Genomic DNA, 55,474 nt, shown 5'->3' with positions numbered 1-55,474 from the left:
GCGTCGAGGTCGGGCACCACGGGGAGCCAGCGTTCGATGTGCCGGTCGACGATGTCCGGGGTGGGGTTCACCGCCCCAGCTTACCTCAGTGCCGAAATATTCATTGCCGAAAGGTTCGGCGTCGAAGTATGTTGCCGGTATGGCTCACCCCCTGCGTACGCGATCCTTCCGGCTGCTGTTCCTGGGCCGGACCGTCTCCGCGCTCGGCGACGCCGTGGTGCCCGCCGCCCTGGCACTCGCCGTTCTGCGCGCCACCGGCTCCACCGCGGCGCTGGCCCTCGTCCTCGCCGCGGCGATGGTCCCCCGCCTGCTCCTGCTGCCACTGGGTGGCGTCGTCGCCGACCGGTTCGACGCCCGTCGCGTCGCGCTGCTGGCCGACCTGATCCGCTGCGCGACCCAACTGGCCGTCGGCGTGCAGCTGCTCAGCGGCGACCCGTCGATGGCCACCGTCGTGGTGGCGTCCGCGCTCGGCGGCATCGCGTCGGCGTTCGCCATACCGACCGCGTCCCCCCTGGTCGCCGGCACCGTCGAACCGGCCCAACGGCAACAGGCCAACGCGCTGATGGGCGTGACCGCCAACTCCAGCCGACTCCTCGGCCCGGCGTTGGCCGGCGCGCTGATCTGGGTCGCCGGACCCGGCTGGGCGTTCGTCATCGACGGCGCGTCGTTCGCGCTCAGCGCCGCCCTGCTCGTCCTGGTGCGGGTCCGCCACGTGCCGATACCCCGCCGCTCGGTCCTGGCCGACCTACGGCACGGCTTCGGCGAGGTACGCGCCCGCGACTGGTTCTGGACCAGCCTGCTCGGGCACGGCGTCTGGAACGGCGCCGCCGCCGTCCTGACCACCCTCGGGCCGGCCGTCGCCATCGACCGTCTCGGCGGTGAGGCGACCTGGGTGCTGCTGTTGCAGGCCGGCGCCATCGGCATGCTCGCCGGTTCACTGCTGGCCGGGCGGGTCCGGCTGCGCCGCCCGGTGCTGATGGCCAACCTCGGGCTCGCCTGCTACGCCGCGCCGCTGTTCCTGCTCGCCGTCGCCGCACCCGCCGCAGCGGTGATCGTCTCGTACGCCGTGGCGCTGACCGCCCTCGGCTACCTCAACCCGGTGTGGGAGACCGTCGTGCAGCACCAGTTCCCGCCGGAGGTCCTGGCCCGGGTCACCTCGTACGACTGGCTGGTGTCCCTGGCCGCGATGCCGCTGGGCTACGCGCTGGCGCCGCTGGCCGCCGACGCGTTCGGCGCGCCCGTCCCGCTCGCGGTCGCCGGCCTGCTGGTCCTCGCTGCCTGCGCCGGCACCGCGCTCGTGCCCGGCGTACGCCGACTCACCTGGCCGGTGGCCCCGCACCCGCAACCGGCCGAATCCGCCGGTGTGCGCTAGGCGAGCCGTGCGTGCAGGTGCATGTCGTGCCACCCGTCGGCGTGACGAACCGACTCGCGGCGCACACCCTCCGCGCGATAGCCGGCCCGCGCGGCCACCCGACAGGACGCCGCGTTGGCGGTGGAGTGCTCCAGAGCCAGCCGGTGCAGCCCGGCCCGCGTGAAACTCCACCCGGTCAGCGCGTCGAGCGCCCCGGCGGCGATCCCCCGACCGCGCGCGGCGGGCACCACCCAGTACGACACGTCCGCCGTCGCCTCGCTCAGCAGCACCCCCCGCAGTCCCACCTGACCGACCGGCCGGTCGCCGGCGTCGACGATCGCCCAGCTGGCGTCCGTCTCGGCACGCCAACGGGTCGCCCACTGTGCCGTCCACGCCCGCGCCTCCTCGTCGCTGTCCAGCCGACGGACGTGCCACCGCTGGATCGCCGGGCAGTCGAAGGCGACGCGTACGGCCGGGGCGTCGTCGTCGCGCCACGGCCGCAGCGACAGCCCGGCGCGTACCGGAAGGTGGGGTTGCTCCTGGGTGGCGAGACTCCCGGCGGGCAGGGCGGGCGCGACGAGCAGCGGCATCGGCCCATTGTCGGGGCCGACCGCCTCACTCGCCGGTCGGGCCGCCGGCCAGTTCGGCGACGACGTCGAGGTGACCGAGGTGGCGGGCGTACTCCTGGACCAGGTGGAGCAGCACCCGCTCCAGCGACGCCGGGTCGGCGCCGTTCCACCGTGGACCAGGCGCGCCGATCTCCGCCAGGTCGTGCGCCGTCACCACCGCCGTGGTGTGCGCGCCCTGCGCCCGCAGCGCCGCCACCAGGTCCGCGCGGGTCACGTCCGGGGCCACGTACCAGCGGTCCGCGCGGCGGTCACCCCACGGTTCGGCGACGTCCCGGCCCTGAAAGCCCCACTCGATCCAACGCAGCTCCACGTGGCGCAGGTGGGTGAGCAGGTCCACCGGGGTCCACCCGGACGGCAGCCGGCTGCGTCGCAACTCGGCCTCGTCCAGCGTCGACACCTTGGCCACCACCGACTCGCGGAAGTAGTCCAGGTAGCGCAGGAGCACCTCGGCGCGGCTGCCGGCCGGGGCGGTGGGCTCGGGGAAGGGGATCACGGTGCGGCCGGCAGGTCACGGGCACGTTGGCGCACGCCCGCGCCGCCGTACGGGTAGTCACCCACCGGCGGGGCGCTCGCCTCGTCCAGCAGTCGCATCTGCGCGGCGTCCAGGACCAGGTCGGCGGCGGTCAGGTTGTCCTCGAGCTGCTCGATGGTGCGCGCGCCGAGGATCACCGAGGTGACCGCCGGTCGGGCCGCCAACCAGGCCAACGCCACCGCCGACATGGACACGCCCTGTTCCCCGGCGACCCGGGCGACCGCGTCGAGCACCCGCCAGGTGCGCTCGTCGCCGTTGCGACCGGCGTACGCCTCGACGCCGCGCTGCGGATTCTCACCGAGGCGGGTGGCGCCGGTGGGGGTGCTGTCGCGCTGGTACTTGCCGGTCAGCCAGCCGCCACCCAGCGGTGACCACGGCAGGATGCCGATGCCCTCGTTCTCGCAGACCGGCACCAGCTCGAACTCGATCTCCCGGGCCAGCAGGTTGTACTGCGGTTGCAGCGTCACGATCGGAGTGAGGTTGAGGTGCTGGGTGAGCAGGGCCGCCTTCTGCAACTGCCAGCCGGTGAAGTTGCTGACCCCCGCGTAGCGGATCTTGCCGGCGCGCACGGCGTCGTCGAAGAACCGCAGCGTCTCCGGCAGCGGGGTCAGCGGATCCCAGGCGTGCGCCTGGTACAGGTCGACGGCCTCGACACCGAGCCGTCGCAGGCTGGCGTCGAGCGCACGGGTGAGGTGCACCCGGGACAGACCGGCGTCGTTCGCGCCGGAGCCCATCGGGAACCGCCCCTTCGTGGCGATGACGAGGCTGTCCCGCAGCTCCGGCCGCGACCGCAGCCACCGGCCGACGATCTCCTCGGAGACACCCGTGGAGTAGACGTCGGCGGTGTCGATGACGGTGCCGCCGGCGTCGACGAAGCGGTCCAGCTGGGCGAAACTGCCCGCCTCGTCGGTCTCCGCCCCGAAGGTCATCGTGCCCAGACACAGGGTCGACACCACCGTGCCGGTGGCGCCCAGAGTGCGATAGCGCATGTCGTCCTTCCGTCCGAGTGACGAAGCCGATCTTCGCACCTGAGCCGGCCACCCGCACCCGGCACCGCCGCGACGGTGCCGCGCCCACTCAGCCCGAGCGGCCCGTCGCACCCGGGACGACGGGGTGCACCTCCAGGTCACCGCAACTGTCGGTGTCCCATCCGAGCCGCACCGACCGGACGTCGTCCGGCGGCGTGACCAGCAGGCGCGCGTACGGCGTGCACGAGGCGCCGTCGGCGCCGAACGCCTGCGCCTCCACCAGCGCCGACGCGACCCCGTCCGGGCGCAGCGTCACGGTCGCGGGCCGCGACCCCCGCGCCGCGCCGCCCAGGTACCCGCGCGGTGTGCGCTCGGCGTGCGCCAGCGTCCTGCCGTCACCGCCCAGGGCGTCGATCCCCGGGTAGCCGGTCAGCCGGCAGGTGGTGCTGCCACTGTTGCGGAACACCACAGCCACGCCGCGGTGTCCGCTCGCGGAGTCCGGCGCGCCGAGCGTCACCGTCAGGTTCGCCGTCGTGCACCGGCCCGGCGCCGAGTCGGACGTGCCCGGCGGTCGGGCGCCGACGGTCCCGGCCGGCGACGTCGACGACGGTGGCGAGGTGCTCGCCGAGGGCGACTCCACGGTGGGCGTCGGCGTGCTGCTCGGCGGGGCCACCGGCGAGGGCGTCACCGCCGGCGGTACGTCGTTGCCCGGGGCCGCGCGAAGGATCCCGCCCGCCACGACGGCGCCCAGCACCGCCACCGCCAGGGCCCCGGTGCCGACCCGGCGACGCACCGTACGGCGTCCGGCCCGTCGTCGCACATCCCCCGGAGACTCCGGGCGCGCCACCGCCGCCGCCGATCGGGCCAGCTCCGCCAACCTCCGGTCGAACGCGGGCGCTCCCCGGGGCATCTCATGCGGGTCAGACATCTTCCGAGATCCTTCCGTGAGCGGTGCCCCTGAACTCGGCGACGTGCTGGGCCAGCGCCTGCCGGCCACGGGCCAGCCGGGACTTCACCGTCCCCAGTGGCGAACCGGTCTCCCGGCAGATGTCGGCCAGTGGCAGACCGACCAGGTGGTGCAGCACCAGCACCCGCCGCTGCTCGTACGGCAGGCCCGAGAGGGCGCCCACCAGGTCCAGGTCTCCGGTGTCGACCGGTTCGACCGGCTGGTGCGGGCCGTGCCGCCGGTGGGCGGCGAGGCGGTTCCTCGTCCGGCGCCAACTGCTCACCGCGATGCGGTAGGCGACCGTACGGACCCACGCCTCGGGATTGTCGTACTCGTTCAACTTCGACCGTCGCTGCCACGCACGGCAGTACGCCTCCTGAACCGCGTCCTCCGCCTCACTCAGGTCTCCCAGCATCGCGTACAGCTGACCGACCAGCCGGCGATACGTACTGGTGTAGAACTCATCGAATTCGTCGGCATGCAACATCCCCTTCGCCCCCCGCCCTCCCGGCGTCCCCGTCGATGGTCACCGCACTCACGCCCAGGCCGCGGCCGAAGTTCCGCCGAACCCGATTCTCGTCATGTCCGGACGGCGACACCACCGGCCAGGGGCAGCCACGCGGCGGGTCGCGGGGCGATGATGAGCGGGTGAGCGAACCCGCCGTCGCCGTCGACCGTCCCCATCGGCCGGTCGTGACGGCCTCGCCCGGGACACCGGGCCCGCGCGCCCTCGGTCCGTGGCTGGCGGCCGCCGCGACCAGCGTGACACTGCTGCTGCTCGCCGGCCGCTACGGCTACCACCGCGACGAGCTGTACTTCCTGCTCGCGGGCCGCCACCTGGACTGGGGGTACGTCGACCAGGGTCTCCTGGTGCCGGCGCTGGCCCGGCTGCTCGACACGATCGCGCCGGGCAACCTGGTGGTGCTGCGTACCCCGTCGGCGGTGCTGGCCGGCGGCGCGGTCCTGATGGTCGCGGCCATCGCCCGCGAACTGGGCGCCGGCCGGGGCGCGCAGACGTTCGCGGCGGTCCTCGCCGCGCTGTCCGGCATCGTGCTCGCCAGTGGTCACCTGCTCAGCACCACCACCGTCGACCTGCTGGTCTGGCTGGTCGCTGTGTGGTGCGCGGTGCGGCTGCTGCGCACCGGTGACAGTCGCTGGGCCCTCGGCATCGGGCTGGCACTCGGCGTGGGCATGCTCAGCAAACTGCTGCCCGCGCTGCTGGCCGTGGGCCTGGTCGCCGGGGTACTGATCGCCGGGCCCCGCCGGCTGCTGCGCGACCGGTGGGTGCTCGCCGCGGCCGCGATCGCCCTGCTGCTGGCCGCGCCCAACCTGATCTGGCAGGCCGCGCACGGCTTCCCGCAGCTCGGCGTGGCGGCCTCCATCGCCGACGGTGACAGCTCCTACAGCGGCCGCCTCGACGCGTTCACCCTCCAGTTCGTCATCATCAGCCCATACGCGGTGCCGATCTGGATCGCCGGTCTCGTCGCGCTGCTGCGGTGGCCGCGGTGGCGGGCGTACCGGGCGGTGGGCTGGTCCTGGTTGGTGGTGGTCGGCATCGTGCTGGTCGCCGGCGGCAAGGGCTACTACGACGCGCCTCTGCTGCTGGCCCTCACCGCGGCCGGCGCGGTGGTCACCACGGCGTGGGCGGCGCGGGGGTCCGTGCGGCTGCGGCGCGGGCTGCTCGTCGCTGGCGCGGTGCCGTTCCTGCTGCCCACCGTCGTGCTGCTGCTGCCGGTGCTGCCGGCCGACCGCCTGCCCGGTTTCGTGGTCAACGTCAACTACGACGCCGGTGAGACGATCGGCTGGCCGGCGTTCACGGACTCGCTGGCCGCGGTCCATCGCGGCCTACCGGCCGAGGAACGCGCCCGGGCGGTCATCCTCACCGGCAACTACGGCGAGGCCGGTGCGGTGGCCCGTTACGGTCCGGCCCGTGGTCTCCCCCGCGCCTACTCGGGGCACAACAGCATGGTCGACTTCGGCCGGCCGCCGGCCGGGGCAGACGTCGTCATCGCCGTCGGCTGGGAGCGTCCCGAGCCGTTGACCGCATGGTTCGACTCGTGCGCGCTCGCCGGTCGGGTGGACCAGCGGGTCGAGGTGGACAACGACGAGAACGGTGGCCCGATCTTCGTGTGCCGAGGGCTGCGGCGTCCGTGGGCGCGGATCTGGGACACCGAGGTACGCCACACCGGCTGACGCTCAGGTGTCCCGGTCGCCGGTGAGCCAGGTGCTGACGCTGACCAGCGCCTCGGGACCGGAGTCGACGTCGACGTCGCGGGCCAGGTCGGCGATCGTGACGGCGGCGAGTGCCTGACGCCACGCGTCCTCCGCCGCCCACATGGCGCGGGCGACCGGGCACGCCCCGGTGCAGTCGGCGGCGGGGGTGGCCAGCGGACCCCGCTGGCGGATCTCCGTGCAGACGAAGGCCGGGCCGGGGCCGTCGACGGCCCGGACCACGTCGAGCAGAGTGATGCTCTCCGGCGCGCGGGTCAGCACGTAACCGCCCGACTTGCCCTGCACCGAGTGGATCAGGCCGGCGCGGGCCAGGGACTGCAACTGCTTGGCGAGGTAGCTGCCGGAGACGTCGTGCAGCTCGGCGAGCCTGGCCGCCGGCACCGGGGTGCTGCTGGCCGTGAGGACGACGCAGCAGTGCAGCGCCCACTCGACCCCGCCGGACATCTTCATGACCTCACCCTAGCCACACCCCGTTACCCGGACTTAACTTATCCGAGTATAGTTCGCGGACAAGAAAGGTCCGAGTATCGGCGTCCGCGCCGCACGAGGGCCGAACACCGAGGAAGGGTGCTGGACATGAAGATCGCCGTATTGGGCGGTACCGGTCTCATCGGGTCGCAGGTCGTCAGGATCCTGCGGACCGCCGGACACGAGGCGGTGCCGCTCTCGCCGTCCACCGGGGTGGACCTGCTCACCGGGCAGGGGCTGTCCGACGCGCTCACGGGCGCCGACGTCGTGGTCAACCTGACGAACTCGCCGACCTTCGACGACGCCTCCCCCGCCTTCTTCCGGACGACCATGGACAACCTGCTCGCCGCCGCCGACCGCGCGGGCGTGGGCCACGCGGTGATCCTGTCCATCGTCGGCGCCGACCAGGTGCCCGACCTGGCCTACTACCGCGCCAAGGTCCTCCAGGAGGACATCCTCAGGGCCGGACCCATCCCGTACTCGATCGTCCGCGCCACCCAGTTCTTCGAGTTCGTCGACGCGATCCTGTCCTGGACCGCCGACGACAGGACGGTCCGCCTGCCCGCCACCCCCGTGCAGCCGATGGCCGCCGCCGACGTGGCGCAGGCCGTGGCCGACGTCACCCAGGGCGCGCCGCTGCGGGGCGTCCGCAACGTCGCCGGCCCCGACGTCTTCACCCTCGACGACCTGGGGCGGATCACCCTCGCCGCCCGCGGCGACGAGCGCACCGTCACCACCGACGACAACGCCGGCATGTTCGCCGCCGTTCCGGGCGACGTCCTCATCTCCGCCGGCGACGCCGTCATCGCGCCGACCTCCTACCGGGACTGGCTCACCCGCCAGGCCTGAGCGTCCCCGCCCGCGTCCCGCGGCGGCGGCGCTCGACCGCCGCCGCGACGCGCGGGTACGGTGACACGCGTGCTCTCGGCGGTGAAGGGTCTATCCCGGTACCACACCGAGGAGTCACTGCGCGCGTACCTGCTGGAGCGCTCGCACCGCACCGGGAACGGCTGCCTCGTCATCCACGGCTACGGACCGCGCCGGGGAGTCCACCAGAAGGTCGCCGGTCGGGCCTGGGCGCACATCGCCGCGTACGTCGTCCTCGTCGGCGGGTACGACCCCACCCTCGACGTCGACCAGACCTGCGGCGCCGCCGACTGCATCGAGCCCACACACCTGCGCCAGGTCAGCCGCGCCGACGCCTGCCGCGGACGCACCCAGACGGCACAGTGCCGCAACGGTCACGACCGTGAGCTCGACCCGGCCACCGGCCGCTACCGGCGGGTCTGCCGGACGTGCAACAGCGAGGCCCAGCGCCGTTGGCGCGAACGCGAGGCGGCCGAGGTGGCCCAGGCCCGCGCCACGTACGGCCGTTCCTAGTCCCGGCCCCGCGCGGTCCGAGCTCGCCACTCGCTCGCCAGGACGGCGAAGACGAGCTGGTCGGCCCACTCCCCGTCGAACAGGTAGCTCTGCACGTGGTGGGCCTCCCGACGCATCCCGACCCGGGCCATCAGCCGTGCGGACGCCTCGTTGCGGGCATGGCACCGACCGAAGACCCGGTGCAGCCCGACCTCGTCGAATCCCCAGCCCACCATCGCCGCGACAGCCTCGGTGGCCAACCCGCGCCCGCCGTGAGCGGGGTGGAAGACGTACCCGATTTCCGCCGTACGGTCACGCGCGCTGCGCCACACCACCTCGACGGCCCCGATCACCCCACCGTCACGCACCACGGCCACCGTCAGGCACTCACCCTCGGCGCGGAGCGCGTCCTCGCCGGCCATGGCGAGCACCGACACCCTCGACTGCTCACGGGTACGCGGCTCGGCCCCGAGCATCCAGCGGACGACATCGGGCCGGCTCTGGTACGCGTACACGTCGTCGAGGTCGTCCACGGTGAACGGTCGCAGGGTGAGCCGCCGCGTACGGATCGGGTATGTCGGCTGGAACATCAGGCGATCGTAGGGCGACGACCGGCAGCCCCGGAACGGTCGGGGGCCCTCGGGTAGCCGGACGAGCTGGTGACCAACCGTGACAGCGGACCGTACGTAGAGTTGGATGACGGGACGATGCCGCGAAGGGATTCGTCCATGGGTGCTGATGGTCGCCGCTCCGCCGGATGGGTCGTGGCCGGTGTGCCGATCCTGGCCGCCCTCGGTGGCCTCGCCGCCAACGCGGCCACCGACCAGGACCGCTGGCCGAGAGCCCTCGACCTGGTACGCCAGAACCCGTGGCTGACCCTGGGCCTGGTCACCCTGGCGTGCGTCGGGTTCGAGGTCACGTTGCTGTGGCCACGCCGGACGCCCGACACCGCCGACCCGGCGGCGACCGACGGGCCGGTGGTGTCGCCTGACGTTCAGGTCGCCCCGCGTCGCATGCCGAACCGCAATCCGTTGTTCACCGGCCGGGAGCAGATCCTGGACGACCTGCAACTCCGACTCATGTCATCCGTGGTCTGCCTGTACGGCATCGGCGGGTCCGGCAAGACGAGTGTGGCGGTCGAGTACGCGCACCGGTTCCAGGACCGCTTCTCGCTGATCTGGTGGATAGCCGCCGAACAGCCTGCGCTGGTTGCCGAACAACTCTCCGCGCTGGCCGTCGAGGTGGGCGAAGCGACCGAGGACATGCTGGTCAAGGATGCCGCCGACAGGGCTCTGGCGTGGCTGCGCAGCCACAGCGGCTGGCTGGTCGTCCTCGACAACATGCCGGGAGTCGAGCTGGCGTCGCGGGCGATACCCGACGGTCCCGGCCAGGTGTTGATCACCTCACGGGCCAATCACTGGAGCCAGCTGGGAGCGGTGATCGACGTGGACGTCTTCTCCCGGGCCGAGTCCATCTCCCTGTTGACGGCCCACCTGAGCGGCATCAGCCCGTGGGACGCCGACGCGGTCGCGAACGCGGTCGGCGACCTGCCGCTGGCGGTGGCGCAGGCGGCCGGGTTCATGGTGGCGACCGGCATGGGGCCGCGGGAGTACGTCGACGCGATCGGGACCCACGCGACGGAGATCCTGGGTCACGGCAGACCCGTCGGGTACGACCTGTCGTTGGCCGCGGTGGTCGCGATCTCCGTGGAACGCCTCGCGGTCCAGGACGCGCTCGCGGTCAGCGTGCTGAAACTGTGCGCGCTCCTCGGCTCCGAGCCGATCCCGTTCACCTGGCTCGCCCACCTGCCGTCTGAGAAGGCTTCGCCGGTGCGGTTGAGGTCGTCGGTGGGTCGGCTCCGGGAGTTCGGCCTGGTACGGCTCGACGCGGACGGCGGCGCTGTCGTGGTGCACCGCACGACGGCGGCGGTGGTGCGTGACCTGCTCACCCCACGGGAGCGCAACAGGCGGTGGCGGGCGGTCGGTGACCTGCTGGCCGCGAACCGGCCCGGCGAACCCGCGGCGGTGACGGCCTGGAGCGCGTGGTCCATCCTGACGGCCCACCTCGTGGTGCACCTGCGACTGGGGCCGCCGGACTCCGCCGACGTCGGAAGCCAGGATTACCGGAGCGTCGTGCTGGATGCCGCCCGCTATCTGGAACTGTCCGGGCATGGCGCATCGGCGAACGACCTCGCCCGGTCCGCCCGCGAGAGATGGTCCCGCTCACTCGGCGACGACGACCTCGACGTCCTGCGGGCGGCCCGGCGGCAGGCGGCGACACTGCCACCGGCGCACCCCGAGGCGTTGGACCTCGAGCTGGACACGCTCGCGCGGCTGCGACGCCTGTTCGGCCCGGACGATCCGGAGACGCTGCTGTCCGCCGGCAACTGCACCAGGGCCCTGGCCGACGTCGGGCGACACGAGGAGGCCCGGCAGCTGAACCACGACACACTCGGGCGCCTGCGGCAGGTGTTCGGTGACGATCATCCCGCCACCCTCCGGGCCGCCGACAATCTGGCCGACCGGCTGTCCGAGCTGGGCGAACACGAAGATGCGCGGGCCCTGCACCGCGAGACCCTGACGCGCCGGGCTGCCGTGCTGGGCCAGGACCATCCGGAGACCCTGACGACGACCTTCCATCTCGCGCGCGACCTCGCGAACATCGGAGAACTGGACGAGGCGAGAACGCTTGGCCGCCGGGCCCTCACCGCGCTCCGGCGGACCCTCGGCCCCGACCACCGCAGCACCCTGCACGCGGCTGTCGTCCTGGCCGACATCCTGCGCCGCGACGGGAGTCCACAGGAGGCACACGCTCTGGACGAGGACACCCGGGACCGTCGTACGCGCGTGTTGGGGGCCGACCATCCGGAGACCGTCGCGTTGGCCCGGCGCCTCACCTCCGGCGACACCGGCGCCTAGGGCGGGTCGGCATCCTGCCGTCACACCATCCTGAACCCTTACGCACAAGAACTGTCATTATGGTGTCCCGCCGTTACGCCCCATTTGTACGGTCAATTATTGAATAACCGTTACCGGTAACCCGATAATCCACCGAGACGGGACGTTGATCGGCGCACGACACCGGTTCAGGCCACCCGGTAGCGGGTGGCCAGCTCGGGGCGCTGCGCGCCGAAGGCGGCGAGGTCGGCCCGGAAGACCGCGTCGAGGAGGCCGGCGTCCTCGACGCCCGGGGCGCACACGGTCTCGCCCAGTTCCAGGCCGCGCAGGCTGGCGGCGACGACGTCGTCGGCCGTCATGCGGGGCACCCCGCTCATGTCCAGGCCCTGGCGCTCGTGGAACTCGGTGGCCACCACCCCCGGGCACACGACCTGCACGGTGACGCCGGTGCCCTCCAGCTCCGCGCCGAGCATCTGGGAGATGGCGACGAGGTAGGCCAGGCTGCCGCCGTAGACGGCGCGTCGGGGCATCTGGGAGTGCGGGGCCGGGCCGCTGAAGGCGATCATGCCGGCCACGTTGATGATTGTGCCGGCACCGCGTTCCTGCATGCCCGCCACCGCGGCGCGGGTCAGCATGGTGGGGGCGAGGACCTTGACGTTGACCAGTTCGGCGGCCTTGTCGGCGGGGAGCTGCGCCAGCGGCATGTAGTGGGCGACGCCGGCGTTGTTGACGAGCATCGTCAGCGGCTCGGCGGCGCAGATCTCGGCGACCGCCTCGATGCCCGCGGTGGTGGACAGGTCGGCGGCCACGGTCCTGACCTCGACGTCGGGGTGCGCGGCGGCGAACTCCTCCAGGCGGTCCCTGCGCCGGCCCACGATCACCAGCTGGTGGCCGTCGGCGGCCAGGCGTTCGGCGAAGGCCCTGCCGATGCCGGAGGTGGCGCCGGTGACGAGTGCGAGCTTGTTCACTGATCTTCCTTCTCTCTGGGGTCGGCCCTGGCGCCGCGGTCATCGCCCGGGGCCCTTCCGCTCTCCTGCCACAAGCCTGCGAGACGGCCGGACGAGCAGCCAGACGTCAGGTCTTCCTGGGAACGCCGGTACCAGGGTGGCTGGAGTCGGAGCGAGCACACTTGCAGTCATGGCAACGAGGGAATTCGGGCCGGCGTTGCGTCGGTGGCGCGAGCGGGTCTCACCCGAAGCCGCCGGACTTCCCGTCGGCGGCCAGCGGCGTACCCCCGGGCTTCGACGTGAGGAGCTGTCCCAGCTGGCCGGGATCTCGGTCGACTACATCACCCGACTCGAACAGGGCCGCGCCACCAGCCCGTCGCGTCAGGTCGTCGAAGCCCTCGCCAGGGCTCTGCGGCTGTCCGGCCCTGAGCGCGCGCACCTCTTCCAGCTGGGCGGGCTCCAGCCGCCGGGACCGGACAGCGTGCCCGCCCACCTCACACCCGGCGTGCAGCGGGTACTGGACCGGCTGACCCACACCCCTGTCGCCGTCTTCGACGCCGCCTGGACACTCCTTCTGGCCAACCCGCCGTACGCCGCCCTCATGGGTGACCCGTCCGGATGGCGCGGCCACCAGCGCAACGCGGTGTGGCGCACCTTCCTGGACCCCGGCGACCGGGTGCGGCACACCCCACAGTCACGGCACGCCCTGCAGAGCGCCCTGATCGCCGACCTGCGCACAGCCACCGCCCGCTACCCGGCCGACCAGCGACTCCACCAGCTCGTCGCTGACCTGCTCGGACACAGCGACCGGTTCGCCGAGCTGTGGAACACCGGCATCGCCGGTCAGCACGAGGCCGCCCGCAAGACGATCCACCACCCGCACGTCGGCGCTGTCACCCTCGACTGCGACATCCTCACCGTGGCCGGCAGCGACCTGCGCGTCATGGTCTACACCGCCGAACCCGGCACCGGGGACGCCGAACGTCTCGCACTGATCACCACCCTCGGCGTCCAGACACTCGTCGGCTAGCGCCCCCGTTCGCGGAGCAGCCACGACGGCCGTGGTCAGCGTCCGGTGTCGCGGACGGTGATGACGACCTTCGAGCGCGCGTGTTCGCCTTCGAGATACCTGATCGCGTCGGCCGTCTCGGACAGCGGGTAGCTGCGGTCGATGACGGGGACGAGCCGTCCGGCCTCGGCGTGGGCGCGCAGCGCCTCCAGGTGCGGGAGGCTGGGTGTCGCGGTGAGCGTGACGACACGGTGCCGGACGAACGGCGCCACCAGCCGCGCTCGGGCGAGCAGCCAGACCGGACCGACGAGGCTGCCGCCGCGGTACGTGCCACCGCCGGAGAGCACAAGCGTCCCGGTCGGCGTCAGCGCCCGCCGCAGCGCGGTGAGCGTACGGTTGCCGACCAGGTCCAGGACGACGTCGTGGCGGCGGGAGCCGTCGGTGAAGTCCTCCCGGGTGTAGTCCACGATGTGGTCGGCGCCGAGTGAGCGCACCAGGTCGACGTTGCGGGTGCTGCACACGCCGGTGACGCTCGCGCCGAGCAGCGTGGCCAGTTGGACGGCGAGGGTGCCGACGCCGCCGGACGCGCCGTTGACGAGCACGCGGTGGCCGGGCTCGACCCGCCCGACGTCGCGCAGGCCCATGAGCGCGGTGACGCCGGCCAGTGGCAGGGCTGCCGCCTGCGCCGACGTGAGGTTCGCCGGCCGGGTCGCGACCAGGTTCTCGGGCACGCACACGTACTCGGCCAGCGCGCCGTTGGCCTCGCCCAGGTCGCCGAAGACGGCGTCCCCCGGGCGGAGTCGGCGGACGTGGGCGCCGACGGCCTCGACCCGGCCGGCGAAGTCCCGGCCACGGATGCGGGCCCGGGGCGCCGAGCGGCCCATGGCCAGTCGCGCCAGTCGCGGGTCGCCCCGCATGGCATGCCAGTCGTACGCGTTGAGCGCGGCAGCCTCCACCCGCACCAGCACCTCGTCGTCGGCGGGCGTCGGCGCGGGTACGTCCGCGAGCGTGAGCGTCTCCGGCGGGCCGTACCGATCCTGGACGATCGCTCTCATCACCCCTCCCCTCAGGTGTACCGCGTACACCTGAGGACGACGGTAGGTGTACGCCGTACACCTGTCAAGGCGGTTATGGTTTCAACCGCCGCCGGAAGACGAGGACGACGATGGCTGACACGCTGCACCGGACGCCGCTGACCAGGGATCGGATCCTGCTCGCCGCCGTCGCGCTCGCCGACGCGACGGGCATCCAGTCCCTCAGCATGCGCAATCTGGCCCAGGACCTGGGTGTCGTGCCGATGGCCCTGTACAAGCACGTGGCCAACAAGGACGAACTGCTCGACGGCATGATCGACGTCGTCGTCGGCGAGATCGACCCGCCGCGTCAGGACACCGACTGGAAGCAGTCCGTCCGCCTACGGATCCTCTCGGCACGGCAGATGCTGATCCGGCACCCGTGGGCGCCCCTGGCCATCGAGTCGCGGAACATGGCCACGATGGCCGTCCTGGCCTACCTCGACTCGGTGGTGGCCACGCTGCGAGCCGGTGGGTTCTCCACCGATCTCGCCCACCACGTCATGCACGCGATGGGCAGTCGGATCCTGGGCTTCAGTCAGGAGCTGTTCGACGCCTCGCGCCGCGCCGGCCAGACCGGGGTGGCCGAGGTCGACGCGCCCACGGGGTTCCCGCCCGAGATCGCCGCCCGGTTCCCGCACCTCGCGGAGATCTCCGCCGCCGCCTCGCACGACGACGCGTCCACCGTCGGGTCGGGCTGCGACGACCAGTTCGAGTTCGAGTTCGCGCTGGACCTGCTGCTGGACGGCATCGACCGGCTGCGACAGCAGGGCTGGACCTCGTCGCACCGCGTCCGGTGACACCACCGGCGGTTTGACCCTCGACCGGGTCGAGGCCCCAGCATCCAGGGCATGGACGACCAGGCGACGCCCGACCCGACCATGACGCGCATCATCGAGGCGGTGCAGCTGGGCCACCGCGGCGACCCGACGCGGGCACGGGAACAGCTCACCGCGCTCTGGGACGACATCGGCCCGGCCGGCGACGCGTTGCACCGCTGCGCCCTCGCCCACCACCTCGCCGACCTCCAGGACACCGCAGCCGCCGAACTGCTGTGGGACGAACGCGCGCTCGCCGCCGCCGCCGACCTCACCGACGACCGCGCCACGCGGTACGACCGCGCGTTGCAGGTGCGGGGCTTCCTGCCGTCGCTGCACCTGAACCTCGCCGACGTGCACCGCCGACTCGGCGACACCACCCGCGCCCGGGCACACCTGGACACCGCCCGTGGCCACGCCGCGCACCTGCCGGCCGACCCGTACGGCGACCTGGTCCGCGCGGGCATCGAACACGTCGACCAGGCGTTGGCGGCGGGTTCGACGGACCGCCTCGACTCGCATCCCGGCTGACGATTGCGGTTGCACCCTCGTCGAGCCCCTGCCAGGGTCGACGGATGCCAGCGGTGACCGGCGCCGACGTGCTCACGGCGGCCGACGAGATGACACGGGTCCTGCACCCGCACCACGAGCGCGACTGGTCGACGCCGGCCGGGACGCTGACGTGGAGTTGCTGGACCACCGCCGCGCACGTCGCGCACGACCTGCTCGCGTACGCCGGCCAGGTCACCGTCAGCCCGCACGACGGCTACCTCCCGTACGACCTGCGGGTCTCCCCCACCGCGCGCCCGGCGCAGGTGCTCACCGTCGTGCGGGCCTGCGCCGGCCTGCTCGCCACCGCCGTCGACGTGGCCGCGCCGGACGCGCGGGCCTGGCACTACGGGCCCTGCGACCCGGCGGGATTCGCCGCCATGGGGGTGGCCGAGACGCTGCTGCACACGCACGACATCACCCTCGGCCTCGGCGTGCCGTGGCAGCCGCCCCGCCGGCTGAGCACGCTGGTGCTGCGGCGGCTCTTCCCGGACGCCCCGAGCGGCGCCGCCCCCGAGGTGCTGCTCTGGATGACCGGTCGCGGTGACCTGCCGGGCCGTGCACGGCGCACCTCGTGGACGTGGCGGGCCGCCGTGGACTAGGCGGCGTGCAGCGAGTGCCGGTGACCGTCCAGCGGAAACGGCGGCCGGGCCGGCAGCACCTCCTGGAACGCGTACCCGCTCTTGTCCGCCACCCGGCAGGACGCCACGTTGTCCACCTGGTGCAGCAGGTCGAGCCTGGTCAGGCCGGGAAACCGGTCGAACGCCCACCCGCTGAGCGCGACGACCGCCCGGGGCGCGACTCCGCGACCGCGGGCCCACGCCGCCGTCCAGTACCCCACGTCGGCCGTCGGGCCGTGCGGCGTGGGGTACTTGAGCACCACGTTCGCCACGAGCCGCGGGCCGTCCGGGTCGTCCTCGAGGACGGCGAAGCTGTACCGGCGGCCGTCGTCGCGGTCCCGTCGCGCCCGGTCCAGCCACCGCCGCCCCTCGGCGGCGTTCGACACGGGCACACGGGTCCACCGCCGCAACACCGGATCCCGGTACGCGGCCACGAGGGCGTCCAGGTCGTCGGCGCACCAGGGGCGCAGAGCGAGTTCCCGTGCCGGGGGAACGGCAGGCGCCCGTAGCTCGATCAGCATCCGCACAGTCTGCCGCCGCGAGCCCGATCCGGGTGCCCCGGTGCGCTCAGCCCCGGCGCCACCAGCGCAGCCACCAGCTCCGGCGCGTACGGCGTGGTGGGGCGACGGCGGTCACCGGCTCGACGGCGGGAGTGCCCATCTCGGGTCCGGCACGCTCGGCGCGCCAGCGGCGGACCACCTCGTCGGCGTTCACCGGCCGGACCGCCACGCGTGGACCCTCGGGGTTGCGCAGCCACGCCACGATCTGGGTGTTGAGCTGCCCCACGAAGTCCCGCACGGACTGCTCGGTGGGCAGGTCCCGGACCTCGTCGGGGACCTGCTCGACACGGCGACGCAGTTGCAGCGGGGTGGGCAGCAGCAGGTCACTGGGCAGCTTCTCGCGCTCCAGGAAACTCTTGATCCACCACGACTCGTCGTACGGCATTCCGCGCCCGGGGATCGGCTTGCCCATGCCGGGCAGGTTGTCGAACTCGCCGCGTTGCACGGCTCCCCGGATCTGCGCCTCCACCGCCGCGTCCCACGCCTCGGTCACCCTGCGGCACCTCCCCCGGCCACCGTAACGCGCCGCCGCCTGCCGGCCGACACTCAACCGATCAGCGCGGACGCGGCCCGGGCCATTCCCGCCGCGACGGTTTACGCCCCGGTGACCGGATCCGAGGCCACGGCCCGTCAGGTGGCCTGGGACAACCCGGTCACCCCCGGCCTACGGTCGGTCCAGACGGCGGTGGGACGGGGGAACTGTCATGGTGGGTTCGGGTGCGCTGCTGGGCATCGCGTTGGTGGCGTTGGGGCTGGTGCTCACGCCAGGCCCGAACATGGTCTACCTGGTCTCCCGCTCGGTGGCGCAGGGCCGCCGCGCCGGCCTGATCTCGCTGCTCGGGGTGGCCGCCGGGTTCGGCGTCTACCTGGCCACGGCGGTCGCCGGCCTGGCCGCCGTGTTCGTGCTGGTGCCCACCCTGTACGCGGTGGTGAAGTTGGCCGGCGCCGGCTACCTGCTGTGGCTGGCGTGGCGCACGGTACGTCCGGGTGGGCGGTCGCCCTTCGCGCCCGCGCCGCTGCCGCCGGACGGGCCGCGCCGGCTGTTCACCATGGGCCTGGTCACCAACCTGCTCAACCCGAAGATCGCCATCCTGTACGTGTCGCTGCTGCCGCAGTTCGTCGACCCGGCGCGCGGGCACGTGGCGGCACAGAGCCTGCTGCTGGGCCTGACCCAGATCACCGTCGCGCTGAGCGTCAACGCGTTGATCGTGCTCAGCGCCGGCACGCTCGCCGGGTTCTTCGCCCGCCGGCCGGTGTGGCTGCGGGTGCAGCGGTGGGTGACGGGTACGGCCCTCGCGGCGCTGGCCGTGCGCATCGCCGCCGACCGTTCCCGCGCCGCCGTCGCCACGCCCTGACCGACCCTCACCGCTCCCGATGGCGACGCAGCATCCCGGCGGCCAGTGGCGCGGCGTCCAGGTCACCGGCGGCGAGCCGGGCGGTGAGGGTACGACGCACCATCCGGTCGGCCAGCGCCGGCGCGTGCCGGGCGACGGCCATCTCCAGGCGTCCACGCCTGGTGGTCGCCACGTCCCGGGGCGCGCGGCGGGCGGTGGCGGCGCGCAGGATCGCCGCGACGACCCCGTCGACGGGTTCCGGGCGGGACACCCCGCGCAGGGACAGGCCGGCCTCGGCGGTGCTGTCGTGGATCGGTGAGTCCACCATGCTCGGGTAGACGACGCTCACCCCGACGTGGGTGCCCACCTCGTGGCGCAGCGCGTCGGCGTACGCGACAAGGGCCCGCTTGCTGACTCCGTACGCGGCGGCCAGGGGAAGCGGCAGCACCGCCATCCGGCTGGCCACGAAGATCACCCGACCGTGTGCGTCGAGCAGCGGGGGCAGGGCCGCGGCGGTGGTCCGCCACGCGGCGAGCAGGTTGACCTCCAACTGCTGGCGCACCACCTCGTCGGGGGGCAGCTCGGCCGGGGCGGGGCCGCCGACCCCGGCGTTGTTGACGAGCAGGTCCAGCCCTCCGAGCCGTTCGACCGCCTCGTGCACCGCGGCCGGCACGGCGGCCGGGTCGGTGAGGTCGCAGCCGAGCACCGGCAGGTCGTCGTCGGGGCGCGGACGCAGGTCGAGTCCGACCACCTGGGCGCCGGCGGCGCGCAGTGCGGCGCCCAGGTGCCGGCCGAACGTGCCGCTCGCCCCGGTGACCAGCACCCGCCGGCCGGTCAGGCCGGTCACCGCTGCGCCCTCGCCGGCATGGCGCGGCGGGCGCCGGAGGTCAGGTCCCGGGTCAGCTCGGCCAGGTAGGCGTCGAAGTCCACGCGCATCGCCGGTCGGCGCTGGCCCCAGCGGGCCGTCGCGGCGCGCAGCTCGGCCCGGCAGGCGGCGCGCTGCCGGTCCGGCTCGGGCAGGGTGTACCGGCCGGCGAGCTGCGCGGCGATCAGCTTGGCCTGCGCCTCCACCAGCGGAAACGCGGAGCCGGTGGACTGCATCAACCCGACGAACGTCAGGCCGGGCGCGTCGGGGTGGAACACGTGCCGGTACAGCGCCAGGGTGTCGGCGCCGCCGCCGAGCAGCTCCGGGTCGAGAAACGGGATCTCCACCCGGTAGCCGGTGCACCACACGATCAGGTCGACGGTGTCGACCCGGCCGTCGGTGAACTCGACCCGGTCGCCGTGCAGGGCGGCGACGCCGGGCCGTGCCTCCACGTCGCCGTGGGTGAGCCGGGACAGCAGCCCGTCGGAGAGCGTCGGATGGTCCTGGAGGAAGCCGTGGGTGGGCGCGGGCAGCCCGTACCGGGTGGGGCTGCCGACCGTGGCGGTGAGCATCGTCTGGCTGATCCGCTGGCGCAGCCGCCACGGCAGCCGGCGGGCCAGCGCCCCGTTGAGGGTGTCCGACGGGCGGCCCAGCAGGTACTTCGGCACCACCCACACGCCCCGGCGCAGCGACAGCAGGGTCCGCTCGGCGGTGTACGACGCGTCGACGGCGATGTCCATCGCCGAGTTGCCACCCCCGACGACCAGGACGCGCTTGCCGGCCAACTGTTCGGGGCCGCGGTAGTCGTGACTGTGCAGCTGCTCGGCGGTGCACGTGCCGGCGTACGGCGGCTCGGGCAGCCGGGGCACCCGGTTGTGGCCGTTGGCGACGACCACCGCCTCGACGGTGACCTCGACCGGCCCGTCGGGTCCGCTCGCGCGTACCGTCCACCCGCCGGCGGGATCGCGGGTGACCCGCTCGACGGTGTGCCGCAGGCGGATGCTGTCGCGCAGGCCGAACCGGTCGGCGTAGTCGGCCAGGTAGCCGGCGACGCGGCGGTGGTCGGGGTAGTCCGGCCAGTCGGCGGGCATCGGGTGGTCGGCGAACTCGGTGCGGCCCCGGCTGGTGTTCAGGTGCAGGGTGCGGTACGCGGGCGAGTCGGGCGCCCCGTACACCCACAGTCCGCCGACCTGGTCGGTGGCCTCGAAGCAGACCGTCGACCGGCCGACGTCGCGCAGTGCCTTGACGGCGGCGAGCCCGGCCGCGCCGGCGCCGATCACCGCCACCGAGGGTGGTACGCCCATCGCTGCCCCCACTTAATCCAACGTCTGATGGATAATCGTCGGATGCGGGCGGTCCGTCAAGGGGCCGGCGGCCCGTACAGCCCGTCCAGGAGCCGGTGCACGAACGCCCGGAACTCGCGCCGTTCCCGGGCACCCGGTGCCCCGGCGGCGAGCGCCACCACGTGCCCGTGCGTCGCCCACACCAGGCTGCGGACGGTGACGTGCGGGGTCGGCTCGGCCAGTGCGCCGGCCGACGCGGCGGCGGTGAGCAGCTCCGCCACCAACCGGTACAGGGGTTCGGCGTAGCGCTGGTCCAGCTCGGCGTGCCGCTGCGGCTCCAGCCAGCGGCGCAGCCACAGCGCGGTGGTCTCCGGCCGGTCCTCCAGGAAGTCGACGAACACGTCGACCAGGTCGTGCAGCGCCCGCCGGGCCGCGTCCGGGCCGCTGTGCAGCGCCGAGCGGGCCTGCGCGGCGGCCTCGGTCAGCACCTGCTGTTCGGCGGCGAATACCCGCGCGAAGCAGGCGTCGTAGAGCGCTGCCTTCGTACCCGTGTGGTGGGCGACCGTCGCGACGTCGACCCCGGCGGCGGCGGCGACCTCCCGCAGCCCGACGGCGTCGAAGCCGCGCTCGGCGAACAGCGCGGTGGCCGCGTTGAGCACCACCTCCCGCGTCTGTCGGGTCTCGTCGCGTCGGGGCCGACCCGGACGGCGGCGGGGCATGGTCATGGCCGCCATTGTGCCCCTAGAATCCAGCAACCGTTGGATTGCGGAGAGGATGCGGCGATGACCGGGCTCGACCGGCGGCCCGCGGCCGCCACCGGCACGGCACTGCCCCGTGGCCCCCTGGCGGGCTTCGCGGCCGGCTCGCTCGGCATGGGCATCTGGGTGACCGTGCCCGGCCTGCTGCTGCTCTACTTCCTCACCGACGTGCTGGCCGTCGGGCCGTGGCTGGCCGGCCTCGCGCTGCTGCTGCCGAAGATCGCCGACGTGGTCCTGCACCCGTGGGTGGGGCACCGCGCGGACGTCGACCAGGCCCGCCGGGGTGACCGGCGACGGCTGCTGCTGCTCGGCTGCGCGCTGCCGGTCGGGTTCGCGGCGCTGTTCGCGGTGCCTGGCAACCTGACCGGCGCCTCGGCCGCCGCGTGGGTGGCCGTGGTCTTCGTCGCCGGCAACCTGCTGTTCGCCGCCTACCAGGTCCCCTACCTGTCCACCCCCGCCGACCTGCGCATCGGCTACCACGAACGCACCCGGCTGATGGCGTTCCGGATGGTCGTGCTGACCCTGGGCATCCTGCTCTCCGGGCTGCTGGCCCCGCTACTGACCGGCGGCGACGCCGCGACCCGCGCCGGCTACCAGCGCATGGGCCTGGTCCTCGCGGTCGGGATGCTGGTGGCCATGCTGGTCGGCGTGGCCGGCATCGCCCGACTGCGCGCCTGGGCGGCCGACCCGGCCCCGGCCGGGCACGGCGGGTGGCGGGCGCTGCGCACGGCGCTGCGCGACCGGCAGTTCCGCTGGCTCGTCGCCGCCTACCTGGCCATGTCCACCACCACCCACCTGGTGCTGGCCGGCGTTCCCTACTACGCCGAGTACGAGCTGCGCGCGCCCGGACTGACCACGGTGCTGGTGGCCGCGTTCGTCGCACCGGCGCTGCTGGTCACACCGGGCTGGCTGGTGCTGGCCCGCCGGGTCGGCAAGCAGCGGGCGCTGCTCGGCGCGCAGGGCGCGTTCGCGCTCGGGTCGCTGGTGCTGGCGGTGGGCCGCCCGGCCGGCCTGCCGCTGCTGATCGGCGCGGTGGCGGTCCTCGGGGTGGCGTTCGCCGGCATGCAGCTGCTGCCGTTCTCGATGCTGCCCGACGTGATCCGCGCCGCCAGCGCCGGCGGCACCGGCGCGGGCACCTACACCGGGGTGTGGACGGCCACCGAGGCCACCGGCGCGGCGCTGGGCCCCTACGCGTACGCCCTGTGCCTGGCCGTGGGTGGTTTCGTGGCGTCGACGGCCGGTGAGTCGCCGGTGCAGCCCGACGCGGCGCTCGCGGCGGTCCGCTACGGGTTCGGGCTGCTGCCGGCGGTGGCGATGCTCGCCGCGCTGCTGCTGCAGCGCCGCTACACCCTGGACGCGACGGCCCGGGCGACGAGCTGAGCGGCCGGCACTAGACTTCGCCCTCGATGGACGCGCAGCTCACCCCCGCCGAGACCCGTCCGTGTGCCCACTGTGGACGGCCGGTGCCGCAGCGTGTCGGCGCGGGTCGACCGTTTCGCTACTGCCGGGACAACGACGGCGCGTGCCAACGCGCGTCGCGTAACAGCCGCATGCGCCACCGCAACGCCCCCGGCCTGCCCGGGCAGGTGGCCCGCACGTGGGAGGCCGTGGACCGGCTCGACCAGATCGTCGAGACGCTGACCGAGGCGCTGCACGCCGAGCTGTCACCGGTGGGGGTGCAGCGCCAGCTCGCCCAGGCCCACGCCGAGGCCGCGGCCGAGATCGCCGCCGCGCAGACCGAACGGGACGAGGCCCGCGACGACGCCGAGACCGCGACCGCCGACGCGGCCCGGGCACGGGAGCAGGCCCGCACCGCCCGCGTCGAGGCCGACGACGCCCGCCGCGACGCCGAGCAGGCCGCGCAGCGGGCCGCCGACGCCGACGAGCGCGCCCACCGCGCCGAGGCGGCCCGGGACGAGGCCCGCCGCGACGCCAGCGCGGCGCAGGCGCTGCGCGCGCAGGCCGAACACGACCGCGACCAGGCCCGCCGCGACCGGGACGAGCTGCGCGTCGCGCACGACACCGAGCGGCAGCGGGCCGCCGACCTGACCGTCCAGCGCGACGCGGCGCATAACGACGCCGACCGGGCCACCCGGGCCGCCGCCGAGGCCACCGAACGGGCCGGGCGGTGGCAGGCCGAGGTGCAGGACGTGCGCCGCCAGATCGACCAGGCCCGCGCCGACGCCGCGCGGACCCGCGCCGAGGCCGCCGACGCGGCCCGGGCCCGCGAGCAGGCCGACCGGGCCCGCGACCGCGCGCTGGTCGCCGCCGAGCAGGCCGAACACGCCCGCCAGGAGGCCGCCGAACTGGCCGTGCGACTCCGCGCGGAACTGGCCGCCACCGCCGCGCAGCGCGACACGCTCACCGCCGAGCTGACCGCCGCCCGCGACGCCGCGGCCACCGCCGAGGGCCGCGTCACCACCCTGACGGTACGGCTGGACGCCGCCGAAGCCGACCGGGACGCCGCCCAGCGGCGGGTGGCGCAGCTCGGCGACCAGGTCAGCGACCTGGCGTTGGCGCTGTCCCGCCTCGGCGCCGCCGCGCCCCGCGACGCCACCGGCTGAGCGCCGCCGGGTTCAGTGGATGCCCGCCATCAGCGCGCGGATGTGGCGGGCGAACATCACCGCGCCCACCCCGAACGCCACCGACGCCAGCCCGAAGGTGAGGAAGTAGGTCGGCTCGGACCAGGTCTCGGCGAGGCGGGCCACCTGCCCGCCGATCGCGTCGCCGACGGCGGTGGCCAGGAACCACAGCCCGAGCATCTGACTGGCGTACTTCACCGGGGCGAGCTTGGTGGTGGCGGACAGGCCGACCGGGCTCAGCGACAGCTCACCGGCGACCTGGATGGCGTACACGGCGACCAGCCACCACGGTGACACCCGTTCACCGCCGACGGCGGCCTGCGCGGCGGCGGCCATCAGCACGAACGACAGGCCGTTGAGCACCAGACCGACGGCGAACTTCACAGGCGTGGACACCCGGTTGCCGACGCGCAGCCACAGCAGCGCGAACAGCGGCGCGCCGATGATGACCAGGATGGGGTTGACCGACTGCAACCACGACGCGGGGAAGGTGAAGCCGCCGACGTTCCGGTCGGTGCGGTCGGCGGCGAAGATGTTCAACACCGACCCGGCCTGGTCGTAGATGAGCCAGAACGCGGCGGCGAAGACGAACAGCCACAGGTACGCCTTCATCCGGGACCGTTCGGTGGCGCTGAGCTCCCGGTCGGTCATGATCCGGGCGAAGTAGCCGACGGCGACGAGCACGGTGACCCCGGTGAGCAGGTTCACCACCGTGTTGACGGTGAACAGCCCGACCAGCGCCAGGACGGCGACCAGGACGGCGAGCGCCACCACGGCCAGCCCGGCGCGGGTCAGCGCGCGGCGGCGGTCGGCGCCCAGCAGCGGATCGGCCGGCCGCTCGCCGGCGTCGCCCAGGTTGCGCCGTCCCAGCACGTACTGGACCACGCCGAAGGTCATGCCGACGGCGGCCACCGCGAACCCCAGATGCCAGTTGATCTTTTCGCCGAGGTAGCCGGTGATCAGCGGGGCGATGAACGCGCCGAGGTTGATGCCCATGTAGAAGATCGAGAAGCCGGCGTCGCGGCGCGGGGAGTCCCGGTCGTACAGGCCGCCGACCATCGTGGAGATGTTCGGTTTGAGCAGACCGGTGCCCACGACGATCAGCGCCATCCCGGCGAACACGCTCCACCGCACCGGCACCGCCATCACGTAGTGCCCGGCGGCGATCACCACACCGCCCCACAGCACGCTGCGCCGCGCGCCGATCAACCGGTCGGCGACCCACCCGCCGGGCAGCGCCAACAGGTACACCATCGCGTTGTACGTGCCGTAGACCGCGTTGGCGCTGGCCTCGCCCAACCCCAACCCGTCGTCGGCGACCTCGGCGGTGAGATACAGCACGAGGATGGCCCGCATCCCGTAGAAGCTGAACCGCTCCCACATCTCGGTGAGAAAGAGCGTCGCCAGGGCCCGGGGATGCCCGAAGAACGTCCGCCCGCCGGCCACACGGCGCTCCACCGGGACGTCCTGGGTCATCGCAACCTCCACTGCGCTCGGGCGGTTAACATCCCCGGTGGCAGCCGAAACACTCCACCATCGCGACCCGCCCGGGGATCACCTGGCCGGGTGGCCGCCCCGGCCGGCTACCCTTGGTCGCGGCCCACCCGTGGACGCCTCACGCCCTGCGGCGGGAATGGCGTGACGGGAACGCACCGTTACACCCAGAAGACCAGCACCACGAACGAGGGGAAGTCGATCATGGGCGAGCGTATGCTGCGCGGAAGCCGCCTGGGCGCGGTCAGCTACGAATCCGACCGCAACACGGAGCTCGCGCCGCGTCAGACCCGCGAGTACCTCTGTGCCAAGGGCCACCAGTTCGAGGTGCCGTTCGCCGTCGACGCCGAGGTCCCGATGACCTGGGAGTGCAAGTTCGACGGCAGCGTCGCCCGACTCGTCGACGGCAACGAGCCGGAGCAGAAGAAGGCCAAGCCGCCGCGTACCCACTGGGACATGCTGCTGGAGCGGCGCTCGATCGCCGAGCTCGAGGACATCCTCGCCGAACGGCTCCAGGAGGTTCGTACCCGCCGCGGCCGCGCCTGAGCCGCACACCGCACGACACGGCGCCCCCGGGGTTCTCCCCGGGGGCGCCGTCGTGTGTGCGTCCGTTTCAGTGGCGCCCGGGCTCGATGATCTCCCCTTCGATGGCCCGGCCACCGTCGACGACCACCGGCTGCTCCGGCTGCGGCGTCGGCTGCGGCGCGCCCTGGCGCACCCGCACCGTACGCGGCCCGAACAGGTCACCGGCGACCATCGACGACACCCGCCGCTCGGCGGTCCGTTGCACCCCGGAACGGGCCAACCGTCGCAGCGGCGGCACCAGCAGCAGCAACCCGACCAGCCCGCTGACCAGACCGGGCGCCGCCAGCAGCAACGCGCCGGCCAGACCGACGAGCCCGTCGGTCACCTGCCGCCCCGGCGGCTGACCCGCCTGCGCCGCGGTGCGGAACCCCCGCCAGGCGCGCATGCCCTCGCGGCGCAGCAGCACCAGCCCCAGCAGCGACGCCGCGAACACCAGCAGCACCGCCGCGCCGAAGCCGACCGCCCGCCCCACCAGCACGAACACCGCCAGCTCCAGCACCACCGACAGCAGCAGGGCAATCGGCACGAACCTCAGTCCTCGGCGCATCTCACCTCATCGCCAATCCCCGGTACGCCGACACGCACCGTCCTTCCAGCATGACACGGCCTCGCTCACGGCCACCGCACCTGACCGGTGGGGGTGCCGTTGAGGCCACGGCGGACCGCCTGGCGCCGGTCCTGCACCCCCCAGGTGGTGATCCGCCACAGCGCCTCGGCCACGATGCGGGGGCTCATCTTGCTGTCCCCGCGCTCGCGTTCGGCGAACGTGATCGGCACCTCCACGATCCGCACACCGGCGCGGTGCGCCAGCCGGGACAGCTCCACCTGGAACGAGTAGCCCTGCGAGCACACCGACGCCAGGTCGATGGCGTCCAACGCGCTGATCCGGTACACCCGGTAGCCGCCTGTCGCGTCGGACACCGGCATGCCCAGCGCGAGACGCGCGTACAGGTTGCCGCAGCGCGACAGCAGCAGCCGCCGCAGCGGCCAGTTCACCACCCGCGCGCCGCTGGTCCACCGCGACCCGATGACCACGTCGGCGTCGCGGGCCGCGTGCAGCAGCGCCGGCAGGTCCTCCGGGGCGTGCGAGCCGTCGGCGTCCATCTCCACGACCGCGTCGTAGCCGCGCTCGCGCGCCCACCCGAATCCGGCCAGGTACGCCGCGCCGAGGCCCTGCTTACCCTCGCGGTGCAGCACCTGCACGTGCGCGTCACCGGCGGCGAGGTCGTCCGCGATCGCGCCGGTGCCGTCGGGGCTGTTGTCGTCGGCGATGAGGATCTGCACAGCCGGGGCGGCCCGGCGGACCCGCCCCACGATCGCGGCGACGTTGTCCGCCTCGTTGTAGGTGGGGATCACCACCAGCACCCGGCCCACGCCCGGCACCTCGTCCGGACGCCGGACCGTATCGGTCGCCTGGATCACGGTTCCTCCGCTCCCGCCGGCGTACCGGCTGCTGCTATCCGGGCATGATCCGCTGCCGCCGGCGCGCCACCGCCGCACCGACCAGAGCCGCCGCGGCCAGCCCGGCGAGCGCCACCTCCGGCCACCAGCCCAGGCGGGTGGCGAGGGTGCGCCCGTCGTCGAGCCGCACCTGCCGCACCACGACCTCCCGGGTGTTGAACCCGGTGGCATCGCTTACCCGCCCGTCCGGGGCGACGAACCCGGACACTCCGACCGTGGAGGCCATCAACGCCGGCCGGCCGTGCTCCACGGCCCGCAGCCGCACCATGGCCAACTGCTGGCGGGCCTCCGCCACGTCGAAGGTGGCGTTGTTGGTCTGCACGACGAGCAGCTGCGCGCCGCCGGTGACGGTGTCGCGGACCACCCCGTCGTAGGCGACCTCGAAGCAGATCACGTCACCGAGCACCGCCGGGCCGGCGCGTACCACGCCCGGGGTGCTGCCGGCCACGAAGTCCGAGCGGACCAGGTCGACCTTGTCGCTGACCATCCGGGCCACGTCGCGCAGCGGCACGTACTCGGCGAACGGCACCGGGTGACGCTTGGCGTACAGCTGGTCCAGGTCGGGGCCGGCGCCGGGGCGCCACAGGATGCCCACGTTGCGGACCTGCCCGGCGCCGGGGCCCTGCAGGACCGCGCCGACGAGGATCGGCGCGGCGATGGCGTCCGCGGCCTGCGAGATGCGCGCCCCGGCGGTGGGGTTGCGCAGCGGGTCGATGTCGCTGGAGTTCTCCGGCCACACCACCAGGTCGGGTCGGCGCTGCTGCCCGGCGGTGACCCGCGCCGCCAACTCGATGGTGGCGTCGACGTGGTTGTTGAGCACCGCCTGCCGTTGGGCGTTGAAGTCCAGGCCGAGGCGTGGCACGTTGCCCTGCACGATCGCCACGGTGACCGTGTCGCCCGACCCGGCGGCGGCGACGGGAACCAGCAGGCTCACCGCGCCCAGCCCCACGGCCACGGCGGCCGGTGCGGCAGCCGCCAGCCACCATTCGTCGTGGGCGTCCCGGCGGGCCACCACGCCACGCCAGACGGCCGTGACGAGCAGACCGCCGAGCAGCGCCACCGCGAAGGTGACAAGCGGCGCGCCGCCGAGGGAGGCCAGGCGCAGCAGCGGCGACGAGTCCTGGCTGAACGCCAGCCGACCCCACGGGAACCCGCCGAACGGGGTCCGGTCGCGCAGCGCCTCCTGACCCACCCAGAGCAGGCCGGTCAGCGCTGGCCACGCCCACCGGCTGCGGTCGGCAAGCGGCGACACCCAGGCCGTGGCCATGCCCAGCACCGCCAGGTAGCCGGCCTGCAACAGCGACAGCAGCACCCACGGCAGGTAGCCGGTGTGCAGGTTCGTCCACTCCAGCAGCGGCGCGAACAACGCCACACCGGTGAGGAAGCCCAGACCGGCGCCGGCGCGCAACCGTCGCCGGTGCGCGGCGGCGGCCAGCAACGCCACACCCACCGGCGCGAGCGGCCACACCCCGTACGGCGGGAACGCCACAAGCAGCGCCAGCCCAGCGACCACGGCCATCGGCGCGGCGACCCGCAGCGGCAGCGGACCCCCGGAGGCAGCCGGGCTGGGCGCCGCCGGCGCGTGAGTCTCGTCCCGGTCCAGTGTCGTCACCGCAGCGTCCCCTCGATCACGGGGCGAAGGCTACCTGGCCGGCGGCCCTGTCGGCCGAGTCGGGCCGGCGGGGACAGACCACCCGTCGGACATGAAATCGGGGCGCGGCTCGCGCCGCGCCCCGATGCTCCCAGGCCCTCCCCGGCCGGTGCGGCGAGAATGCGGTACGCCGACCTTCGGACCGACCGGACGCGGACTGGCTGCCCCCGCCGGGCCGTTGTCTACTGGCCGTGCACCTCACCCTGCCCGTACACCGGTAACCGCGACCGGTTCGCGCCGCCCCGCCGACCCCCGCCCGCTGGACCTGGCCGCCGCGACGATGACGCTGAAACATGTCGCTCGGCCAGCGGACGAAGGGACGAAGCGAACAACAGCCGCTTCCCGTGGTAGGACTCAAAGACGGTACGTGCTGCACCCCGTCTCCTGTCAACCCACCCGGGCCTGTCGTGTGTTGCGACACGGCGTGTCGGGTCGGCGCGTCTCACTGCGTTCGCAGGTGGTGACGCAGCAGCGCCCCCGCCGCCGCCCGGTGCTCCTCGGCGAGTAGCCCACCGGCGGCCAGCACGTAGTCGACGTCGACGACGGCGGACGCGGCGCGGGGCAGCGGCCACCCGCCGGCATGATCGCCCAGGACGGCCGCGAGCACCTGCCCCGCCGCCGACGCCGGCGCGTGCCGCAGCACCCCGCCGGAGCCCACCATCAGCTTCACGTCACGCAGGTCCCGTCCGGCGCGTTCCCCGGTGGCGGCCCCCCGGGCGTGCCGGCGCAACGCCACCGTCGCCGCGAGCGCGGCGATGCGGGTGTCCACGGCCCGCTCGACGTCGTCGGCCGCCAGGAACCCCGGGTCGGCGGCACGCCGGGCGGCGGCGGCCGTCAACGCGTCGGCCTCGTCGGCGGCGAGCAGCCGCTCCTCGGCGGCGGCCCGCACCACGCCCGGCGCGCTCCAGCGCATCCCCAGGTCACCCTCCACGGTGCGGGCCCGCCACAGGCTGCCGGCGACCTCCCGGCCCGGCCCGGTGGCCCGCTCGTCGGGGGTGAGCACCGAGTACACGTCGGTGGTGGCCCCACCCACGTCGACGACGGCCAGGTCACCGCCGATGGTGTCGGCGAGCACCTCCACACCGGTGAGCACGGCGTCGGGGGTGGCCGCGCGGACCAGCCGCGCGAACCGGCCACCCCGCGACAGCCGTTTACCGCCGATGACGTGGCGCAGGAACACCCCCCGGATCGCCGCGCGCGCCGACTCCGGGGCGAGCACCCCGATGCGCGGCAACACGTTGCCCGCGCCGGTCACCGGCACCCCGGCGGCCTCCAGCAGCCCGGTCAGTTCCGCGCGCACGTCGGCGTTGCCCGCGTACACCACGGGTGTGCGCCAGCGGGCCCGCGCCAGCCGCGTCGCGTTGTGGGCCACGGTGTCGGCGTCACCGCCGTCGGTGCCCCCGACCAGCAGCACCACGTCGCACCGGGCCGCCCGCAGCGCCGTCAGGTCCGCCGCGCCGAGCCGCCCGGCCGCCACGTGCACCACGTGCGCGCCGGCGGACAACCCGACCCGCCGGCCGGCCTGCGCGGTGACCAGCGGCTCGTAGCCGATCACCGCCAGCCGCAACCCACCACCGGCCGACGAGCACACATACCACGGCACGTCGCGCGCCCCCAGCCCGGCGGTGGCCGCCGCGACCGCGGCGTCCAGGCCGTGCAGCACGTCGCTGCCCACCGTGGTGGGCGCCGCCGCCGCGCCCACCAGGACACCGGCGGCCAGGTCCACCACGGCCGCCTTGGTGTACGTCGAGCCGACGTCCGCGCAGACCGCCAGGGTCACGGGCCTCCCCGTTCGCGACCGCGGGGCTCGCAACCCCGGCTCACTCCTCGCGACCCACTGTGACGGCGGGGACGACCACGGTGCCGGTCGCGGTGACCGCCACGATCGGCGGGTCCAGGACCTCGGCGGCGGACTCGGAACGGTCCGGGCGGCCCCGGCACACCACCGCGCAGCTCAGCTCCAGGGTGCGGCTGCGCGAGCCCACCCGGGACACCCGCGCGGTCACCTCCACCACGTCACCGGCCCGGATCGGAGCGGTGAACCGCACGTCGGTGTACCCGGCGAACAGTCCCTCGTCGCCGTCGGTGCGGATGCACACCTCCGTGGCGACGTCCCCGAACAGTCCCAGGGCGTACGCCCCGTCGACGAGGTTGCCGGCGTAGTGCGCGTGCGCGTACGGCACGTACCGCCGGTGCGTCACCGTCAACCCGAGCCTCGCGTCGGTCATGTGGTCGCCTTCCGTTGCGTGATCAGGGCGTGCACGAGGTAGCTGGCCACCTCACCGGGCGTGGTGCCCCGGCCGAAGATCCGGTCCACGCCCAACTCGTCGGTCATCGTCTCGTCGAACCGGGGACCACCGACGATCAGCAGTGGCCGCCGCCCCGCCGGCATGGCCTCGCGGAACGCCGCGGACATCTCCCGGGTGTTGTGCAGGTGCGCGTCGCGTTGGGTGACGACCTGCGACACGAGCACCGCGTCGGCCTTCTCCACCCGCGCCGCCTCCACCAGCTCCGGCACGCTGACCTGCGCGCCCAGGTTGGTGACCTTCAACTCCCGGTAGTACTCCAGGCCCTTCTCCCCCGCGATGCCCTTGACGTTGAGGATCGCGTCGATGCCCACGGTGTGCGCGTCGGTGCCGATGCAGGCCCCGACCACCGACAGTTTGCGGCGCATCCGCTGCTTGACCACCGTGTTGACCTCCTTGGCCGACAGCAGCGGGAAGTCCCGTTCCACCACCTGCACGGCGTCGAGGTCGACGAGATGGTTGACCCGCCCGTACACGACGAAGAAGGTGAACCCGTCACCCATCGGTTTGGCGTGCACCAGCATCGCCGGGTCGATGCCCATCCGGTTGGCCAACTGCACCGCCGCGCCCTCGGCCCGCTTGTCGTGGGGCACCGGCAGGGTGAACGACACCTGCACCATCCCGTCGCCGGTGGTGTCCCCGTACGGCCGCACGATCTGCCCGCTCACGCCGCCGCCTCCAGGATGTCGGTGGCCGGGTTGCAGTAGTCCGCCTCGTGGGCGGCGACCCCGGCCAGGCCCTTGCCGCGGTCGGCGGGCCGCTTCATGATCCCGAAGGTGCCCTCGGCGATGGCGGTGAGCAGCGTCTGCTCCCCGATACGGTCCAGCAGGTCCAGGGCCTCACCGAGGACCTGGTTGGCGCGGCGGCGGATGAACCCGCCGGGCGCCGGCACGAAGTCCTCGTGCAGCCCGCCGGCCGCGCCCAGGACGTACCGCACGTTCTGCAGGGCGATGTCCCGGTCGGACAGCCACGGCGTCACCACCGCCTCGGTCATCATGCCCACCAGCAGGATGCCCTGACCGGTCAGCGCACCCGCCAGGTTGAAGAACCCGTCGAGCAGATTGCCCCGGAACACGTCACCGGTCATGTGCTTCGTCGGCGGCATCCACTTCAACGGCGCGTCCGGGAACAACTCCCGCGCCAGCAGCGCGTGCGCCAGCTCCAGCCGGAACGACTCCGGCACCTCCGGGTTGATCTCGAACGCGTGCCCCAACCCCAACTGCCAGTCCGCGAGACCCGCCTCGTGGGCGAAGAACTCGTTGAGCAGCTGCGACACCGTCACCGTGTGCGCCTCGTCGACGGCGTCCGCGGTGGTCAGGTAGTTGTCCTCACCGGTGTTGATGATGATCCCCGCGCGGGCGTGGACCTGCCGGGAGAACCGCTGGTCGACGAACGTACGCACCGGGTTGATGTCCCGGAACAGGATCCCGTACATCGAGTCGTTGAGCATCATGTCGAGGCGTTCCAACCCGGCCAGGGTCGCCATCTCCGGCATGCACAACCCCGACGCGTAGTTGGTCAACCGCACGTACCGGCCCAACTCCTTCGACGACTCGTCCAACGCCGCGCGCATCAGCCGGAAGTTCTCCTGCGTGGCGTACGTGCCGGCGAAACCCTCCCGGGTCGCGCCCTCGGGCACGTAGTCGAGCAGCGACTGCCCCGTGGAGCGGATCACCGCGATCACGTCCGCGCCGGCCCGAGCGGCCGCCTGCGCCTGCGGGATGTCCTCGTAGATGTCCCCGGTCGCCACGATCAGGTAGATCCACGGCCGCTGCTTCGGGTCCCCGTGCCGCTTGATCAGCCGATCCCGCTCGGCGCGCCGCCTGTCGATCCGGCGGATGCCCGCACCGACCGCCCTGCGCGCCGCCGACCGGGCCGCCGTCGCGGCCCGCCCGGTGGGCAGCGTGAACCGCACCGACCCGGCCGCGGCCTTCTGCGCCAACAACGTCACATCCGTGATGCCCTCGCGGGCCAGGGCGTCGAACACCGGCACCGCCACCCCGTGACCCAACCCCACGTCCGCGACGACCGCGTCGACGAGCCGGTTCACCCACGGAATGCCGTCCGGGTCGGCGCCGCTCACCCCGGCCAGGCGCAGCACGGCACGCTCCACCGACACCGTGGTGTGGCTACGGGCCAGGTCCACCACCGGCTGCCCGGCCCGACGCGCCAACTCCCGCGCCCGCGCCACCAGCACCGGATCAAGATCAAGCTTGCCGGTCACGCCGTCGCCCCCGCCACACCGCTCGTCCGCTCGTTCACGACGACCCTTCCTCGTAGATGACCTCACCGCGCAGCACCAGGCGCCGGCAGACCGGCAGTGGCGTCGGATCGTCCGGACCCCGCAACTCCGGATCCTCGGCCAGCAGCACCGGCAGGCCCCGCTCCACCCCGGCCGGCGTCGACCACACCGCGAACGTCGCCGGCGCACCCAGCGCCAGGACACCCTCGGCGTCCAGGTGCACCGCCCGCCAGCCGCCCCGGGTGTGCGCCGCGAACGCCGACCGCACACCCATCCGCTGCGCCGGATTGTGGTGCGCCGCCGCCGCCCGCACCGACCCCCACGGGTCCAGCGGCGTCACCGGCGAATCTGACCCGAACGCCAACGCCACACCCACCGAGTGCATCGCACCCATCGGGTTCGACTCCAACGACCGGTCCAACCCCAACCGCGCCTCGTACATCCGACCCGCGCCGCCCCACAACCTGTCGAACGCCGGCTGCATGCTCGCCACGACCCCGTACTCCACGAACTGGGCGATCATCCGCTTGTTCATGATCTCCGCGTGCTCGACGCGGTGCCGCGCCGCGCGCAGCCGCTCCACGCCCAGCGTCGAAGCCGCCGCCGCGAAACCCTCCAGCACCGTGCCGATCGCCGCGTCGCCGATCGCGTGGAAACCGCCCTGCATGCCGTGCGCCGCGCAGTCCACCAGGTGGTCACGCACCTGCTGCGCCGACAGGTACCCGTGCCCACAACCGTCACCGTCGCCGTACGGCTGCGACACGTGCGCCGTACGCGACCCCAGCGCCCCGTCGGCGAACAGGTCACCACCGGCGCCCACCGCACCCAACTCCCGGGCCCGCGCCGCGCCACCCAACTCGCCCCAGTACCCGTACACCTCCGGCAACCCGGCGCCCGAGATGCCCAGCAGCCCGGTGAAGTCCTCCTCGTCGGAAATGCCCGGACCACCGCACTCGTGCACCGCCGCGATACCCAGCGACGCCGCGTGCGCCAGCGCCACCCGCTGCGCGGCCACCCGCTGCGCCCGACTCACCGACCCCTGCGCCGCCGCCCGCACCACATGGTGCGCGTCCCGACGCAACCAGCCCGACGCGTCGTACCCGGCCTCGTCCGCCGCCTGCGGACACGCCGCCAGCAACGCCGACGACACCAACGCCGAATGGATCGACGCCTGCGACAGGTACACCCGCCGGCCCCCGGCCGCCCGGTCCAACGCCGCCGCGTCCGGCAACGCCGGATCCGACCAACCCGACTCGTCCCAGCCGTGCCCCAGCACCACCGCGTCGGCCGGCAGACCCGCCGCGAACCCCGCCACCGCGTCGAGCAACTGCCCCGCCGAACGCACCCCGGACAACTCCAGCCCGGACAACGCCAACCCGGTGTCGGTGGCGTGCACGTGCGCGTCCACGAACGCCGGCGTCACCAGCGCCCCGCCCAGGTCCACCACCCGGTCGGCCGGCGGCGCGTCACCGGCGGTCCCCAACCAGGCGATCCGTCCACCGGACACCAGCAGCGCGGTCGCACTCGGATCGGCGGGACAGTGCAGCACGCCGCCGCGGTACAACGTCGAGGGGTTCGTCATGACCTCAGTCTGCCGCGACCCGCGCCGCGAAAAGCTGACGCACCCCCGGTTCGGCGCGCAACAACCCCAACGCCAACTCCGCGTGCCCCGGCACGTACCCGTTGCCCACCAGCATCGTCACGTCCGCCGCCAGCCCCTCGGCGCCCAACGCGGCCGCCGAGAAACTCGTCGCCATCGAGAAGAAGATCACCGTGCCGCCGTCCGCCGTGGCCAGCACCGCGCCGTGCTCACATCCCGGCACGTCCACGCACACCACAGTCACGTCCGCCGGCGCGCCCAGGGCGGTGGTCACCGCCGTGGACAACCCCACCGGGTCCCGCGCGTCGGCCAACGCCACCACCGACGCCAGACCGGCGGCCGTCAGCGCGTCGCGCTCCGCCGCCACCGGCACCACCCCGACGGTACGGGCGGCGCCCGCCCGCCGCGCCGCCGCGAGGGACAGCGAGCCGCTCTTACCCGCCCCACCGATCACCGCGACCCGCACCGGCGTCGGGTCACCGGCACGCCGACGATCCTCCACGTACCGCGACACCACCCGGGCGGTCAGCGCGGGCGCCCCGCACACGTCCAGCACGGCCAGGGACATCTGAGGATCCTCGTCGTCGGGCAGCACCGCGGCGATGGACCGCGCGAACAGGATCGCCCACCCGTCACACGGCACCTGCTCGCTGCGGCCGTCCCAGCGGGCCAGCCCGTCGGTCACGACCAGCGGCGTCAACGTCAACGACACGAGCGTCGCGACCCGCTGACCGGGCCGGAGCCCGAGCGGGGAACGCCGACCCGCCTCCTCGACCGTACCGATCAGCATCCCGCCGGACCCGGTCACCGGGTTCTGCATCTTGCCCCGCGTCGAGATGATCTCCAATACCTCGGCGCGGACCGCGTCACCGTCACCGCCGTGCTTCTCCGACAACTGCCGGAAGCTCGCCGCGTCCAGGTTGAGCCGCTGCACCCGGATCCGTACCTCGTTCGGCGCGATGGCGGCGGACGCGTCCAACCGCCAGGCCGCCTGCGGCAGCACCCCCGCCGGTTCCACGACGCGGTGCAGTCCCACCGGTGACGTCACGCCGACCTCCCCTGTCCAGCCGCCCGAAGCCCCGGTCAAGGCTCGCGTAACGGGAAAACTTACGGCAGACTAGTTTCTGTACCGAATATTTTCCAGTAGCCTTCGAGCCCGTTGATCAGCCGCAGCACCGAGGAGGGGCCGTGACCCAGACCCAACCGGTTGAGACCATCCCTCAACCCCGTCACGCCCCGGTCGCCGCACCGACCGCCGGGCAGCCATACGAATACCACCGCCGCCCCCTTGTCGAACCCGACTGGACCCGCTTCCCCGGCTGGCGCCACGTCACCCGCGACCAGTGGGAATCCGCCCAGTGGCAGCGCGTCAACTGCGTCAAGAACACCAAGCAGCTCCGCGCCGTCTTCGGCGACCTGATCGACGAGACCTTCTACGCCGACCTCGAGGCCGACCAGAAGGCCCTGGCCACCATGTCCATGCTGGTGCCACCACAAATGATCAACACGATGGTGCCGTTCGCGCCCCTCACCACCGAGGCGCTGCTCGCCGACCCCATCCGCCGCTACATGATCCCGGTCGCCTCCGACCGCCGCACCGACTGGCCCTCACACCCCTACGCCAGCCGCGACAGCCTCCACGAACACGACATGTGGGTCGCCGAGGGCCTCACCCACCGCTACCCCACCAAGGTCCTCGCCGAACTGCTCTCCACCTGCCCCCAGTACTGCGGCCACTGCACCCGCATGGACCTGGTCGGCAACTCCACCCCCGCCGTCGACAAGCTCAAGCTCACCCTCAAGCCCGTCGACCGCTACGACGCCCACATCACCTACCTCAAGGCCCACCCCGGCGTCCGCGACGTCGTCGTCTCCGGCGGTGACGTGGCCAACGTGCCCTGGCGCAACCTCGAGTCGTACCTCATGCGCCTGCTGGAACTGGAGACGGTCCGCGACATCCGGCTCGCCACCAAGGCCCTCATGGGCCTGCCCCAGCACTGGCTCCAGCCCGACGTCGTCGAAGGCCTCGAACGCGTCGCCCGCACCGCCGCCCGCCGAGGCGTCAACCTCGCCATCCACACCCACGTCAACCACGCCCAGTCGCTCACCCCACTGGTCGCCAAGGCCGCCCAGACCGCCCTCGACGTCGGCGTCCGCGACGTCCGCAACCAGGGCGTCCTCATGCGCGGCGTCAACGCCACCACCCCCGAGCTGCTCGACCTCTGCTTCGCGCTCCAGGGAGAGGCCGGGATCCTGCCGTACTACTTCTACATGTGCGACATGATCCCCAACGCCGAACACTGGCGCGTCCCGGTCTGGCACGCCCAGCAACTCCAGCACGACATCATGGGCTACCTGCCCGGGTACGCCACCCCCCGCATCGTCTGCGACGTCCCCTTCGTCGGTAAGCGCTGGGTACACATGCTCACCGACTACGACCGCGACCGCGGCATCTCCTACTGGACCAAGAACTACCGCACCTCCATCGAGTCCGCCGACACGGAGGCGCTCAACAAGCGCTACGCCTACTACGACCCGATCGACACCCTGCCCGCCGACGGCCAGCAGTGGTGGAACGACCACCGCGACGACTGACCCACCGACGACGACGCCCCCGGGAGATCTCCCGGGGGCGTCGTCGTCTTTCCGTCACCGACAGCCCAGGCCCCGGGCGTATCCCGGCCGCAACGTCCCGGCCGCGATCTCGTCGGCGTACTCCCAGAACACCTCCGGCCAGTCACCGGCCCTGTCCATGTCCCGCAACACCCGCCACCCGTGACTGCTGCGCAACGCGTCAACCGCCCGCCGCACCCCGGCCTCATCCCCGGCCGCGCGCGCCCGCTGCCACTCCGCGATCCACCCACAACCGACCCGCGACGTCACGGCGGTACCGAACTGGTAGGGGTCGTTGACACCGACATCGGCCAGCGTCTCGACGTCGAACCCCGGCGGGAGCGGCACGTCGGCGAGCACCTCCACCGCCCGCGCCCGCACCCGGTCAGGGACGACGATCTCCGGCGGAAGCGCACCCAACCACGTACGAGCGTCCACGCGGACGACCGCCGCGAGGACCCCGTTCAACTCCTTGCGGGACCAGTTGTCCCCGGTACGCATCTCGACGTAGACGCCGTCGCGGGGACGAAGTATCACCGCGAAGTCCCTGGCGGAATACCGGAACAGATCCCCCGGCCAGCCATCGACCTCCACCGCCTCAGGCCGACCGACGTCAAGCCGGTCGGCGTTACGGACCGCGTAGATGTCAGCCGGATACCAGTTCATCTCCAGCTCGCGATCGCCTCGCCGGAATGCGATGGTGCCGGACTCCTGGGCGAACCCGTACACGGTTGTCGCCCTCCAGCCAGGCTGGTTGATCAGCAACCGCGGATTCTTCTCCGCCGCCCGCATCGCCACCGGCGAGTAGACCACCGGAGCGCCAGCGGACGCTTCGGGAACCGCCTCACCGACCTCCTCGGGCTCGCGCACCAGAATGGACACGGAGAAGACGCCGGCGAGCACCGCGGCCGCCGTCGCCAGAGCGGCGAAACGACGCACACCGCGCCCCGCCCCCGGCCGCCGTGGCGCCGACTCCACGAACCGGTGCAGCGTCGACTCCGACATGATCTCCTCCAAAAGGGCCTGCTTCACCCCGCCAAGGCCCTCGATGACATCGAGCCGCGCGGGGTCGACGTCACGAACCAACCGGTCCAGCTGCTCCTCGGTCACCTCTCCTCCTTCCGGGTCGCTGCGGTCAACACGTCCAGTACATGTCCGGGCGGCCCGGAGCCGTCACCCACGACCTCCCGCAACCGGGCACGCGCCCGCGACAACCGGGTCCGGACCACAGCGGGACTGACCCCCAGCACCGCGGCCACCTCACGCGGCTGCAGTCCCTCCCAGACGGTGAGCATCAGCACCTCCCGGTCCAGCTCACCCAGACCCGCCAACGCCGCCCGCACAGCGAGCCGCTCGGGCACCTCACTGCCCGGATCGGCGACCGTGGCCACGATCTGCCGGCGCAACCGCTCCCCCAGCCGCTGCCGACGCACCCCACCGCGATGGTGGTTGGCCAACACCAGCCGGGCCACCCCGTACAGCCACAGACGGGCCTCGGCATCGGCCGGCATGTCATGCCGACGACGCCAGGCCACCAGGAAGGTCTCCGCGACGACGTCCGCCGCGTCCTCCGGATGCGTCACCCTGCGCAGCGCGAACGCCAACAGCGGCTCGAAGTCCTCAAGGTAGGCGCGCCGGAAGCGGTCCTCGTAGTACTCAATGCCGGAGCTCACGTCCACTCCATGTCCGGCGCGACCCCGACCGTGACAGGCCGCGCGAAACTCAGGCGGCGGCCAGCACCTCGGACAGCCGCGCCGGCACCAGCCCTCGCTCGCGCAACCCGGCCAGGATGCGCGGGAGCGCCTCGTCGGTCATCGCGGCGTTCGCCTCGGTCACATGCATGACCACCACCGACCCGGGGCGGGCGTGGTCCACCACGGCCCGCACCAGCGGCTTCCACGCCGTCGCGAAGGGATCGCCGCTGACCACGTCCCCGTCGACCACCGTCACGCCGAGCGGCGCCAGGGCGTCCAGCGCCGCCGCGTCGTGGCACAGCCCCGGAAACCGGAAGTAGCGCGTCTGTCGACCCCCGTACGGTTCGAGCACCTCGAACGTCTTCGCCACGTCGTCGCGCAACTCGCCGACCGGCTGCGCGGGCAGGTCGTAGCAGTCCCGGGTGAACGCCGCGTGCCCATAGGTGTGATTGGCCAACTCGAAGCGCGGGTTGGCGGCGATCCGCCGGGTCACCTCGGGGTACCGCTGCACCCACTTGCCGGTCAGGAAGAACGTCGCCGGCACCTGCTCCCGCTCCAGCAGGTCGAGGATGCGTAGGTTCGCGTACGACCGCACCCGCCCGGTGCGCAGGTTGGCGAGCATCGCGTCGGTCATGTCCGCGTCGAACGTCAACGCGACCTTGTTGCCGACCCGCGGCCCGTGATCGACCACCGGCGCCCTGGTCCCGATCGGCGTCGCACCCGCAACGGTGCCGCCCGGCGCTGGCGACGGCACACCGACCGATGGTGTGGCGGGCGGCGGGGACGCGGACGGGGTCGACGAGGCGGACGAGCCGACGAAGACCGGCTGGTCCGCTGGCGGAACCCGGGACGCCGTACAGCCGCCGCCCCCGAGCACGGCCACCACCACCAGGACGCCGAGGGCCGGGCGAAGCCGAGCGCGGATCACGCCGCAGATCATCGCAGACGTGAGGGCGTCTCACCGCCCCGCGCGTGCCGCCGTGGGAGCCCACAGCCGGCGGAGCGGACGCGCGTGGAAGGTGTCGCTCCGCCGGGCGATATACCTCAGCGGTATGAATATGACTCCCTGGTATACGGCCGGACAGCGACCGTGCCAGCCGGAAGGCCACCGAACGTGACGGCTCCGCCGGCGGCGGAGGCCACACGGGACGAGGGTCAGGCCGTGCCGCCACGCGGGGCGTACATGATGACCGCGACCCCGAGCAGGCACAGGCCCGCGCCGGCGAGGTCCCAGCGGTCCGGGCGGAAGCCGTCCACCACCATCGCCCAGCCCAACGAGCCAGCCACGAACACCCCGCCGTACGCGGCCAGGATCCGGCCGAAGTTCGCGTCCGGCTGGAACGTGGCGACGAAGCCGTAACAGCCCAGCGCGACCACACCGGCCGCGATCCACCACAGGCCCCGCTGCTCACGCCAGCCCTGCCACACCAGCCAGGCGCCGCCGATCTCGGCCAGCGCCGCCAGCGCGAACAACACCAGGGAACGCAGCACGGTCACCCCGCGACCCTAGTCGCCGCACGACGACGGGTCCCCGGGAGGCGGTGCCTCCCGGGGACCCGTGGAACCGCTCAGGTCACTTCGTGAAGGAGTCCTTCACGTTGCGGCCGGCGTCCTTGACGTTCTCACCGGCCTGCTTGGCGCGCGCGTCGCTCTGCTGGCTGGCGCCCTCGCCACGCATCCGCTCGTTGTCGGTCATGTCGCCGACGCGCTCCCTCGCGGCGCCGGCCATCTGCTCAACCTTCTTCTTTGCCTTCTCGGTGAAGCTCATCGCGCCTCCTCGGTCTGGCGTTTGTCCCGGCTCGCTTGCCCGCTCTCCGGGTGCTGAAACCGGCGGTGCCGGTTGGCACACCCGGTAAGGCATCCTAGGAAGATAGGTTGTGGGGTGGCGGCGGAAAGCGATGGACGCCGCGACGGACGAGCTTGTAGCTTGCAGTCGAACGTGACACGGCCCGAGGAGGTGAGACCCATGAACGCTGTCGATCTGGGTGCTCCCCTCCCCGTCACGGGCGGGCGACCGACGTAGGTGTCGCCGGGAGCGCCACGCCAAGCGGCACTCCCCGAAGGGCAACACCTGTGCGACCTCAGCCATTCACCGCCGCGTCGTCGTCCAACGACGCACCTGAACGACACTCCGGCGCCGAGCGCGCTCCCCACCTCGACGTGATCATCGCCGGCTGCGGGCCGACCGGTGCGATGCTGGCCGCCGAACTACGACTGCACGATGTACGGGTTCTGGTTTTGGAGAAGCAGGACGAGCCCACGTCGTTCGTGCGCATAGTCGGTCTGCACATCCGCAGCCTCGAACTGATGGCGATGCGCGGACTCCTGGATCGCATCCTCCCGCACGGCAGGCGGCGTCCGGCCGGCGGTTTCTTCGCCGCCATCCCCAAGCCCGCGCCGACGAACCTGGACTCCGCGTACGCCTATCTGCTGGGCATCCCGCAGCCGGTCATCGAGCACCTGCTCGCGGAGCACGCGATCGAACTGGGCGCGCAGATCCGGCGCGGTTGCGCGGTCACCGGTCTCCAGCAGGACGACGACTGTGTGACTGTCGAGCTGGCCGACGGGGCACAGCTGCGCACGCGCTACCTCGTCGGCTGTGACGGCGGGCGCAGCACGGTACGCAAACTGCTCGGTGTCGGATTTCCCGGCGAGCCCACCCGGAACGAGACCCTGATGGGCGAGATGTCGGTCGGTCTTACGCCGGAGGAGATCGCCACCACGGTGGCCGGGATCCGCGGAAACCACCACCGATTCTGGCTCCGGCCCGCGGGCCGGGGGATGTACAGCGTCCTCGTGCCCGCCGCGGGGGTCAGCGACCGCGCGAAGCCGGTCACCCTCGACGATTTCCGGCAACAGTTACGCGCCGTCGCCGGAACCGATTTCGGCGTGCACTCCCCGCGCTGGATGTCCCGCTTCGGCGACGCCACCCGGCTCGCCGAACGGTATCGGGTCGGGCGGGTGCTACTGGCCGGCGACGCGGCACACATCCATCCCCCCATCGGCGGCCAGGGCCTCAACCTGGGCGTCCAGGACGCGTTCAACCTGGGCTGGAAGCTGGCCGCCCAGATCCGCGGTTGGGCGCCCGAACCCCTGCTGGACACCTACCAGGCAGAACGCCGCCCGGTCGCCGAGGAGGTGCTGGACAACACCCGCGCCCAGACGGAGCTGCTGTCCACCACGCCGGGCGCGCAGGCCGTACGCAGGCTGCTCACCAGGTTGATGGACTTCGACGAGGTGAACCGCCACCTGATCGAGAAGATCACCGCGGTCGACATCCGGTACGACCTCGGCGCGGGCCACGACCTGATCGGCCGCCGCCTGCGCGACGTCGCGGTGCGACAGGGTCACCTCTACGGGCTGCTGCACCGCGGCCGTGGCCTGCTGCTGGACCGCACCGGACGGCTGACCGTCGGCGGCTGGTCGGACCGCGTCGACCACCTCGCCGATCCGAGCGCGGCACTGGATGTTCCGTGCGTCCTGCTCCGCCCGGACGGTCACGTCGCCTGGGTCGGCGAGGATCAGCAGGACCTGAACGACCACCTCGCGCGCTGGTTCGGCACACCGGGCGACTGATCCGCACCCGCGCCGTCGGGCGTGCGGCGCCGTCCACGCCACAACCGCCGGGTGCCGGCCCGGCGGCGGTGGTTAACTGACCGGATGGGAGAGCTCCTGCTGATCCGGCACGGCGAGACCACCTGGAGTGCCAGCCGACGGCACACCTCGTACACCGACCTGGAGCTGACCCCCGACGGCGAGCGGCAGGCCCGCACCCTCGCGGCGTTCCTGGCCGGGCGGCGGTTCGTGACCGTGCTGGCCAGCCCCCGCGCCCGGGCCCTGCGCACCGCGCAGCTCGCCGGGCTCACCGTCGACACCGTCGACGAGGACCTCAGCGAGTGGAACTACGGCGAGTACGAGGGCCGCACCACCGTCGACATCCACGAGAACCAGCCGCACTGGAACATCTGGACCGACGGCTGCCCCGGCGGCGAGTCACCCGCGCAGGTCGGCGAACGCCTCGACCGGGTGCTGACCCGGGTCACCCCGCTGCTGGACCGGGGCACCGTGGCGCTCGTCGGCCACGCGCACAGCCTGCGGGTGCTCGGCGCCCGCTGGATCGGCATGCCCCCGTCGGCCGGTGGACGGCTACGCCTGGACACCGCAACGGTCAGCGTGCTCGGTCACGAGCACGACCGCCGGGTCATCCTGCGGTGGAACCAGCCGGCTCCTCCGGCACCCGGGACCGCGACCGACTCGGCGGCCCGGCACTGATCTTCGGCGGCCGGTTCTCGTACGGAGTGGACAGCACCACGGTCGTACGGGTGGTCACGTTCGCCGACGTGCGGATCTCCTGGAGCACCCGCTCCAGGTCCGCCGGGCTGGCCACCCGCACCAGCAGCAGGTAGAAGTCCTCCCCCGCCACCGAGTAGCACGAGTCGATCTCGGGCAGGTGCGCGAGCCGCTCCGGGGCGTCGTCCGGCTGCGACGGGTCGAAGGGCCGGATCGCCACGAACGCGGTCAGCGGCAGATCCAGCGCCTCGAACGACACCCGGGCGGCGTACCCCTTGATCACCCCGCGCTGCTCCAGCCGGCGCACCCGCTGGTGCACCGCGGACACCGACAGGCCCACCTTCTCGGCCAGATCCGTGTACGACAGGCGGCCGTCAGCGGTCAACGCTGCGACGATGGCGCGGTCGATCTCCTCCACGGCGAGCAACCTACCGGGAAATCGCCGCGACGGCGACGACGAACGCGACCGCGGAACCGCCGTCTCAGCCCTTGGCGAGCGCCCGGGAGATCACCAGCCGCTGGATCTGGTTGGTGCCCTCCACGATCTGGAGCACCTTCGCCTCGCGCATGTACCGCTCCACCGGGTGGTCACTCACGTAACCGGCGCCACCGAGCACCTGCACCGCGTCGGTGGTCACCCGCATCGCCATGTCGGTGGCGAAGAGCTTGGCCTTGGCCGCCTCGATCGAGTACGGCCGGCCGGCGTCGCGCAGCCGGGCCGCCGCGAGGGTCAGCGCGCGGGCCGCGGAGATCTGGGTGGCCGCGTCGGCGAGCAGGAAACCGAGCCCCTGGAAGTCGATGATGGACCTGCCGAACTGCTGGCGCTCCCGGCCGTACGAGACCGCGTAGTCAAGGGCCGCCTGGGCCAGCCCGACCGCGCACGCCGCGATGCCCAACCGGCCGGAGTCCAGCGCCGACATCGCGATGGTGAAGCCCACGCCCTCTCCGCCGATCAGCCGCTCGGCCGGCACCCGCGCCGAGTCGAACGCGATCTGCGCCACCGGCGAGGACCGCAGCCCCATGGTCCGCTCCGCCGCCTGCGGGGTGATGCCGGCGGTGCCGGCGTCGGCGAGCAGGCAGGAGATCCCCTTCGGGCCGGACGCGCCGGTGCGGCAGAAGATGTTGTAGAAGTCGGCCACCCGGGCGTGGGTGATCCACGCCTTGGTGCCGGAGACGACGTACGAGTCGCCGTCGCGCACGGCCCGGGTGCTCAACGCCGCCGCGTCCGAGCCACCCTGCGGCTCGGAGAGGCAGTACGCCCCGAGCAGCTCGCCGCCGAGCATGTCCGGCAGCATTTTGCGCTGCTCGTCGCTGCCGAACGCGGCCACCGGGTAGCAGGACAGGGTGTGCACGCTGACCGCCTCGGCGACCGCGAGCCACCGGCTGGCCAGGATCTCCAGCACCTGGAGGTACACCTCGTACGGCTGGGCCGCACCGCCGTACTCCTCGGGGTAGGGCAGGCCGAGCAGGCCGGCCCGGCCGAGGGTACGCAGCACCTCGCGGGGGAACTCGGCGCGTTCCTCGAAGCCGGCGGCCTTCGGGGCGAGTTCGCGGTCGGCGAGCTCGGTGGCGAGGTCCAGCAGGTCGTGGGCCTCGTCGCTGGGGAGGATCCGGTCGACAGTCATAGCGCGATGAGCTCCGTGGGGGTGGTGTTGAGCCGTTGCACGCCGTCCGTTGTGCAGACGACGATGTCCTCGATGCGGGCGCCGTGCCGGCCCGCCAGGTAGATGCCCGGCTCGATGGAGAACGCCATCCCGGCCTCGATCGGTCGGTCGTTGCCGGCCACCAGGTAGGGCTCCTCGTGCCCGTCGAGGCCGATGCCGTGGCCGGTGCGGTGCAGGAACGCCGGGCCGTGGCCGGCGGCGGCGATCGGCTCGCGGGCGGCGGCGTCGGCCTGCTCTCCGGTGATGCCGGGCCGCACCGCCGCCACGGCGGCGCGTTGCGCGTCGCGCAGCACCTCGTAGTAGTCGAGGAAGTCGGCCGGGGCCGGGGCGCCCGCGACGTAGGTGCGGGTGCAGTCCGAGCGGTAGCCCGACGCCATGGTGCCGCCGATGTCCACCACCACCGGTTCGCCGACGCCGATCGGCCGGTCCGAGGTGCCGTGGTGCGGGCTGGCCCCGTTCGGCCCGGCGGCCACGATCACGAAGTCGACGCTGACATGGCCGGCGGCGCGGATCGCGCCGGCGATGTCGGCGGCCACCTCGGCCTCGGTCCGCCCCGGGCGCAGCCACTCCCCCATCCGCAGGTGCACCTCGTCGATGGCCGCGCCGGCGTCGGCGAGGGCCGCGATCTCCGCCGGTGACTTACGGATCCGCAGCTCGCGCAGGACCTCGCCGGCGAGCCGCTGCGTGGCGCCGGGCAGCGCCGCGCGCAGGGCGAGGACCTGCTCGGCCCACATCCGGTCGGCGAGCCCGACCGCCGCCGGCGGGCCGTCGAGGGCGGCGACGACCAGGGGGTACGGGTCGGCGCCGTCGGGGTGGTCGACGATCCGCACTCCGGTGGTCGAGCCGGCCTCGGCGGCGGGGCGTTCCAGTCTCGGCACGATGAGTGTGGGCTCACCGTCGGCGGGCAGCACGAGGCAGGTCAGCCTCTCGCCGGCGTGGGCGTCGTACCCGGTCAGGTAGCGCAGGTCGGAGCCGGGGGTGAGCAGCAGGGCGTCCAGACCGGCGGCGGCCGTGGCGCGCTGCGCGGCGATCAGCCGATCGGGCGGGTACAGCTCGTCGATTCCCACCCCCTCAGCTTAACGGTCGTTTGGGCGTTGCTCGAATGCGGACAACCGGAACGAAGGAAATCCACAAACTTTGATTGACGCCGACAGTTAACACTCTTTAAGATTTGGCTGCCTCGAGGCCCACCCGTTCCTGCCGCCGTACCTCCCGTCCGCGACAACCCTGCGCGGACGGGCGTCGTCCCCCGCCCACGGGAAGGCCCCCGATGTCCTCACCACTGCGCCGCGCCCTCGCCGCCGGCCTGCTCGCGCTGGCCACCGCCGGCACCACCCTCACCCTCGCCCCAACCGCCGCGCAGGCCGTCGTGCTGCCGAACAACTTCAAGAGCGTCGGCTACATGCCCTCGTGGGCCGGCGACGTCAACACCATCCAGTACAACAAGCTGACCCACATCAACTACGCGTTCGTGCTGCCCAACAACGACGGCAGCCTGCGCGCGGTGGAGAACCCGAGCAAACTCTCCTCGCTGGTCTCGCGGGCGCACACCAACAACGTCAAGGTGTCGATCGCCGTCGGCGGCTGGAACGACGGCAACGACTCGGCGTTCGAGGCTCTCGCCGCCAACTCCGGCAGCCGGACGACCTTCGTCAACAACCTGGTCAACTTCGTCAACCAGTACAACCTCGACGGTGTCGACATGGACTGGGAGTACCCCGACCCGGGTGCCTCGGCCAACAACTACACGGCGCTCATGACGCAGCTCGGCAGCGCGATGCACAGTCGCGGCAAGCTCCTCACCGCCGCCGTGGTCAGCGAGGGCTACTACCTCGACGGCGTGCAGACGGCCGTGTTCAACCAGGTCGACTGGCTCAACATCATGGCGTACGACGGCGGCAGCCCGCACTCGAACTACGACTGGTCGATCAACAGCATCAACCTGTGGAAGGCCCGCGGCCTGCCGGCCAGCAAGGCCGTGCTCGGCATCCCGTTCTACAGCCGCCCCGGCTACTTCACGTACTCGGCCCTGGTCGCGCTGGACCCGGCGAACGCCAACCGGGACTGCACCACCGCCGGCGGCGCGCAGCAGTGCTACAACGGCGTCCCGACGGTCAAGCGCAAGACGCAGTGGGCCCTGGCCAACGCCGGCGGCGTAATGAACTGGGAGCTGTCGCAGGACACCACCGGCTCGACCTCCCTGGTCAGCGCCATGTACGACACCATCATGGGCGGCACCACCCCGCCGCCGAGCGGTCGTACCGGCCGGATCACCGGCATCGGCGGCAAGTGCGTCGACGTGGCGTCGGCCAGCAGCGCCAACGGCACCGCCATCCAGCTCTGGACCTGTAACGGCACCACCGCGCAGACCTGGACGGTGGCCGGCGACAGCACGCTGCGCGCCCTCGGCAAGTGCGCCGACGTCGCCAGCGGCTCCACCGCGAACGGCGCCAAGGTCCAGCTCTGGGACTGCAACGGCAGCGGCGCGCAGGTGTGGCAGGCGCAGTCCAACGGCACCCTGCGCAATCCGCAGTCGAACAAGTGCCTCGACGCCTCGGACAACAGCTCCGCCGACGGCACGCGGCTGCAGATCTGGGACTGCTTCGCCGGCGCCAACCAGCGCTGGACGCTCCCGGCCTGACGGTTCGGTCGCGACGGTCCCCGGTCGACGCCCCGCGTCAGCCGGGGACCCTCGTGTGCTCGCGGACCAGGGTGAGCATCTCCTGCACCGAGCCGGCCGGGTCGGTGACCGGGAACTGCACGGCTCGCACCACCGCCTGCGGGTCGACCAGCAGCGTCAGCCGCTTGAACCGGGTCATCCCACCGGTGTGGAAGACGGGCAGCAGCAGCCCGGCGGCCAGCCGGCCGTCCTGGTCGGACAACAGCGGAAACGGCAGCCCGGCGTACGCGGAGAAGTCGGCGAGCTGGTCCGGCCGCTGTGTGCTGATCCCGTACACCCGTACCCCGGCGGCCTGGAAGTCCGGGTGCCTCTTCGCGTAGGTGGTCGATTCGAGGGTGCAGCCCCGCGCGCCGGGAATCTCCGACCAGGCCGGCGGATAGCCCTGTGTTCCCGGCGCGTACGCCCCGGGGAAGAGGTAGAGCACGCTCCACGCGCCCGTCGCTGCCACCGCCACCGGCTGCCCGTCGGGGCCCGGCAGCACGACATCGGGCAGCCGCCGCCCGACCAGGTCGTGTGCCCGGCGCGCCTCGGCGGAGCCGGCGTCGGCCGTCGCGGTCAACTCTCCGTCACTCATCAGGTGCCTCGTCCCCCAGTCCTGGAGGGCGATCAGCACCGGCAGGAGCCCTTCGCCCTTCGCGGTGAGCAGGTAGTCGTAGCGCGGCGGGTGGCGAGAGTACGGCCGGCGCTGCAACACACCGTGCTCGACCAGCGCGCCGAGGCGCTCGGTCAGCGCCCGTCGACTGACGCCCAGCTCGCGTTGCAGCGCGTCGAAGCGGGTCGTCCCGCCGGCGACGTCGCGCACGATGAGGAACGTCCACCAGTCCCCCAGTACGCCGAGCGCCTGCGCGATGCCGCAGTCCGCATCGGCGAGGTCCTCTCGCCGCACCCACCACCTCCGTTGCTCGGGCTCCGACTATAGTCCGTTCCAGTTTGGAACGCACCAGCCTGGCGAACGGGGGACGGCGACATGCACGTCGACGAACGGGCCGGGGTGTTCTGGCGCTGGTGGACCGCCGGCACGACCAGCATGGTCGGGTCGGCGGTCGGCGCGGTCGCCCTGCCGCTGACCGCGCTCACCGTCCTCGACGCCTCCCCGTTCCAGTTGGGCGTGATCGCCGCGGCCAGCTACGTCGCCTGGATCGTGATCGGGCTGCCGGCCGGCGTCATCGTGCAGCGCCTGCCGCTGCGCGGCGCCCAGGTGGGCGCCGACCTGTCCCGTGCGGTCGCCGTCGCGTCCATCCCACTCACCTGGTGGTGGGGCCACCTCACCGTCGCCCACCTGGTGGTCACCGCGCTCGTGGTCAGCTTCGCCAACGTTCTCTTCGACGTGGCCAACTCGACCTTCCTGCCCAGCATCGTCGAACGCGAGCAGTTGCAGTCCCGCAACAGCCTCACCTCGGCCACCCACGCCGCCACCCTGCTCAGCGGCCCGTCCCTCGGTGGACTCGCCGTGCAGGCACTCGGCGCGGTGCCCACCCTGCTGGTGGACTCGGCCAGTTACCTCGTCTCGGCGGCCCTGCTGCGCACCCTGCCCGCCACCCGCGTCGACGCGCCGGACCGGTGGCCCCCGATCGGTGAGCTGATCCGTGCGGGCTGGCGCTACGTCGCGCACCACCCGGTGATGGGGCCGAGCATGTGGGCCGCGACGGCGATGAACTTCGTCTGCGGCGCGCAGTTCGCGCTGCACCCGCTCTACCTGGTCCGCGAGCTGCACGCCCCGATCGGCCTGGTCGGTGTCCTGCTCGCCGTCGAGGGGGTCGGCGCGCTGGTCGGGGCGGCGCTCACCACCCGGATCACCACCCGCGTCGGCACCGCCCGCGCCCTGGTCGCCGCCGGATTCACCAGCGTCGTCGGCGCGTTCCTCATCCCCTGGGGCACCGGGTGGCCGGCGTACGCCGCCTTCGCCGCCGGCAGCGTCGTCTTCTCCCTCGGGACGGTGGTGCTGAGCGTGACCACCCGGACCTACCGGCAGATCGCCAGCCCACCCGACCTGCTCTCCCGGGTGATGGCGACCGTGCGGTTCGTGTCCTGGGGAGCGATCCCGGTGGGAGGGCTGGTCGCCGGCGCGCTGGCCGGGCCGCTGGGCGCCCGCGCCACCCTGTTCGTCTTCGCAGCGACACTGGTCTGCGCGCCGCTGGTGCTGCTACTCTCCCCCGTCCGGCACCTGCGCGACCTCACCGACCACGACGAGCCGAGCCGCCCCGCTTCGTCGACGGTCGTTGTCGGGGGCCGGTGACCGGGCGGCGGATCAGACGCCGCCCGCGATCCGGCGCACCCGCGCCGCGTCGGTGAGGACGTCGACGCTGTACACGTACTGGTCGACCGCGCCGACCAGCGGCCGGGCACGCAGCGCCGGGTCGGTCACCGCGGCACTCAGCGCGGCGGCGATCCGCTCGGCGTGCAGCACCAGGAACGGTCGGCTGTGGAACGGCCGCGCCCGGGCGCGCACCGGCGCCGCGAGACGGGTCTCGTCGGTCCAGCGGGCCACCGTCTCCAGGGCCTCGGCCAGCCCCGCCTGGCGCCGCGCCCAGTCGTCCGGGCCGAGCGCGGCGGCCAGCGCCACGACCACCGGCTCGGCATCGTCCAGCCCGCCGAAGACGGTACCGAGCCACTTGTCGTACGGCGGCCACCGGCGGTGCAGCAGCAGACCGAGCCGCATGAGATCCCGCGCCAGCCCTGCGGTCACCACCCGGCTGCCCAACTCGTCACCGACCTCGGCACACCGGCCGGGCAGGTGCTCCGCCTGGGCGATCCGCGTCCAGGCGGAGGCGAGCACGTGACGCCACACGTCCGTCGGATACCAGCTGACCGCCGTACGCCGGCCCGTCAGCGCGCCACCGAGACCGTCGTGGAAGACCGCGCCGCCGGTCACCTCCGCCAGCCGCTGCGTCGGGGTGGCGAGCCAGTCCGCCGTGGTGACCCCGGCGGCCGGGTCGAAGCCGAGCCGGTCGCGCCACCAGCCGGTCAGTTCGACGACGTCGACGCCGTGCCGGCTGCCCACCGGGTCGGGGACGCCCAGTCGCCCGTCCCCGCCGACGAAGCGGGTCGGCCAGCCGAGGAACTCCACCGGCAGATCGGCGTCGAGCGCGGCGCGCACCGCGGGGACCCGGGCCACCTCGGTGGCCGGGACGAACAGTTGCAGACGCGGCCCCCAGTCGTGGTCGGTGGACCGCACGGTGTCCAGGCCGAGCAGCTCCGAGCCGCCGTCGAGCAGTCCGGCCGCGTACGGCAGATCGGGACACCGGCGGCGCAGGATCGGCGCGACCACCTCGTCGTGGTAGCGCCGGGCCACCGTCAGACCGGGAAGAAACGCCATACCGGCAGTCTGCGCCGCACGGCGAGCAGCCCGCACGGTCGTTTTCCGGCCCGGCGCGTCCCTGGCGGCCCTAGCCTGGGATCGGGGTCCCGCGCGGGCGACCCCGGCCGGGAGGACCGACGTGGCAGGGAACGAGGCGGACCGGACGGCGACACGGCATCGCCGACAACTGTGGGCCGGGGTGCTGGCGCTCGTCGGCCTGGTCCTGCTGATCATCGGTCTCACCCTGGCCGACGGGGTCGCGGCCTGGGTCGAGGTGGTGGTCGCGATCCTGCTGCTGGTGGCGAGTTACGTGGTCCAGCACCTGGCCCGGCGGGAGACCGTCTACCGGCACGACGACCAGCGCTGACAGCACCGGGCGGCCGGGGGTACCCCGGATCGTCGGAGGGCTGTGCCAGGCTGTTCGGCGTGGCACACCGACCCCCGATCCTGCTGATCGATGCAGCGAGCCTCTACTTCCGGGCCTACTTCGGCATTCCGGAGTCCGCCGCCAAGGCCGAGGACGGCACCCCCGTCAACGCGGTGCGCGGTTTCCTCGACATGCTCGCCACCCTGATCCGCGTGCGGGGCGCCGACCGGATGGTCTGCGCCCTCGACTACGACTGGCGCCCGGCGTGGCGGGTCGACCTGCTGCCGTCGTACAAGGCGCACCGGGTGGCCCCGCAGGGCGGCGAGGTCGTACCGGACACGCTCTCCCCGCAGGTGCCGATGATCCTGGAGGTGCTGGAGGCCGTCGGCATCACGTCCGTCGGCGCGACCGGCTACGAGGCGGACGACGTGCTCGGCACGCTGTCGGTGACCCAGCCCGGCCCGATCGAGGTGGTCTCCGGCGACCGGGACCTGTTCCAGCTCGTCGACGACGCCCGGGGCGTCCGGTTGCTCTACGTGGGGCGCGGGGTGGCCAAGTTGGACGACTGCGACGACGCCGCCGTGCGGTCGCGCTACGGCGTGCCGGCCGACCGGTACGCGGACTTCGCCGCGCTGCGCGGCGACCCCAGCGACGGGCTGCCCGGAGTCGCCGGCGTCGGTGAGAAGACCGCCGCCCGGCTCATCGAGCGGTACGGCAGCATCGCCGGCATCCTGGCCGCGCTCGACGACTCCGACTCGTCCTTCGCACCGGGCCTGCGCACCAAGCTGGCCGCGGCCCGCGACTACCTGGCCGTCGCGCCGACTGTGGTCCGGGTCGCCCTGGACGTGCCACTGCCGGAGCTGCCCACCGCGCTGCCGACCGCGCCGGTCGACCCGGACCGGCTGCTCGACCTGGCCGGCCGGTGCAACCTGGCCGGGTCGACCCGGCGCCTGGTGGACGCCCTCGCCGCCCGCGTCGACGCCTGAGCCCGGGCCCCGCGGGCGCGCGTCGCCGGGGTTCCTGCGGGCGCGCGTCGCCGGGGCTTCGCAGGGCGCGGCGTCCCCGTCCGGGCGCGCGGCTCAGACGCGCAGCGCCACCGCGAGTTCGTTGACCGTCCCCATCGCGTACCGCTGCATCCCCGGGCCGAAGGTGATCCGGGTGGCGCCCAGCCGCCCCAGCTCCGCCACGGACTCCCGCGACGGGCCGGCGGCCATGTTGAGCGGGCCTTCGATGCCGTCGAGGAGCACCGGCAGCACCTCGGTCGGCGCCCGGAGCGGGTAGACGCAGTCGGCGCCGGCGGCCACGTACAGCCGGGCCCGCGCCACCGCGTCGGCTGGGTCGCCCGTCCCGAACAGGAACGTGTCGACGCGCGCGTTGACGAACAGCGCGTCGCCCGCCGCCGCCCGCACCTCGGCCAGCCAGTCCGCGTGCCGCTGCGGGTCCTTGAGGGTGCCGTCGCCCTCGGAGTCCTCCAGGTTGCAGCCGACGGCGCCGGTGTCGAGGATCCGCCCGACCAGTTCGTCGGGGGCGAGACCGTAGCCGCCCTCGACGTCGGCGGACACCGGCACGGCAACGGCCCGGACGATCCGGGTCACCGCGGCGAACATCTCCTCGGGTGGCGTGGAACCGTCCTCGTACCCCAGGGAGGCGGCGATCCCCGCGCTCGGCGTGGCGAGGGCGGGGAATCCGGAGTCGGCGAAGACCCGAGCGCTGGCCGCGTCCCACGGCCCCGGCAGGACGAGCGGGTCGCCGGCGGCGCGGCCGTGGTGCAGGGATCGGAAGGTGGCGGCTTTCGTGGTCACTCGTACCCCTATTTCATCTTCCGCGTCGACCGGGCCACGATGTCCTCGTACTCCGGATGTTTGGTCAGCCACTCGGCGAGGAACGGGCAGATGGGCACGACCGTCCGGCCCTTGGCCCGCGCGTCGTCCATCACCGCGCGGGCGAGGGTCGAGCCGACGCCCCTGCCCTCGAACGCGGGGTCCACCTCGGTGTGGGTGTAGGCGATGATGCCGCCGGTCAACTGGTAGGTCACGATGCCGGCGAGCGCGCCCGCCTCGTCGCGCGCCTCGAAGCGTTCCCGCGCTGGCGCGTCTGTCACGGTGAACTGCACCGGATCATCCAATCACAGGGTGCGCACGCATCCTCGTGACCGTAACGGGAATCGCAGAGCCGCCGGAGGACCGTGGGAGGAGACCCGCCGTGACGGACCTGACGACGGACGGCGGTTTCGCCGTCGTGGAGATGTTCACCTCGCAGGGGTGTTCGAGCTGCCCTCCGGCGGAGGAACTGTTGAGCGAGATCGACGGTGACGCCCGGAGGCGGGCACAGCCGGTCTTCGCCCTCGGTTTCCACGTGGACTACTGGGACGACCTGGGCTGGCCGGACCCGTTCGCGGACGCCGCGTACACCGCGCGGCAGGAGTCGTACGCGCGGGCCTTCGGCTCCGGACGCCTCTACACCCCGCAGATGATCGTCAACGGCACCGACGAGTTCGTCGGGTCGGACCGGCGGCGTGCCGCCCAGGCGATCGCGTCCGCCCTGGCGGCGACGCCCACCACGCCGGTAGCCCTGTCGGTGCGGGAGTTCGACGGCGAACGCCGGGTGGTGGTGGACGTCCGGGCGGAGGAGCACCCGCAGCACGCGGTGGTGAACGTGGCGGTCGTGGAGCGCGGCCTGAACAGCGAGGTCACCCGGGGTGAGAACGCCGGGCGGACCCTGCGGCAGGACAACGTGGTCCGCGCCTTCACGTCGGTGACCCTGGACGGCGGGCAGGCCCGGGTGCAGGTGCGGGCGCCGCGGACCGTGGATCCCCGGCGGGCCGGCGTGATCGCGTACGTGCAGCACGAGGGCAACCGGGCCGTCGTCGGTGCCACGGCCGCCGACCTGCCGGCCGAGGGGCGATGACGGGTACGACACGCGCCGGGCCGGTGCGGAGGACCGGTGGCGGTCCTCCGCACCGACGCCCGTGATCAGCTGGCGGTGCAGGTGGGGGTCAGGCCGGCTCCGCTACCGTTGCCCTGGAAGCCGAACTCGGTGCCCTGGCCCGCTCCGAGCCGACCGTTGTAGTCCACATTGGTGAACCGCACGGTGCCGGTGGAGCCACTGGCCGACGCACTCCAGGTGTTGGTGACACTCGCGCCGCCCGCGAGCGTCACGCTGACGGTCCAGCCGTTCGTGCCGGACGAGCCGGCGGTCACCTTCACGGTGGCCACGAACCCGCCGGTCCACGAGTTCAGTGACACCGACGCCGTGCAACCACCGCCCGGCGGAGGCGTGGTGGGCGGAGGCGTGGTCGGCGGCGGAGTGGTGGGCGGAGGCGTCGTGGGCGGAGGCGTGGTGCCGCCGGCGTTGAGGGCGTTCAGGACGCTCGTGTACGCGGCCTTCTTGTTGCCCCCGCACTCGAACAGCAGCGCGTTGTCCGAGCCGCGCCACGAGTCGCAGTCGCGCACGCCCCACACGGTGATGCCGGTGCAGCGGGAGACGTTCATGCAGGCGCGGGTGACCGAGGCGAAGATGTTGGCCTGGTTGGAGCCGGTCATCACGTCCAACTCGGTGATCTGCACATCCACACCCAGATCAGCGAACCGCTGCAGATTGGCCTGATAGTCACCGGCCAACGTCGTACCCAGATGCGACTGGAACCCCACACAATCGATCGGCACACCACGGGACCTGAAGTCCCGCACCATGTTGTAGATCCCCGTCGACTTCGCGTTCACCCCATCGGTGTTGTAGTCGTTGTAACA

The 55,474-nt window shown here is 73.1% G+C and carries 59 protein-coding genes (1 of these 59 cut by a window edge); 21 read left to right on the top strand and 38 right to left on the bottom strand.

Features of this window, described 5'->3' with window-relative positions:
* Window positions 1-71 carry the 5' end (the start) of a MarR family transcriptional regulator gene (locus ABZS77_RS21685; RefSeq protein WP_354825559.1) on the bottom strand. 445 nt of this gene lie to the left of the window's left edge, so 71 of the gene's 516 nt are visible here — the first part of the coding sequence; the start codon lies at window positions 69-71; its stop codon lies off the left edge, out of view.
* Window positions 72-139: 68 nt separating this feature from the next.
* Here ABZS77_RS21685 and ABZS77_RS21680 point away from each other — a divergent pair, with 68 nt between their 5' ends.
* Window positions 140-1,372, top strand: coding sequence for an MFS transporter (locus ABZS77_RS21680; protein WP_354825556.1), 1,233 nt, complete (start codon window positions 140-142; stop codon window positions 1,370-1,372).
* On the opposite strand, the gene ABZS77_RS21675 is transcribed toward ABZS77_RS21680, so the two are convergent.
* The 5 genes from ABZS77_RS21675 to ABZS77_RS21655 form a co-directional block, all read right to left on the bottom strand.
* On the bottom strand, window positions 1,369-1,941 hold the full coding sequence (locus ABZS77_RS21675; protein ID WP_354825553.1) for a GNAT family N-acetyltransferase: 573 nt from the start codon (window positions 1,939-1,941) through the stop codon (window positions 1,369-1,371). The two genes, ABZS77_RS21680 and ABZS77_RS21675, sit on opposite strands and share 4 nt — an antisense overlap.
* 25 nt (window positions 1,942-1,966) lie before the next feature.
* Window positions 1,967-2,473 carry a DUF664 domain-containing protein gene (locus ABZS77_RS21670; RefSeq protein WP_354825550.1) on the bottom strand — a complete coding sequence of 169 codons (507 nt, stop codon included), beginning with the start codon at window positions 2,471-2,473 and terminating at the stop codon, window positions 1,967-1,969.
* A complete protein-coding gene (locus ABZS77_RS21665; RefSeq protein WP_354825548.1) occupies window positions 2,470-3,501 on the bottom strand; it encodes an aldo/keto reductase in 1,032 nt (343 codons plus the stop codon). Before ABZS77_RS21665 ends, ABZS77_RS21670 begins: the two co-directional genes overlap by 4 nt.
* Window positions 3,502-3,589: 88 nt before the next feature.
* Window positions 3,590-4,408, bottom strand: a complete 819-nt coding sequence (locus ABZS77_RS21660) for a DUF4232 domain-containing protein (RefSeq protein WP_354825546.1) — start codon at window positions 4,406-4,408, stop codon at window positions 3,590-3,592.
* Window positions 4,401-4,913 carry a SigE family RNA polymerase sigma factor gene (locus ABZS77_RS21655; protein WP_354825543.1) on the bottom strand — a complete coding sequence of 171 codons (513 nt, stop codon included), beginning with the start codon at window positions 4,911-4,913 and terminating at the stop codon, window positions 4,401-4,403. The genes ABZS77_RS21660 and ABZS77_RS21655 overlap by 8 nt, the downstream gene beginning before the upstream one ends.
* A 161-nt stretch (window positions 4,914-5,074) precedes the next feature.
* Between ABZS77_RS21655 and ABZS77_RS21650 the strand changes: the two genes are divergently transcribed.
* Complete coding sequence (locus ABZS77_RS21650) at window positions 5,075-6,619, top strand: glycosyltransferase family 39 protein (RefSeq protein WP_354825541.1); 1,545 nt, start codon at window positions 5,075-5,077, stop codon at window positions 6,617-6,619.
* A 3-nt stretch (window positions 6,620-6,622) separates the two neighbouring features.
* On the opposite strand, the gene ABZS77_RS21645 is transcribed toward ABZS77_RS21650, so the two are convergent.
* Window positions 6,623-7,108, bottom strand: coding sequence for an Rrf2 family transcriptional regulator (locus tag ABZS77_RS21645; protein ID WP_354825538.1), 486 nt, complete (start codon window positions 7,106-7,108; stop codon window positions 6,623-6,625).
* Window positions 7,109-7,234: 126 nt separating this feature from the next.
* On the opposite strand from ABZS77_RS21645, the gene ABZS77_RS21640 reads away from it, so the two are divergent.
* Together ABZS77_RS21640 and ABZS77_RS21635 are read left to right on the top strand one after the other, a co-directional pair.
* Window positions 7,235-7,975, top strand: coding sequence for an NAD(P)H-binding protein (locus tag ABZS77_RS21640; RefSeq protein WP_354825536.1), 741 nt, complete (start codon window positions 7,235-7,237; stop codon window positions 7,973-7,975).
* 69 nt (window positions 7,976-8,044) lie between these two features.
* The gene (locus tag ABZS77_RS21635; RefSeq protein ID WP_354825533.1) at window positions 8,045-8,506 is read left to right on the top strand and encodes an HNH endonuclease; all 462 of its coding nucleotides are present in this window, start codon (window positions 8,045-8,047) and stop codon (window positions 8,504-8,506) included.
* Here ABZS77_RS21635 and ABZS77_RS21630 read toward each other — a convergent pair.
* The gene (locus ABZS77_RS21630; protein ID WP_354825530.1) at window positions 8,503-9,075 is read right to left on the bottom strand and encodes a GNAT family N-acetyltransferase; all 573 of its coding nucleotides are present in this window, start codon (window positions 9,073-9,075) and stop codon (window positions 8,503-8,505) included. The genes ABZS77_RS21635 and ABZS77_RS21630 overlap by 4 nt on opposite strands.
* A gap of 138 nt (window positions 9,076-9,213) precedes the next feature.
* Between ABZS77_RS21630 and fxsT the strand changes: the two genes are divergently transcribed.
* Window positions 9,214-11,403: an FxSxx-COOH system tetratricopeptide repeat protein gene (fxsT, locus tag ABZS77_RS21625; RefSeq protein WP_354825527.1), complete on the top strand. Its 2,190-nt coding sequence runs from the start codon at window positions 9,214-9,216 to the stop codon at window positions 11,401-11,403.
* A 167-nt stretch (window positions 11,404-11,570) separates the two neighbouring features.
* Here fxsT and ABZS77_RS21620 read toward each other — a convergent pair whose 3' ends face one another.
* Window positions 11,571-12,350, bottom strand: a complete 780-nt coding sequence (locus tag ABZS77_RS21620) for an SDR family NAD(P)-dependent oxidoreductase (protein WP_354825524.1) — start codon at window positions 12,348-12,350, stop codon at window positions 11,571-11,573.
* A gap of 169 nt (window positions 12,351-12,519) precedes the next feature.
* On the opposite strand from ABZS77_RS21620, the gene ABZS77_RS21615 reads away from it, so the two are divergent.
* The gene (locus ABZS77_RS21615; RefSeq protein WP_354825521.1) at window positions 12,520-13,359 is read left to right on the top strand and encodes a helix-turn-helix transcriptional regulator; all 840 of its coding nucleotides are present in this window, start codon (window positions 12,520-12,522) and stop codon (window positions 13,357-13,359) included.
* A 35-nt stretch (window positions 13,360-13,394) separates the two neighbouring features.
* Here ABZS77_RS21615 and ABZS77_RS21610 read toward each other — a convergent pair whose 3' ends face one another.
* A complete protein-coding gene (locus tag ABZS77_RS21610; RefSeq protein WP_354825518.1) occupies window positions 13,395-14,393 on the bottom strand; it encodes an NAD(P)-dependent alcohol dehydrogenase in 999 nt (332 codons plus the stop codon).
* 110 nt (window positions 14,394-14,503) lie between these two features.
* Here ABZS77_RS21610 and ABZS77_RS21605 point away from each other — a divergent pair, with 110 nt between their 5' ends.
* From ABZS77_RS21605 to ABZS77_RS21595, 3 genes are read left to right on the top strand one after another with little or no spacing between them, the layout of a single operon-like run.
* Window positions 14,504-15,211, top strand: coding sequence for a TetR/AcrR family transcriptional regulator C-terminal domain-containing protein (locus ABZS77_RS21605; protein WP_354825515.1), 708 nt, complete (start codon window positions 14,504-14,506; stop codon window positions 15,209-15,211).
* 51 nt (window positions 15,212-15,262) lie between these two features.
* Window positions 15,263-15,760 (top strand): hypothetical protein, encoded by a 498-nt coding sequence (locus tag ABZS77_RS21600; protein ID WP_354825512.1) that lies wholly within the window; start codon window positions 15,263-15,265, stop codon window positions 15,758-15,760.
* A gap of 44 nt (window positions 15,761-15,804) precedes the next feature.
* Window positions 15,805-16,380 (top strand): hypothetical protein, encoded by a 576-nt coding sequence (locus ABZS77_RS21595; RefSeq protein WP_354825509.1) that lies wholly within the window; start codon window positions 15,805-15,807, stop codon window positions 16,378-16,380.
* Here ABZS77_RS21595 and ABZS77_RS21590 read toward each other — a convergent pair.
* Both ABZS77_RS21590 and ABZS77_RS21585 read right to left on the bottom strand, forming a co-directional pair.
* On the bottom strand, window positions 16,377-16,919 hold the full coding sequence (locus ABZS77_RS21590; protein WP_354825506.1) for a GNAT family N-acetyltransferase: 543 nt from the start codon (window positions 16,917-16,919) through the stop codon (window positions 16,377-16,379). The two genes, ABZS77_RS21595 and ABZS77_RS21590, sit on opposite strands and share 4 nt — an antisense overlap.
* A gap of 46 nt (window positions 16,920-16,965) precedes the next feature.
* Window positions 16,966-17,451 (bottom strand): DUF1992 domain-containing protein, encoded by a 486-nt coding sequence (locus ABZS77_RS21585; RefSeq protein WP_354825503.1) that lies wholly within the window; start codon window positions 17,449-17,451, stop codon window positions 16,966-16,968.
* Window positions 17,452-17,662: 211 nt separating this feature from the next.
* On the opposite strand from ABZS77_RS21585, the gene ABZS77_RS21580 reads away from it, so the two are divergent.
* Window positions 17,663-18,313, top strand: coding sequence for a LysE family translocator (locus ABZS77_RS21580; RefSeq protein ID WP_354825500.1), 651 nt, complete (start codon window positions 17,663-17,665; stop codon window positions 18,311-18,313).
* Between the two features lie 7 nt (window positions 18,314-18,320).
* Here the strand turns inward: ABZS77_RS21580 and ABZS77_RS21575 are convergent, their stop codons facing one another.
* Genes ABZS77_RS21575 through ABZS77_RS21565 form a run of 3 tightly spaced genes read right to left on the bottom strand, consistent with a single transcriptional unit; the run spans window position 18,321 to window position 21,165 of the window.
* Window positions 18,321-19,139, bottom strand: coding sequence for an SDR family NAD(P)-dependent oxidoreductase (locus ABZS77_RS21575; protein ID WP_354825498.1), 819 nt, complete (start codon window positions 19,137-19,139; stop codon window positions 18,321-18,323).
* Complete coding sequence (locus ABZS77_RS21570) at window positions 19,136-20,461, bottom strand: NAD(P)-binding domain-containing protein (protein WP_354825496.1); 1,326 nt, start codon at window positions 20,459-20,461, stop codon at window positions 19,136-19,138. The genes ABZS77_RS21575 and ABZS77_RS21570 overlap by 4 nt, the downstream gene beginning before the upstream one ends.
* A gap of 56 nt (window positions 20,462-20,517) precedes the next feature.
* Window positions 20,518-21,165 (bottom strand): TetR/AcrR family transcriptional regulator, encoded by a 648-nt coding sequence (locus ABZS77_RS21565; RefSeq protein WP_354825493.1) that lies wholly within the window; start codon window positions 21,163-21,165, stop codon window positions 20,518-20,520.
* A 57-nt stretch (window positions 21,166-21,222) separates the two neighbouring features.
* Between ABZS77_RS21565 and ABZS77_RS21560 the strand changes: the two genes are divergently transcribed.
* Both ABZS77_RS21560 and ABZS77_RS21555 read left to right on the top strand, forming a co-directional pair.
* Window positions 21,223-22,578 carry an MFS transporter gene (locus tag ABZS77_RS21560; protein ID WP_354825490.1) on the top strand — a complete coding sequence of 452 codons (1,356 nt, stop codon included), beginning with the start codon at window positions 21,223-21,225 and terminating at the stop codon, window positions 22,576-22,578.
* Window positions 22,579-22,604: 26 nt separating this feature from the next.
* Window positions 22,605-23,762: a hypothetical protein gene (locus ABZS77_RS21555; RefSeq protein WP_354825488.1), complete on the top strand. Its 1,158-nt coding sequence runs from the start codon at window positions 22,605-22,607 to the stop codon at window positions 23,760-23,762.
* Window positions 23,763-23,774: 12 nt separating this feature from the next.
* Here ABZS77_RS21555 and ABZS77_RS21550 read toward each other — a convergent pair whose 3' ends face one another.
* Window positions 23,775-25,256, bottom strand: a complete 1,482-nt coding sequence (locus ABZS77_RS21550) for a peptide MFS transporter (protein ID WP_354825485.1) — start codon at window positions 25,254-25,256, stop codon at window positions 23,775-23,777.
* Between the two features lie 222 nt (window positions 25,257-25,478).
* Here ABZS77_RS21550 and ABZS77_RS21545 point away from each other — a divergent pair, with 222 nt between their 5' ends.
* Window positions 25,479-25,820 carry an RNA polymerase-binding protein RbpA gene (locus tag ABZS77_RS21545; RefSeq protein WP_091636146.1) on the top strand — a complete coding sequence of 114 codons (342 nt, stop codon included), beginning with the start codon at window positions 25,479-25,481 and terminating at the stop codon, window positions 25,818-25,820.
* Window positions 25,821-25,887: 67 nt separating this feature from the next.
* Here ABZS77_RS21545 and ABZS77_RS21540 read toward each other — a convergent pair whose 3' ends face one another.
* The 9 genes from ABZS77_RS21540 to ABZS77_RS21500 form a co-directional block, all read right to left on the bottom strand.
* Entirely contained in the window at window positions 25,888-26,406 is a 519-nt protein-coding gene (locus tag ABZS77_RS21540; protein WP_354825482.1) for an FxsA family protein, read from the bottom strand.
* A 65-nt stretch (window positions 26,407-26,471) separates the two neighbouring features.
* The gene (locus tag ABZS77_RS21535) at window positions 26,472-27,281 is read right to left on the bottom strand and encodes a polyprenol monophosphomannose synthase (protein ID WP_354825480.1); all 810 of its coding nucleotides are present in this window, start codon (window positions 27,279-27,281) and stop codon (window positions 26,472-26,474) included.
* Between the two features lie 34 nt (window positions 27,282-27,315).
* Complete coding sequence (lnt, locus tag ABZS77_RS21530; RefSeq protein ID WP_354825763.1) at window positions 27,316-28,923, bottom strand: apolipoprotein N-acyltransferase; 1,608 nt, start codon at window positions 28,921-28,923, stop codon at window positions 27,316-27,318.
* Between the two features lie 490 nt (window positions 28,924-29,413).
* Window positions 29,414-30,751: a glutamate mutase L gene (locus ABZS77_RS21525; protein WP_354825478.1), complete on the bottom strand. Its 1,338-nt coding sequence runs from the start codon at window positions 30,749-30,751 to the stop codon at window positions 29,414-29,416.
* 40 nt (window positions 30,752-30,791) lie between these two features.
* Window positions 30,792-31,199, bottom strand: coding sequence for a hotdog domain-containing protein (locus tag ABZS77_RS21520; protein WP_354825476.1), 408 nt, complete (start codon window positions 31,197-31,199; stop codon window positions 30,792-30,794).
* A complete protein-coding gene (locus ABZS77_RS21515; protein WP_354825473.1) occupies window positions 31,196-31,945 on the bottom strand; it encodes an OAM dimerization domain-containing protein in 750 nt (249 codons plus the stop codon). Before ABZS77_RS21515 ends, ABZS77_RS21520 begins: the two co-directional genes overlap by 4 nt.
* Window positions 31,942-33,501: a lysine 5,6-aminomutase subunit alpha gene (locus tag ABZS77_RS21510; protein ID WP_354825471.1), complete on the bottom strand. Its 1,560-nt coding sequence runs from the start codon at window positions 33,499-33,501 to the stop codon at window positions 31,942-31,944. The genes ABZS77_RS21515 and ABZS77_RS21510 overlap by 4 nt, the downstream gene beginning before the upstream one ends.
* A gap of 34 nt (window positions 33,502-33,535) precedes the next feature.
* A complete protein-coding gene (locus tag ABZS77_RS21505; protein ID WP_354825468.1) occupies window positions 33,536-35,101 on the bottom strand; it encodes an amidohydrolase family protein in 1,566 nt (521 codons plus the stop codon).
* A 4-nt stretch (window positions 35,102-35,105) separates the two neighbouring features.
* The gene (locus tag ABZS77_RS21500; protein ID WP_354825761.1) at window positions 35,106-36,155 is read right to left on the bottom strand and encodes a zinc-binding alcohol dehydrogenase; all 1,050 of its coding nucleotides are present in this window, start codon (window positions 36,153-36,155) and stop codon (window positions 35,106-35,108) included.
* 152 nt (window positions 36,156-36,307) lie between these two features.
* Between ABZS77_RS21500 and ABZS77_RS21495 the strand changes: the two genes are divergently transcribed.
* On the top strand, window positions 36,308-37,714 hold the full coding sequence (locus tag ABZS77_RS21495) for a lysine 2,3-aminomutase (protein WP_354825465.1): 1,407 nt from the start codon (window positions 36,308-36,310) through the stop codon (window positions 37,712-37,714).
* Between the two features lie 54 nt (window positions 37,715-37,768).
* On the opposite strand, the gene ABZS77_RS21490 is transcribed toward ABZS77_RS21495, so the two are convergent.
* The 5 genes from ABZS77_RS21490 to ABZS77_RS21470 form a co-directional block, all read right to left on the bottom strand.
* Window positions 37,769-38,842, bottom strand: a complete 1,074-nt coding sequence (locus ABZS77_RS21490; RefSeq protein ID WP_354825462.1) for a hypothetical protein — start codon at window positions 38,840-38,842, stop codon at window positions 37,769-37,771.
* Window positions 38,839-39,405 (bottom strand): RNA polymerase sigma factor, encoded by a 567-nt coding sequence (locus ABZS77_RS21485; RefSeq protein WP_354825459.1) that lies wholly within the window; start codon window positions 39,403-39,405, stop codon window positions 38,839-38,841. The genes ABZS77_RS21490 and ABZS77_RS21485 overlap by 4 nt, the downstream gene beginning before the upstream one ends.
* A 49-nt stretch (window positions 39,406-39,454) precedes the next feature.
* Entirely contained in the window at window positions 39,455-40,354 is a 900-nt protein-coding gene (locus tag ABZS77_RS21480; RefSeq protein ID WP_354825456.1) for a polysaccharide deacetylase family protein, read from the bottom strand.
* Between the two features lie 227 nt (window positions 40,355-40,581).
* Window positions 40,582-40,923: a YnfA family protein gene (locus ABZS77_RS21475; RefSeq protein ID WP_354825453.1), complete on the bottom strand. Its 342-nt coding sequence runs from the start codon at window positions 40,921-40,923 to the stop codon at window positions 40,582-40,584.
* A 76-nt stretch (window positions 40,924-40,999) separates the two neighbouring features.
* On the bottom strand, window positions 41,000-41,194 hold the full coding sequence (locus ABZS77_RS21470) for a CsbD family protein (RefSeq protein WP_354825450.1): 195 nt from the start codon (window positions 41,192-41,194) through the stop codon (window positions 41,000-41,002).
* A 392-nt stretch (window positions 41,195-41,586) separates the two neighbouring features.
* Here ABZS77_RS21470 and rox point away from each other — a divergent pair, with 392 nt between their 5' ends.
* Window positions 41,587-43,002 carry a rifampin monooxygenase gene (gene rox, locus ABZS77_RS21465; protein WP_354825759.1) on the top strand — a complete coding sequence of 472 codons (1,416 nt, stop codon included), beginning with the start codon at window positions 41,587-41,589 and terminating at the stop codon, window positions 43,000-43,002.
* 84 nt (window positions 43,003-43,086) lie between these two features.
* Window positions 43,087-43,698, top strand: coding sequence for a histidine phosphatase family protein (locus ABZS77_RS21460; RefSeq protein WP_354825448.1), 612 nt, complete (start codon window positions 43,087-43,089; stop codon window positions 43,696-43,698).
* Here ABZS77_RS21460 and ABZS77_RS21455 read toward each other — a convergent pair.
* The 3 genes from ABZS77_RS21455 to ABZS77_RS21445 form a co-directional block, all read right to left on the bottom strand.
* Window positions 43,628-44,134, bottom strand: coding sequence for an Lrp/AsnC family transcriptional regulator (locus tag ABZS77_RS21455; RefSeq protein WP_354825445.1), 507 nt, complete (start codon window positions 44,132-44,134; stop codon window positions 43,628-43,630). The genes ABZS77_RS21460 and ABZS77_RS21455 overlap by 71 nt on opposite strands.
* A gap of 64 nt (window positions 44,135-44,198) precedes the next feature.
* Entirely contained in the window at window positions 44,199-45,341 is a 1,143-nt protein-coding gene (locus ABZS77_RS21450) for an acyl-CoA dehydrogenase family protein (protein WP_354825443.1), read from the bottom strand.
* Window positions 45,338-46,447 (bottom strand): Xaa-Pro peptidase family protein, encoded by a 1,110-nt coding sequence (locus ABZS77_RS21445; protein WP_354825439.1) that lies wholly within the window; start codon window positions 46,445-46,447, stop codon window positions 45,338-45,340. Before ABZS77_RS21445 ends, ABZS77_RS21450 begins: the two co-directional genes overlap by 4 nt.
* A 203-nt stretch (window positions 46,448-46,650) precedes the next feature.
* On the opposite strand from ABZS77_RS21445, the gene ABZS77_RS21440 reads away from it, so the two are divergent.
* Entirely contained in the window at window positions 46,651-48,021 is a 1,371-nt protein-coding gene (locus ABZS77_RS21440; protein ID WP_354825436.1) for a glycosyl hydrolase family 18 protein, read from the top strand.
* Window positions 48,022-48,058: 37 nt separating this feature from the next.
* On the opposite strand, the gene ABZS77_RS21435 is transcribed toward ABZS77_RS21440, so the two are convergent.
* A complete protein-coding gene (locus ABZS77_RS21435) occupies window positions 48,059-48,946 on the bottom strand; it encodes a winged helix-turn-helix transcriptional regulator (protein ID WP_354825434.1) in 888 nt (295 codons plus the stop codon).
* 81 nt (window positions 48,947-49,027) lie between these two features.
* Here ABZS77_RS21435 and ABZS77_RS21430 point away from each other — a divergent pair, with 81 nt between their 5' ends.
* Complete coding sequence (locus ABZS77_RS21430; protein ID WP_354825431.1) at window positions 49,028-50,296, top strand: MFS transporter; 1,269 nt, start codon at window positions 49,028-49,030, stop codon at window positions 50,294-50,296.
* 12 nt (window positions 50,297-50,308) lie between these two features.
* Here ABZS77_RS21430 and ABZS77_RS21425 read toward each other — a convergent pair whose 3' ends face one another.
* Window positions 50,309-51,376: a DUF4037 domain-containing protein gene (locus ABZS77_RS21425; RefSeq protein ID WP_354825428.1), complete on the bottom strand. Its 1,068-nt coding sequence runs from the start codon at window positions 51,374-51,376 to the stop codon at window positions 50,309-50,311.
* 121 nt (window positions 51,377-51,497) lie between these two features.
* Here ABZS77_RS21425 and ABZS77_RS21420 point away from each other — a divergent pair, with 121 nt between their 5' ends.
* Both ABZS77_RS21420 and ABZS77_RS21415 read left to right on the top strand, forming a co-directional pair.
* On the top strand, window positions 51,498-51,725 hold the full coding sequence (locus tag ABZS77_RS21420) for a hypothetical protein (RefSeq protein WP_354825425.1): 228 nt from the start codon (window positions 51,498-51,500) through the stop codon (window positions 51,723-51,725).
* Window positions 51,726-51,784: 59 nt separating this feature from the next.
* Window positions 51,785-52,711 (top strand): 5'-3' exonuclease, encoded by a 927-nt coding sequence (locus tag ABZS77_RS21415; RefSeq protein WP_354825422.1) that lies wholly within the window; start codon window positions 51,785-51,787, stop codon window positions 52,709-52,711.
* Between the two features lie 93 nt (window positions 52,712-52,804).
* Here ABZS77_RS21415 and ABZS77_RS21410 read toward each other — a convergent pair whose 3' ends face one another.
* Together ABZS77_RS21410 and ABZS77_RS21405 are read right to left on the bottom strand one after the other, a co-directional pair.
* Window positions 52,805-53,527 (bottom strand): isocitrate lyase/phosphoenolpyruvate mutase family protein, encoded by a 723-nt coding sequence (locus ABZS77_RS21410; protein ID WP_354825419.1) that lies wholly within the window; start codon window positions 53,525-53,527, stop codon window positions 52,805-52,807.
* A gap of 8 nt (window positions 53,528-53,535) precedes the next feature.
* On the bottom strand, window positions 53,536-53,826 hold the full coding sequence (locus tag ABZS77_RS21405; RefSeq protein ID WP_354825416.1) for a GNAT family N-acetyltransferase: 291 nt from the start codon (window positions 53,824-53,826) through the stop codon (window positions 53,536-53,538).
* Between the two features lie 101 nt (window positions 53,827-53,927).
* Between ABZS77_RS21405 and ABZS77_RS21400 the strand changes: the two genes are divergently transcribed.
* Entirely contained in the window at window positions 53,928-54,632 is a 705-nt protein-coding gene (locus ABZS77_RS21400; protein ID WP_354825413.1) for a DUF1223 domain-containing protein, read from the top strand.
* A 65-nt stretch (window positions 54,633-54,697) separates the two neighbouring features.
* Here the strand turns inward: ABZS77_RS21400 and ABZS77_RS21395 are convergent.
* Window positions 54,698-55,474, bottom strand: a 777-nt coding sequence (locus tag ABZS77_RS21395) for an endo-1,4-beta-xylanase (protein ID WP_354825410.1), incomplete at its 5' end; no start/stop codon positions are given.

Source organism: Micromonospora sp. NPDC005298, assembly GCF_040607375.1.
Classification (GTDB): domain Bacteria; phylum Actinomycetota; class Actinomycetes; order Mycobacteriales; family Micromonosporaceae; genus Micromonospora.
This window is presented reverse-complemented; position numbering and strand designations above follow the sequence as displayed.

Coding starts and splice junctions, on each gene's coding strand:
- ABZS77_RS21680 (WP_354825556.1), top strand. CDS start 140: ATGGCTCACCCCCTGCGTACGCGATCCTTCCGGCTGCTGTTCCTGGGC.
- ABZS77_RS21645 (WP_354825538.1), bottom strand. CDS start 7,108: ATGAAGATGTCCGGCGGGGTCGAGTGGGCGCTGCACTGCTGCGTCGTC.
- ABZS77_RS21545 (WP_091636146.1), top strand. CDS start 25,479: ATGGGCGAGCGTATGCTGCGCGGAAGCCGCCTGGGCGCGGTCAGCTAC.
- ABZS77_RS21655 (WP_354825543.1), bottom strand. CDS start 4,913: ATGTTGCATGCCGACGAATTCGATGAGTTCTACACCAGTACGTATCGC.
- ABZS77_RS21570 (WP_354825496.1), bottom strand. CDS start 20,461: ATGGGCGTACCACCCTCGGTGGCGGTGATCGGCGCCGGCGCGGCCGGG.
- fxsT (WP_354825527.1), top strand. CDS start 9,214: ATGGGTGCTGATGGTCGCCGCTCCGCCGGATGGGTCGTGGCCGGTGTG.
- ABZS77_RS21600 (WP_354825512.1), top strand. CDS start 15,263: ATGGACGACCAGGCGACGCCCGACCCGACCATGACGCGCATCATCGAG.
- ABZS77_RS21665 (WP_354825548.1), bottom strand. CDS start 3,501: ATGCGCTATCGCACTCTGGGCGCCACCGGCACGGTGGTGTCGACCCTG.
- ABZS77_RS21580 (WP_354825500.1), top strand. CDS start 17,663: ATGGTGGGTTCGGGTGCGCTGCTGGGCATCGCGTTGGTGGCGTTGGGG.
- ABZS77_RS21460 (WP_354825448.1), top strand. CDS start 43,087: ATGGGAGAGCTCCTGCTGATCCGGCACGGCGAGACCACCTGGAGTGCC.
- ABZS77_RS21450 (WP_354825443.1), bottom strand. CDS start 45,341: ATGACTGTCGACCGGATCCTCCCCAGCGACGAGGCCCACGACCTGCTG.
- ABZS77_RS21605 (WP_354825515.1), top strand. CDS start 14,504: ATGGCTGACACGCTGCACCGGACGCCGCTGACCAGGGATCGGATCCTG.
- ABZS77_RS21550 (WP_354825485.1), bottom strand. CDS start 25,256: ATGACCCAGGACGTCCCGGTGGAGCGCCGTGTGGCCGGCGGGCGGACG.
- ABZS77_RS21675 (WP_354825553.1), bottom strand. CDS start 1,941: ATGCCGCTGCTCGTCGCGCCCGCCCTGCCCGCCGGGAGTCTCGCCACC.
- ABZS77_RS21555 (WP_354825488.1), top strand. CDS start 22,605: ATGGACGCGCAGCTCACCCCCGCCGAGACCCGTCCGTGTGCCCACTGT.
- ABZS77_RS21560 (WP_354825490.1), top strand. CDS start 21,223: ATGACCGGGCTCGACCGGCGGCCCGCGGCCGCCACCGGCACGGCACTG.
- ABZS77_RS21540 (WP_354825482.1), bottom strand. CDS start 26,406: ATGCGCCGAGGACTGAGGTTCGTGCCGATTGCCCTGCTGCTGTCGGTG.
- ABZS77_RS21640 (WP_354825536.1), top strand. CDS start 7,235: ATGAAGATCGCCGTATTGGGCGGTACCGGTCTCATCGGGTCGCAGGTC.
- ABZS77_RS21505 (WP_354825468.1), bottom strand. CDS start 35,101: ATGACGAACCCCTCGACGTTGTACCGCGGCGGCGTGCTGCACTGTCCC.
- ABZS77_RS21610 (WP_354825518.1), bottom strand. CDS start 14,393: ATGAGAGCGATCGTCCAGGATCGGTACGGCCCGCCGGAGACGCTCACG.
- ABZS77_RS21590 (WP_354825506.1), bottom strand. CDS start 16,919: ATGCTGATCGAGCTACGGGCGCCTGCCGTTCCCCCGGCACGGGAACTC.
- ABZS77_RS21660 (WP_354825546.1), bottom strand. CDS start 4,408: ATGTCTGACCCGCATGAGATGCCCCGGGGAGCGCCCGCGTTCGACCGG.
- ABZS77_RS21430 (WP_354825431.1), top strand. CDS start 49,028: ATGCACGTCGACGAACGGGCCGGGGTGTTCTGGCGCTGGTGGACCGCC.
- ABZS77_RS21425 (WP_354825428.1), bottom strand. CDS start 51,376: ATGGCGTTTCTTCCCGGTCTGACGGTGGCCCGGCGCTACCACGACGAG.
- ABZS77_RS21615 (WP_354825521.1), top strand. CDS start 12,520: ATGGCAACGAGGGAATTCGGGCCGGCGTTGCGTCGGTGGCGCGAGCGG.
- ABZS77_RS21630 (WP_354825530.1), bottom strand. CDS start 9,075: ATGTTCCAGCCGACATACCCGATCCGTACGCGGCGGCTCACCCTGCGA.
- ABZS77_RS21440 (WP_354825436.1), top strand. CDS start 46,651: ATGTCCTCACCACTGCGCCGCGCCCTCGCCGCCGGCCTGCTCGCGCTG.
- ABZS77_RS21470 (WP_354825450.1), bottom strand. CDS start 41,194: ATGAGCTTCACCGAGAAGGCAAAGAAGAAGGTTGAGCAGATGGCCGGC.
- ABZS77_RS21565 (WP_354825493.1), bottom strand. CDS start 21,165: ATGACCATGCCCCGCCGCCGTCCGGGTCGGCCCCGACGCGACGAGACC.
- ABZS77_RS21520 (WP_354825476.1), bottom strand. CDS start 31,199: ATGACCGACGCGAGGCTCGGGTTGACGGTGACGCACCGGCGGTACGTG.
- ABZS77_RS21595 (WP_354825509.1), top strand. CDS start 15,805: ATGCCAGCGGTGACCGGCGCCGACGTGCTCACGGCGGCCGACGAGATG.